63 protein-coding genes (1 of these 63 running past the window's edge) are annotated in these 57,671 nt (G+C 38.8%); 45 read left to right on the top strand and 18 right to left on the bottom strand.

From position 1 onward, the window contains the following. From nagA to ASU02_RS02245, 10 genes are all read left to right on the top strand, one after another. Positions 1-444, top strand: partial view of an N-acetylglucosamine-6-phosphate deacetylase gene (gene nagA, locus ASU02_RS02290; protein ID WP_057760565.1) — the 3' portion only. The gene continues 717 nt to the left of window position 1, outside the view; only the last 444 of its 1,161 coding nucleotides appear in the window; the start codon falls outside the window, past its left edge; its stop codon occupies positions 442-444. Between the two features lie 8 nt (positions 445-452). Continuing rightward, positions 453-1,193, top strand: a complete 741-nt coding sequence (locus tag ASU02_RS02285; protein WP_408607252.1) for a GntR family transcriptional regulator — start codon at positions 453-455, stop codon at positions 1,191-1,193. 5 nt (positions 1,194-1,198) lie between these two features. Then, positions 1,199-1,912 carry a sugar isomerase domain-containing protein gene (locus ASU02_RS02280; RefSeq protein ID WP_057760564.1) on the top strand — a complete coding sequence of 238 codons (714 nt, stop codon included), beginning with the start codon at positions 1,199-1,201 and terminating at the stop codon, positions 1,910-1,912. Between the two features lie 22 nt (positions 1,913-1,934). Continuing rightward, positions 1,935-2,204, top strand: coding sequence for an HPr family phosphocarrier protein (locus ASU02_RS02275; RefSeq protein WP_057760562.1), 270 nt, complete (start codon positions 1,935-1,937; stop codon positions 2,202-2,204). Continuing rightward, a complete protein-coding gene (locus ASU02_RS02270) occupies positions 2,198-3,421 on the top strand; it encodes a GNAT family N-acetyltransferase (protein WP_232426128.1) in 1,224 nt (407 codons plus the stop codon). Before ASU02_RS02275 ends, ASU02_RS02270 begins: the two co-directional genes overlap by 7 nt. A gap of 203 nt (positions 3,422-3,624) precedes the next feature. Then, positions 3,625-3,936: a PTS sugar transporter subunit IIB gene (locus tag ASU02_RS02265; RefSeq protein WP_057760559.1), complete on the top strand. Its 312-nt coding sequence runs from the start codon at positions 3,625-3,627 to the stop codon at positions 3,934-3,936. Between the two features lie 14 nt (positions 3,937-3,950). Further along, positions 3,951-4,271 carry a PTS lactose/cellobiose transporter subunit IIA gene (locus ASU02_RS02260; protein ID WP_053478918.1) on the top strand — a complete coding sequence of 107 codons (321 nt, stop codon included), beginning with the start codon at positions 3,951-3,953 and terminating at the stop codon, positions 4,269-4,271. Between the two features lie 38 nt (positions 4,272-4,309). Continuing rightward, entirely contained in the window at positions 4,310-5,617 is a 1,308-nt protein-coding gene (locus ASU02_RS02255) for a PTS sugar transporter subunit IIC (protein WP_408607251.1), read from the top strand. Position 5,618: 1 nt separating this feature from the next. After that, positions 5,619-6,710 carry a DUF871 domain-containing protein gene (locus tag ASU02_RS02250; protein WP_057760555.1) on the top strand — a complete coding sequence of 364 codons (1,092 nt, stop codon included), beginning with the start codon at positions 5,619-5,621 and terminating at the stop codon, positions 6,708-6,710. A gap of 110 nt (positions 6,711-6,820) precedes the next feature. Then, entirely contained in the window at positions 6,821-7,525 is a 705-nt protein-coding gene (locus tag ASU02_RS02245) for a glucosamine-6-phosphate deaminase (protein WP_232426126.1), read from the top strand. Positions 7,526-7,567: 42 nt separating this feature from the next. On the opposite strand, the gene ASU02_RS02240 is transcribed toward ASU02_RS02245, so the two are convergent. Next, positions 7,568-8,905 carry a uracil-xanthine permease family protein gene (locus ASU02_RS02240; RefSeq protein WP_057760553.1) on the bottom strand — a complete coding sequence of 446 codons (1,338 nt, stop codon included), beginning with the start codon at positions 8,903-8,905 and terminating at the stop codon, positions 7,568-7,570. 295 nt (positions 8,906-9,200) lie between these two features. Here ASU02_RS02240 and ASU02_RS02235 point away from each other — a divergent pair, with 295 nt between their 5' ends. The 3 genes from ASU02_RS02235 (at position 9,201) to cyoE (ending at position 11,876) form a co-directional block, all read left to right on the top strand. Next, positions 9,201-10,178, top strand: a complete 978-nt coding sequence (locus ASU02_RS02235) for an aromatic ring-hydroxylating dioxygenase subunit alpha (RefSeq protein ID WP_057760551.1) — start codon at positions 9,201-9,203, stop codon at positions 10,176-10,178. A 136-nt stretch (positions 10,179-10,314) separates the two neighbouring features. Continuing rightward, a complete protein-coding gene (locus tag ASU02_RS02230) occupies positions 10,315-10,677 on the top strand; it encodes a hypothetical protein (protein WP_057760549.1) in 363 nt (120 codons plus the stop codon). Between the two features lie 266 nt (positions 10,678-10,943). Then, complete coding sequence (gene cyoE, locus ASU02_RS02225; protein WP_057760547.1) at positions 10,944-11,876, top strand: heme o synthase; 933 nt, start codon at positions 10,944-10,946, stop codon at positions 11,874-11,876. A gap of 189 nt (positions 11,877-12,065) precedes the next feature. On the opposite strand, the gene ASU02_RS26810 is transcribed toward cyoE, so the two are convergent. Next, positions 12,066-12,398 carry a DoxX family protein gene (locus ASU02_RS26810; RefSeq protein WP_269745957.1) on the bottom strand — a complete coding sequence of 111 codons (333 nt, stop codon included), beginning with the start codon at positions 12,396-12,398 and terminating at the stop codon, positions 12,066-12,068. Positions 12,399-12,592: 194 nt separating this feature from the next. On the opposite strand from ASU02_RS26810, the gene ASU02_RS02215 reads away from it, so the two are divergent. Further along, complete coding sequence (locus ASU02_RS02215) at positions 12,593-13,978, top strand: protoporphyrinogen oxidase (protein WP_057760545.1); 1,386 nt, start codon at positions 12,593-12,595, stop codon at positions 13,976-13,978. A gap of 193 nt (positions 13,979-14,171) precedes the next feature. On the opposite strand, the gene ASU02_RS02210 is transcribed toward ASU02_RS02215, so the two are convergent. The 4 genes from ASU02_RS02210 to ASU02_RS02195 all read right to left on the bottom strand — a co-directional run bounded on the left by ASU02_RS02210 (position 14,172) and on the right by ASU02_RS02195 (position 16,868). After that, positions 14,172-15,404, bottom strand: coding sequence for a CynX/NimT family MFS transporter (locus ASU02_RS02210; protein ID WP_057760543.1), 1,233 nt, complete (start codon positions 15,402-15,404; stop codon positions 14,172-14,174). 140 nt (positions 15,405-15,544) lie between these two features. After that, the gene (locus ASU02_RS02205) at positions 15,545-15,898 is read right to left on the bottom strand and encodes a DUF1360 domain-containing protein (protein ID WP_057761090.1); all 354 of its coding nucleotides are present in this window, start codon (positions 15,896-15,898) and stop codon (positions 15,545-15,547) included. A 132-nt stretch (positions 15,899-16,030) separates the two neighbouring features. Next, a complete protein-coding gene (locus ASU02_RS02200; RefSeq protein ID WP_057760541.1) occupies positions 16,031-16,495 on the bottom strand; it encodes a hypothetical protein in 465 nt (154 codons plus the stop codon). Next, entirely contained in the window at positions 16,485-16,868 is a 384-nt protein-coding gene (locus ASU02_RS02195) for a hypothetical protein (RefSeq protein WP_057760539.1), read from the bottom strand. The genes ASU02_RS02200 and ASU02_RS02195 overlap by 11 nt, the downstream gene beginning before the upstream one ends. Positions 16,869-17,182: 314 nt before the next feature. Here ASU02_RS02195 and ASU02_RS02190 point away from each other — a divergent pair, with 314 nt between their 5' ends. From ASU02_RS02190 to ASU02_RS02135, 12 genes are all read left to right on the top strand, one after another. Further along, entirely contained in the window at positions 17,183-18,517 is a 1,335-nt protein-coding gene (locus ASU02_RS02190) for a YjiH family protein (RefSeq protein ID WP_057761088.1), read from the top strand. Positions 18,518-18,714: 197 nt separating this feature from the next. Continuing rightward, positions 18,715-19,701 carry a diaminopimelate dehydrogenase gene (locus tag ASU02_RS02185; RefSeq protein WP_057760537.1) on the top strand — a complete coding sequence of 329 codons (987 nt, stop codon included), beginning with the start codon at positions 18,715-18,717 and terminating at the stop codon, positions 19,699-19,701. Positions 19,702-19,839: 138 nt separating this feature from the next. Beyond that, positions 19,840-21,291 (top strand): PstS family phosphate ABC transporter substrate-binding protein, encoded by a 1,452-nt coding sequence (locus tag ASU02_RS02180; RefSeq protein ID WP_057760535.1) that lies wholly within the window; start codon positions 19,840-19,842, stop codon positions 21,289-21,291. 231 nt (positions 21,292-21,522) lie between these two features. Next, positions 21,523-22,680: an ABC transporter substrate-binding protein gene (locus ASU02_RS02175; protein WP_057760533.1), complete on the top strand. Its 1,158-nt coding sequence runs from the start codon at positions 21,523-21,525 to the stop codon at positions 22,678-22,680. A gap of 103 nt (positions 22,681-22,783) precedes the next feature. After that, a complete protein-coding gene (locus ASU02_RS02170; protein WP_057760531.1) occupies positions 22,784-23,659 on the top strand; it encodes a branched-chain amino acid ABC transporter permease in 876 nt (291 codons plus the stop codon). A gap of 12 nt (positions 23,660-23,671) precedes the next feature. Beyond that, positions 23,672-24,649 (top strand): branched-chain amino acid ABC transporter permease, encoded by a 978-nt coding sequence (locus tag ASU02_RS02165; protein WP_057760529.1) that lies wholly within the window; start codon positions 23,672-23,674, stop codon positions 24,647-24,649. Then, positions 24,621-25,394, top strand: coding sequence for an ABC transporter ATP-binding protein (locus tag ASU02_RS02160; protein WP_057760528.1), 774 nt, complete (start codon positions 24,621-24,623; stop codon positions 25,392-25,394). The genes ASU02_RS02165 and ASU02_RS02160 overlap by 29 nt, the downstream gene beginning before the upstream one ends. After that, complete coding sequence (locus tag ASU02_RS02155) at positions 25,387-26,097, top strand: ABC transporter ATP-binding protein (RefSeq protein ID WP_057760526.1); 711 nt, start codon at positions 25,387-25,389, stop codon at positions 26,095-26,097. Before ASU02_RS02160 ends, ASU02_RS02155 begins: the two co-directional genes overlap by 8 nt. A gap of 113 nt (positions 26,098-26,210) precedes the next feature. Beyond that, positions 26,211-26,417 (top strand): helix-turn-helix transcriptional regulator, encoded by a 207-nt coding sequence (locus tag ASU02_RS02150; RefSeq protein ID WP_057760523.1) that lies wholly within the window; start codon positions 26,211-26,213, stop codon positions 26,415-26,417. A gap of 1 nt (position 26,418) precedes the next feature. Then, the gene (locus ASU02_RS02145) at positions 26,419-26,811 is read left to right on the top strand and encodes a hypothetical protein (RefSeq protein WP_057760522.1); all 393 of its coding nucleotides are present in this window, start codon (positions 26,419-26,421) and stop codon (positions 26,809-26,811) included. Between the two features lie 201 nt (positions 26,812-27,012). After that, on the top strand, positions 27,013-28,743 hold the full coding sequence (locus ASU02_RS02140) for an ABC transporter ATP-binding protein (protein WP_057760519.1): 1,731 nt from the start codon (positions 27,013-27,015) through the stop codon (positions 28,741-28,743). Next, a complete protein-coding gene (locus ASU02_RS02135) occupies positions 28,736-30,562 on the top strand; it encodes an ABC transporter ATP-binding protein (RefSeq protein WP_057760517.1) in 1,827 nt (608 codons plus the stop codon). Before ASU02_RS02140 ends, ASU02_RS02135 begins: the two co-directional genes overlap by 8 nt. Positions 30,563-31,646: 1,084 nt before the next feature. Here ASU02_RS02135 and ASU02_RS02130 read toward each other — a convergent pair. Beyond that, positions 31,647-32,315 (bottom strand): vWA domain-containing protein, encoded by a 669-nt coding sequence (locus tag ASU02_RS02130; RefSeq protein ID WP_057760514.1) that lies wholly within the window; start codon positions 32,313-32,315, stop codon positions 31,647-31,649. 392 nt (positions 32,316-32,707) lie between these two features. Here ASU02_RS02130 and ASU02_RS02125 point away from each other — a divergent pair, with 392 nt between their 5' ends. Next, on the top strand, positions 32,708-33,211 hold the full coding sequence (locus tag ASU02_RS02125; RefSeq protein ID WP_057760512.1) for a DoxX family protein: 504 nt from the start codon (positions 32,708-32,710) through the stop codon (positions 33,209-33,211). A 55-nt stretch (positions 33,212-33,266) separates the two neighbouring features. Here ASU02_RS02125 and ASU02_RS02120 read toward each other — a convergent pair whose 3' ends face one another. The 3 genes from ASU02_RS02120 to ASU02_RS02115 all read right to left on the bottom strand — a co-directional run bounded on the left by ASU02_RS02120 (position 33,267) and on the right by ASU02_RS02115 (position 34,668). Further along, positions 33,267-33,458 carry a YfhD family protein gene (locus tag ASU02_RS02120; protein ID WP_057760510.1) on the bottom strand — a complete coding sequence of 64 codons (192 nt, stop codon included), beginning with the start codon at positions 33,456-33,458 and terminating at the stop codon, positions 33,267-33,269. 88 nt (positions 33,459-33,546) lie between these two features. Next, positions 33,547-33,672 carry a YfhE family protein gene (locus ASU02_RS25625; protein ID WP_407642019.1) on the bottom strand — a complete coding sequence of 42 codons (126 nt, stop codon included), beginning with the start codon at positions 33,670-33,672 and terminating at the stop codon, positions 33,547-33,549. A gap of 93 nt (positions 33,673-33,765) precedes the next feature. Further along, a complete protein-coding gene (locus ASU02_RS02115) occupies positions 33,766-34,668 on the bottom strand; it encodes a TIGR01777 family oxidoreductase (protein ID WP_057760507.1) in 903 nt (300 codons plus the stop codon). 103 nt (positions 34,669-34,771) lie between these two features. Between ASU02_RS02115 and recX the strand changes: the two genes are divergently transcribed. After that, positions 34,772-35,581 carry a recombination regulator RecX gene (gene recX / locus ASU02_RS02110; RefSeq protein ID WP_057760505.1) on the top strand — a complete coding sequence of 270 codons (810 nt, stop codon included), beginning with the start codon at positions 34,772-34,774 and terminating at the stop codon, positions 35,579-35,581. 174 nt (positions 35,582-35,755) lie between these two features. Here recX and ASU02_RS02105 read toward each other — a convergent pair whose 3' ends face one another. Continuing rightward, positions 35,756-36,430, bottom strand: coding sequence for an SDR family NAD(P)-dependent oxidoreductase (locus ASU02_RS02105; RefSeq protein ID WP_057760503.1), 675 nt, complete (start codon positions 36,428-36,430; stop codon positions 35,756-35,758). A 235-nt stretch (positions 36,431-36,665) separates the two neighbouring features. Here ASU02_RS02105 and ASU02_RS02100 point away from each other — a divergent pair, with 235 nt between their 5' ends. Continuing rightward, positions 36,666-36,980 carry a YfhH family protein gene (locus ASU02_RS02100; protein ID WP_057760501.1) on the top strand — a complete coding sequence of 105 codons (315 nt, stop codon included), beginning with the start codon at positions 36,666-36,668 and terminating at the stop codon, positions 36,978-36,980. 35 nt (positions 36,981-37,015) lie between these two features. Here the strand turns inward: ASU02_RS02100 and ASU02_RS25620 are convergent, their stop codons facing one another. After that, positions 37,016-37,159 carry a YpzG family protein gene (locus ASU02_RS25620; protein ID WP_082631667.1) on the bottom strand — a complete coding sequence of 48 codons (144 nt, stop codon included), beginning with the start codon at positions 37,157-37,159 and terminating at the stop codon, positions 37,016-37,018. A 37-nt stretch (positions 37,160-37,196) separates the two neighbouring features. Continuing rightward, positions 37,197-37,367, bottom strand: coding sequence for a small, acid-soluble spore protein K (locus tag ASU02_RS02095; protein ID WP_057760499.1), 171 nt, complete (start codon positions 37,365-37,367; stop codon positions 37,197-37,199). Between the two features lie 122 nt (positions 37,368-37,489). Here ASU02_RS02095 and ASU02_RS02090 point away from each other — a divergent pair, with 122 nt between their 5' ends. After that, positions 37,490-37,759, top strand: coding sequence for a YfhJ family protein (locus ASU02_RS02090; protein WP_053478888.1), 270 nt, complete (start codon positions 37,490-37,492; stop codon positions 37,757-37,759). 34 nt (positions 37,760-37,793) lie between these two features. Here the strand turns inward: ASU02_RS02090 and ASU02_RS02085 are convergent, their stop codons facing one another. Beyond that, on the bottom strand, positions 37,794-38,774 hold the full coding sequence (locus tag ASU02_RS02085; RefSeq protein ID WP_057760497.1) for a metal-dependent hydrolase: 981 nt from the start codon (positions 38,772-38,774) through the stop codon (positions 37,794-37,796). Positions 38,775-38,975: 201 nt separating this feature from the next. On the opposite strand from ASU02_RS02085, the gene mutY reads away from it, so the two are divergent. After that, positions 38,976-40,073 carry an A/G-specific adenine glycosylase gene (mutY, locus tag ASU02_RS02080; RefSeq protein WP_057760495.1) on the top strand — a complete coding sequence of 366 codons (1,098 nt, stop codon included), beginning with the start codon at positions 38,976-38,978 and terminating at the stop codon, positions 40,071-40,073. Positions 40,074-40,097: 24 nt separating this feature from the next. Here mutY and ASU02_RS02075 read toward each other — a convergent pair whose 3' ends face one another. Then, positions 40,098-40,292, bottom strand: a complete 195-nt coding sequence (locus tag ASU02_RS02075) for a hypothetical protein (RefSeq protein ID WP_057760494.1) — start codon at positions 40,290-40,292, stop codon at positions 40,098-40,100. 132 nt (positions 40,293-40,424) lie between these two features. On the opposite strand from ASU02_RS02075, the gene fabL reads away from it, so the two are divergent. From fabL to ASU02_RS02025, 10 genes are all read left to right on the top strand, one after another. Then, positions 40,425-41,174 (top strand): enoyl-[acyl-carrier-protein] reductase FabL, encoded by a 750-nt coding sequence (fabL, locus tag ASU02_RS02070; protein WP_057760492.1) that lies wholly within the window; start codon positions 40,425-40,427, stop codon positions 41,172-41,174. A 303-nt stretch (positions 41,175-41,477) separates the two neighbouring features. Continuing rightward, positions 41,478-41,681: a gamma-type small acid-soluble spore protein gene (locus tag ASU02_RS02065; protein ID WP_057760489.1), complete on the top strand. Its 204-nt coding sequence runs from the start codon at positions 41,478-41,480 to the stop codon at positions 41,679-41,681. Positions 41,682-41,883: 202 nt separating this feature from the next. Next, positions 41,884-42,135: a YgaB family protein gene (locus ASU02_RS02060; protein ID WP_057761085.1), complete on the top strand. Its 252-nt coding sequence runs from the start codon at positions 41,884-41,886 to the stop codon at positions 42,133-42,135. A gap of 412 nt (positions 42,136-42,547) precedes the next feature. Beyond that, a complete protein-coding gene (gene ntdP / locus ASU02_RS02055; RefSeq protein WP_057760487.1) occupies positions 42,548-43,078 on the top strand; it encodes a nucleoside tri-diphosphate phosphatase in 531 nt (176 codons plus the stop codon). A 137-nt stretch (positions 43,079-43,215) separates the two neighbouring features. Beyond that, positions 43,216-44,964, top strand: coding sequence for an ABC transporter ATP-binding protein (locus tag ASU02_RS02050; RefSeq protein ID WP_057760485.1), 1,749 nt, complete (start codon positions 43,216-43,218; stop codon positions 44,962-44,964). Between the two features lie 374 nt (positions 44,965-45,338). Then, positions 45,339-46,337, top strand: coding sequence for an ABC transporter ATP-binding protein (locus ASU02_RS02045; protein ID WP_057760483.1), 999 nt, complete (start codon positions 45,339-45,341; stop codon positions 46,335-46,337). Next, positions 46,330-47,304, top strand: coding sequence for an ABC transporter ATP-binding protein (locus tag ASU02_RS02040; protein WP_057760481.1), 975 nt, complete (start codon positions 46,330-46,332; stop codon positions 47,302-47,304). Before ASU02_RS02045 ends, ASU02_RS02040 begins: the two co-directional genes overlap by 8 nt. A gap of 86 nt (positions 47,305-47,390) precedes the next feature. Further along, complete coding sequence (locus tag ASU02_RS02035; RefSeq protein ID WP_057760479.1) at positions 47,391-49,016, top strand: ABC transporter substrate-binding protein; 1,626 nt, start codon at positions 47,391-47,393, stop codon at positions 49,014-49,016. Between the two features lie 270 nt (positions 49,017-49,286). Beyond that, positions 49,287-50,291, top strand: a complete 1,005-nt coding sequence (locus ASU02_RS02030) for an ABC transporter permease (protein WP_057760476.1) — start codon at positions 49,287-49,289, stop codon at positions 50,289-50,291. A gap of 12 nt (positions 50,292-50,303) precedes the next feature. After that, the gene (locus ASU02_RS02025; RefSeq protein ID WP_053478876.1) at positions 50,304-51,203 is read left to right on the top strand and encodes an ABC transporter permease; all 900 of its coding nucleotides are present in this window, start codon (positions 50,304-50,306) and stop codon (positions 51,201-51,203) included. 41 nt (positions 51,204-51,244) lie between these two features. Here ASU02_RS02025 and ASU02_RS02020 read toward each other — a convergent pair whose 3' ends face one another. Together ASU02_RS02020 and ASU02_RS02015 are read right to left on the bottom strand one after the other, a co-directional pair. Then, entirely contained in the window at positions 51,245-52,315 is a 1,071-nt protein-coding gene (locus tag ASU02_RS02020) for an FUSC family protein (RefSeq protein ID WP_057760474.1), read from the bottom strand. Positions 52,316-52,562: 247 nt separating this feature from the next. Continuing rightward, positions 52,563-53,861 carry a glutamate-1-semialdehyde 2,1-aminomutase gene (locus ASU02_RS02015; RefSeq protein WP_057760472.1) on the bottom strand — a complete coding sequence of 433 codons (1,299 nt, stop codon included), beginning with the start codon at positions 53,859-53,861 and terminating at the stop codon, positions 52,563-52,565. Positions 53,862-54,047: 186 nt separating this feature from the next. Between ASU02_RS02015 and ASU02_RS02010 the strand changes: the two genes are divergently transcribed. The 3 genes from ASU02_RS02010 to perR all read left to right on the top strand — a co-directional run bounded on the left by ASU02_RS02010 (position 54,048) and on the right by perR (position 55,952). Further along, entirely contained in the window at positions 54,048-54,455 is a 408-nt protein-coding gene (locus tag ASU02_RS02010; RefSeq protein WP_053478873.1) for a potassium channel family protein, read from the top strand. Between the two features lie 88 nt (positions 54,456-54,543). After that, positions 54,544-55,014, top strand: a complete 471-nt coding sequence (gene bcp / locus ASU02_RS02005; protein ID WP_057760470.1) for a thioredoxin-dependent thiol peroxidase — start codon at positions 54,544-54,546, stop codon at positions 55,012-55,014. 500 nt (positions 55,015-55,514) lie between these two features. Continuing rightward, positions 55,515-55,952, top strand: coding sequence for a peroxide-responsive transcriptional repressor PerR (gene perR / locus ASU02_RS02000; RefSeq protein ID WP_165571533.1), 438 nt, complete (start codon positions 55,515-55,517; stop codon positions 55,950-55,952). Between the two features lie 94 nt (positions 55,953-56,046). On the opposite strand, the gene ASU02_RS01995 is transcribed toward perR, so the two are convergent. Next, positions 56,047-56,400, bottom strand: a complete 354-nt coding sequence (locus ASU02_RS01995; RefSeq protein WP_057760468.1) for a YgzB family protein — start codon at positions 56,398-56,400, stop codon at positions 56,047-56,049. Positions 56,401-56,548: 148 nt separating this feature from the next. On the opposite strand from ASU02_RS01995, the gene ASU02_RS01990 reads away from it, so the two are divergent. Continuing rightward, a complete protein-coding gene (locus ASU02_RS01990) occupies positions 56,549-57,424 on the top strand; it encodes a nucleotidyltransferase-like protein (protein ID WP_057760466.1) in 876 nt (291 codons plus the stop codon). Positions 57,425-57,671 lie beyond the last annotated feature (247 nt).

Below are 57,671 nucleotides of genomic sequence, written 5' to 3'. Positions count from 1 at the left end.
CTGGAAGAACGTGTAAAGACGGAGGTGATTGCTGACTTTTTGCACAGTCATGCAGATGCCTTAAATCTCGCTTTTCGACTGAAAGGAGCTTCAGGCATCATCCTGATCACAGATGCTATGCGGGCAAAAGGACTCCCATATGGCGACTATGATTTGGGAGGACAAACGGTCTCTGTCACAGAAAATGGGGCGCATCTCTCAATCGGCGCGTTAGCAGGGAGCGTTCTCACGATGGATCAAGCAGTCCGCAACTTCAAAAAGACTACAAATTGTTCATTACAGGAACTTGTCTCTATGACATCTGCTAACGCTGCTAAACAGCTGCAGCTTCGAAACAAAGGCTATATTGCGGAAGGCTTTGATGCTGACATTGTTATCTTGGATCAGTCGTTACATGTACAAAAGACAATCTGCAGGGGCAGCATTGTTTTTGACAATGAATAGGAAGTGCAATGAAAGGAATGAAAGACTTGATAGATAAAGAATCTCGTGTGCCCATCTACCTCCAAATTGAGGAGTTGCTTAAGCAGCGCATTTATCTAGAAGAATTTAAGATTGGTGAAAATATCCCTTCTGAGCGAGAGTTATCTGAACAGTTAAATGTGAGCCGCATGACGGTAAGACAATCCATAACAAATCTTGTGAACAATGGACTTTTATATCGGGAAAAGGGAAGAGGCACTTATGTTGCCAATCCGAAGCTGGAGCAGCCTTTAAATGGGTTAACTAGTTTTACAGAGGATATGAGAGCAAGAGGAATGGAACCGAGCAGTAAATTAATCAATTTTGAGAAAATCATTCCTCCGTTTGATATAGGAAGAGAGCTGCAGCTAGAAGAGGATGAGTATGTTTTTCATGTTATTCGTATACGCAATGCGGATCTAAAGCCGATGGCTATTGAAAGGACATATATTCCAGTGAAAATTTTTCCTGAACTGGATGAAAAGAAAATAATGGGATCTCTCTATGCGTTAATTGAGGCAAGATCGCACCAAAAAATTGGCAATGCAATACAGCAAATGGAGGCAGCAATTGTTTCAAAGGAAGACAGCAAATATTTACAAATTAGTACTTCGCAAGCCGTGCTCATTATTAAAAGAACTAGTTTTCTAACGGATGGTGTTCCATTCGAATTGGTACGCAGTACGTATCGTGCTGATCGATATAAATTTATTAGTGAAATTAAGAGGTGAAGGGTATGAAGTCGTATTTCACAGAGATTCAGCGCCTCTTGAGTATAGTCAGCGAGCAGGAACAAAGACAAATTGAAAACGCTTCAAAAATAATTGCAGAGTGCTTTCAAAACGGGGGAATTCTCCAATTATTTGGATGCGGCCATTCCCATCTATTGGCTCAGGATACTTATTATCGAGCAGGCGGGCTAGTTCCTATACGTCCAATCACTATTGAACCATTAATGCTTCATTATGGTGCGTTAACATCTTCAAAAAATGAAAAGGATCCGGCTTTTATAAAAAATCATCTGGAGACCTTTGAATTTAAGAACAAGGATGTTCTTATTGTAATATCAACCTCAGGATGTAATCCTGTTCCAATCGATGTTGCCCTATTAGGGAAAGAAGCTGGGATTACAGTTATATCCCTTCAATCATTAGAATACATGGAGCAGCTAACACGACATGAAAGCGGATACCGTTTAGAAGAAGTCGTTGACCTCGTATTAAACACACATATTCCAGTTGGTGATGGAATACTAAGCCTTCAAGGTGTACAGTATGGGCCGGCATCTACTGTAATCGGGTCTGCTATCTTGCATGCATTATTTAGCCAAGTTATCGAGTCTCTTGATATGGATAGATTGCCAGTTTTTCAGAGTGCAAACCTATCAGCTAATCAATCGGCTAATCTTTCACTCATTGATCAGTACAAAGACCGCATTGATTTTGAATAATGATTAAAAAGGAGGTTTTTACATGGAAAAGAGATTTAAAATTACGACACAGGAAGGTCTTCATGCTAGACCCTGTACCTTGTTAGTGACGGCAGCCTCATCCTTTTTATCAGATGTCCAGCTCACTCATAATGAAACAACTGTAAACTTAAAATCAATCATGGGTGTGATGGCACAAGGAATTTCTCCAGGAGCGCTTGTCACAATATCTGCTAAAGGGGAAGATGAGGGGGCAGCTATAAACAGGGTGACAGAAGTTATAACCACAGAAGGAATTGGTGAGGAATGCTAGAGTTTCCAGCTTCGAAAGGGGCAAATGGGTTGAATAGTGAAATAGAAATTAAGCTTGTATCACAAGAAGATGAAGAACAGGCACATCAATTAAGAGATTATTGCTTCCCTACTAAATATAAGGGGGCACGCCGTGATGATTTTCAATATTGGGTTCGGCATAGTACGGTTCTAGGTGCATATGATAAGGAGAATTTGATAGGAAAGCTCCTAATATTGCCATTAAATATCACGGTGCATGGAGTCAATTTTAAAATGGGCGGGATGGGATTCGTAGCAACCTATCCAGAATATAGGAATGAAGGGATAATGAAGAAGTTAATTGTCAGATCGTTAGCTGAAATGCGGAAAAATAATCAAGCTATATCTGTCTTAGCCCCCTTTTCTGTCTCGTTTTACCGTCATTTTGGCTGGGAGCTATTTTTTGATAAACTGCATTATACGATACCGAAAGAATCCTTCCCGCAATTTCCTATTCAGTCAGATAGGATGAAACGGTTTAGCTTTGAATGGATGGATGAAGAAGGCTATAGTAAGATCCAGCAATTTCATAATGAACATGCCTTGAAGACGAATGGAGGAATGCAGAGAGATGCTGCATGGTGGCAGAGACTTGCTAGAAGAGAGCCAGATAGCCATTTTGCTTATTATACGAAAGGAGATTCTATAGCTGGTTATATTCGCTATGAAATAAAGGATTTAACATTTTTTATTAGGGACTTTGTTACGGATGGAATTCAGGCTGAGCAGTCCCTTTGGAATTTTATATCATCCCATCAGGCAAGTGTGCATGCCATTAAAGGGGCAACTTCTGCTGCGAGTCATTTTGGCTTTCAATTTGTCCAGCCGCAATTTAAAAAAGAAATTACGCAGGATGTAATGATTAGGATTGTTGATGTATATGCTTTTCTTAAGAAGTATGCATGGGAGCATTATGAGCATTCATTATATTTGAGGGTTCAAGATCCTTTTGCCCCCTGGAATGAATGTTTATTTCACATCTCGAAAGATAGGGAGATAGAAATTGTTAAAGATAGATTGATTGAAAGGCGGCGTGTTCTATCCTTGCCAATTACTGTATTATCCGCAATGATGACAGGATATTTATCGGTAAGTGAGGCATTACATTATACGAACCATCCGGTAAGAAAAGAAGATGAGGAAAACTGGAAGTCGGCCCTTCCAACCAGCCCTCCTGTCTTTAATGAATATTTTTAGAATCACAAAAAAAATTTATCTTTTTTTGTGGACTATACCAGTTCACATTATGATAAGGATTTACAGCCATTTACCAGCTAGTCCAATTTTTTCATAGAAGAATAATAGAATGAATATACTGAAAAATAGATTGTGGTATATACCAATAGATGATATTCTCAATCTAAGAAAGCGATTACAACAAACAAGGGAGGCGTTTTAATATGAAATGTATTATGTTAGTTTGCGCAGCTGGAATGAGCACAAGCTTACTCGTAACAAAAATGCAAAAAGCAGCTGAGGAGCAAAATATAGAAGCTGATATTTTTGCGATCTCAGAAAGTGAGGTTGATAAAAACCTAGGAAGTAAAGATGTAGATGTGCTCTTACTTGGGCCGCAAGTACGCTATTTAAAGAGTTCTTTTGAAACAAAATATAAAGATAAGCATTTTCCAATAGATGTTATTAATATGGCAGACTATGGAATGATGAATGGGGCTAATGTCTTGAAGCATGCCCTCGGGTTAATTGGATAAGGAGTGGATACAAGATGGAAGAGTCAGAGTTAATGCAAGCAATTATGGGACTGATCCTGCATAGCGGAAACACAAAGAGCGATTGTATGGAAGCCATACAGCTTGCAAAAAAAGGAGAAATTGCCGCAGCTAAAGAAAAAATAGAGCTGGCTAATCAGTCACTTGTAGAAGCACATCATTCCCAAACAGCATTGCTGACACAAGAAGCTCGAGGAGAAAAAGTAGAAGTGTCGATGATGTTAATTCATGCACAGGATCATTTGATGAATTCAATTACTTTTCGTGATTTAGCAAAAGAAATAATTGAATTATATGAAAGATTGGAAAAGGAATAACATCTAATTAGATGTTAGCCATATAAAATTTAAAAGGAGTGTTGGGAATGTTCGGTTTTTTAGAAAGAAGGTTTGTACCTGTTGCAGCACGAATAGGCAATCAGCGTCATTTAGTGGCTATTCGTGATGGCTTTATTGCAATCATGCCACTGACAATTGTTGGTTCCTTTGCAGTATTAATAAATAGCCTGCCCATTAAAGCGTATCAGAACCTCCTTGATTCCATTTGGGATCATGCAACATGGACACAGTGGGGAGGGAATATGTGGGGAGCGACATTCGGGATTATTTCCCTTTTGCTATCCTTCACGATTGCTTATAACTTAGCTAAAAGCTATGACAAGGACGGCCTTTCGGCAGGTGTAATTGGTTTTGCAAGTTATATGACATTTGGAACATTTGGAGAAGGTGGTCTATCAGGGCTGACAACAGGAACCGGTGGTATATTTGTTGCAATTATCATTGCTTTGCTTTCTTCAGAGCTATTTTCTCGATTATCAGGCAATCGCCGCTTATTGATTAAGATGCCTGACAGTGTACCTCCAGCTGTTTCGAAGTCATTCGCTGCTTTGCTGCCAGCAATGATCACGATTGCTGCATTTGCATTAGTTCGTACGATCATTTCAGCAGGCTTCAATATTCCAGATATTATAGGTTCATTCTATACAGCGGTTCAAGAACCATTTATGGGGTTAACGAATACATGGCTTGCCGCATTGATTCTTGCATTCATCCCTGCATTCCTTTGGACTTTTGGTGTTCACGGGGCTAACATCATTGATCCATTTATGCAAACAATTAATCTTCCAGCAATTGATGCGAACGTTGCCGCACTTTCTGCAGGAGAAGTAGCTCCGTATATTATTAATAAACCATTTTTTGATGCCTTTGTTAATATGGGTGGATCAGGCACAACTATCTCATTAATTATCGCAATGTTCATAATAGCGAGAAGAAATAAACATTATCTCACGGTTGGAAATTTATCCGCTGGACCAGGTCTTTTTAATATTAATGAGCCTTTACTTTTTGGGCTTCCAATCGTATTGAATCCAGTATTATTTATCCCGTTTATTTTGACGCCAATGGTTAATGTCTCTATTGCTTATTTTGCAACAAAAGTGGGGCTGGTACCAGCGGCAACCATTGCTGCACCTTGGACAACGCCGCCAGTCATTAATGGTTTCCTAGTTACCCAATCCTGGCAGGGAGCAGTATTAAGTGTTGTTCTAATTGTAGTTGCGGTCTGCATTTATCTGCCGTTTGTTGCCATGGCAAACAAAGCTGCGAAGACAGGAAAATCAAAAGACAATCATATCGAATCGTCTAGTAACCTGAGGGTATAAGATGAAGAGATTAGGAATTTCTATTTATTCTCAGCATGGTACGTTAAATGACATAAAGGAATATATGGAGCTGGCATATGCGAACGGTTTTGATCGAATATTTACCTGCTTAATGTCTTTAAAAAATGATGAACAGAGAGAAAAGCTTCAGCAGCTTAATCAATTCGCGCATACACTTGGATTTGAAATTTTTGCAGATGTTGCTCCGGCAGTCTTGGAGGAAATTGGATTAACCTTCCGGGAAATTTCGCAGCTTAAGAAATCCTATTATTTAGATGGTTTACGATTAGATATGGGATTTTCAGGCCAGGAGGAAGCTTTCATGTCACTGGATGCTTCGAATATGAAAATAGAGTTAAATTGCAGCAATGGGACAAAGTACGTGGAAAATGTCTTGTCTTATAAGCCGAATCTCGAGAATATTGTTGGCTGTCATAACTTTTATCCAAGGAAGTATACTGGGCTTTCACGCAGTCATTTTATCAAAAGTTCTATGCTTTTTAAGAAGAATCATATTCGGACAGCAGCGATGATTTCTTCAAAGGATGCGAAATTTGGTCCTTGGGAAGAGACGCCGTATGGCTTGCCGACATTAGAGGAACATCGTCACCTGCCAATTGTTGTTCAAGCGAAGGATCTATGGCACACGGGTTTGATCGATGATTTAATCATTGGAAATATGTATGCTTCGAGGGAAGAAATTGAGGCGTTGGGGCGTTTGAATCGCAATAAGCTTGAGATAAGAGTTGAAACATTCCCTCTGACAAGTTCATTAGAGAACAAAGTGATATTCGATGAACCACATTTTAATCGAGGCGATGTATCTGAATATGTCATTCGAAGTACACAGCCGCGAGTAAAATATAAAAATGGTTCCTTTCCACCTCATGATACTCGGAATATAGAGAGAGGGGATATCACAATAGATAATGATTTAGACATCCGCTATAAAGGGGAGCTGCAAATCGCCTTAAAAGCTATGTCAAATGCAGGCTGTACAAATGTTGTAGCGAAAGTAGTTCCCGATGAACGCTATTTACTCGATCAAATCGAGCCATGGGAATCATTCAGTTTTGAAAAAATAGATGATTAAGAGGCTAATAGGGGATTGAGCACATGTTTGATTGCTCAATCCTTTTTAATGTATTATGGAATACATATGTAGCACTATTATGAATTAATTCAAGATATTGGAAGGAGAGGGTGGCTATAAAATTAGAAATCATCCAAAATCAAGAACAATTGTACAAAAGGGCAGTTGACATTATTTCAAATCATTTAAAGAACGGTGCAGAGACGTTCGGCTTAGCAACTGGAGGGACAATGCTTCCGCTTTACGAGAATCTAAGAAACAGCACATTAGATTTTTCTCATTGTCAAAGCGTAAATTTAGATGAATATGTAGGTATTCCGAGGGATCATCCCGAAAGCTATCATTCGTATATGAAAAGGCAGCTTTTTGATGCGAAGCCATTTAAAGCGGCTAATATACCTAATGGAGAAGCGAAAGATATTCAAAAAGAAGCAAATGCTTATGAAGAATTATTAAAGTCGTTAACGGTTGACCTTCAAATTGTAGGGGTTGGTGAAAATGGCCATATCGGTTTTAATGAACCAGGAACACCGTTTGGCAGTGAATCCCATGTTGTTGAACTTGCTGAATCAACAAGGGAAGCGAATGCACGGTTTTTTAATTCAATTGAAGAGGTGCCTAAAAAGGCTATTACGATGGGAATCTCTACTATTCTCCGAGCAAAAAGTATTCTGCTAATAGCTATAGGTGAGAAAAAAAGATTTGCATTGGAAGCACTATTAAATGGGGAAATAACGGAGGAAATACCAGTAACAAGTCTTTTGCAGCATCAGAATGTTATTGTATTAACTGATTTGAATATAGATGATAGATGAATGGAAAAGACAAGCTCTTAGAAGCTTGTCTTTTCTGTATGTTTATTGAACCTCACCTGCGGCAACCGCTTTTTCTCGTTCTTTTGGAATGATCAAATTAAGAATGACCGTAGCGATGGCTCCAACTGCTGTTCCAGAAGATAAAATATAATTGGCAAAGTCAGGCACGCTATATAAAAGTTCCTTTGGTAGAACAATTGTGCCGATTGTTAATAAGATTGGCACACCAATTACCATCATGTTGCGGTCGTCGATCACTACATTTTGAATGACCTTTAGTCCGTTCATGACAATTGCAACACAAACGACACCGAAAATTCCGTTGATGACTGGTTCCGGAACACATGTGATGACAGCGGATAATTTTGGAATTAAGCCTAATGCGACGAGTATGATCCCCGCACTAATGATGGCCATTCTGCTGGCTACACCTGTAATAGCGATAATTCCAGCATTGGAGGAATATCCAGTCATTGGTGTTCCCCCGAAAAGAGAGCCAACGAAACAGCCAATTCCTTCTCCGAAAGATGCACGATTTAATCTTTTCTCATTCAGTTCACTGCCTGTTACCGTAGAAACAACAAACCATGTTCCAGTTGTTTCTATTAAAATGACTAAATAGATAAATACCATTGTTAGAATAGCTTGTAAATCAAATACAGGTTTCCCGAATGGGAAAAAGCTAGGAAGAGAAAACCAAGCTGCCTGTTTAACAGAAGAGAAATCAACTGTACCAAAAAAGGAAGCAGTTATTGTTCCAGCTATAATGGCTAGGATAACTGAAACTAGGCGGAAGAAGGTACCATATCCTTTTTTCTTTCGGCCAAGAAGAATACAGATGATTAAAACGGCTGCAGAAACAAATGCAATTAACACGTTGTGCCCAATATTTCCTGGTGCACTATATATACTATTGAAAGCACTCGGCATTAATGAAATTCCGACAATCACTATAACTGTTCCTCCAACAAGCGGCGGAATAATCTTTTGAACAGCTTTTGCGAACCACTTAAGCGGGTAGCCGAGGATGGCGATGATTAATGCTCCTGGAAGCAGGCTTCCAAATACCGCACCAAGTCCAAGTTTGCCGCCAATTGCTGCTAGTGCCCCAATCGGTACATAGGATGGACCCTGAACGACAGGCAAGCGCAGGCCGCCGATTGTTTGGATGAGTGTTGCAAGACCTGCCGCGAGAAAACACATTTGAATGAAAAAGGTTGTATTCATTGAATCTAATGCGAGTAAGCCAGCAATAATAATGGGAGCAATATATAAATCCATTGCCAGTACATGCTGCATACCAAGTAAAAAAGCCTTGCCCCAACTAATCTTTTCATCTACTCCAATTATATTGTTCGTGTTTTGCTTGTTTTGTTCCACTGAATAAATCTCCTCCATTACTAGTTTTAGTTAATTTATGAAAAGAATAAAGAATAACAAAATACAGTAAAGTTGTGGAATCTCTTGAAATGAAATAGTTTATCTCAGTTTCAGGAAAGTAAACACTGTTCGTGTGTTAAAAACTATAATTGAATTATAAATAAGGAAGTTGTAAAAGTAAATATAAATTACGTACATTTTTTAAAAATAATAATTTAATGTTCGTGTTTTTGTTGACTTTAGAAGATGCCCTTCATACAATAGAGATAAATTAGCTGTGAAGGGGAATGTAAAAATGATTGTCGAAGATAATGTTTTACGTAGTGATTGGATGGTTGCATGTAAATCAGAAGATATAAAAGAAGAGCCGGTTCAGGTCGTATTAATGGGAGAAAGAATCGTACTCTTCCGAAATGAAGAAGGAATCCATGTTTTCAAAGATTTATGTATTCATAGAGGAGCTGCACTTTCATTAGGCTGTGTGAAAGATGGGAATCTAGTTTGTCCCTATCATGGGTGGGAATACAATTCAGAGGGGACGTGCACTAAGATCCCGCAGCTCCCAGAAGGAAGATCGATCCCATTAAAAGCGAAAGCGATAAAATACTCATGCAAGGAAGCTTATGGCTTTGTTTGGGTGAATTTTAATAACAACAATCCGAAATTTTTTTCATATCCGGAATTTGCGGATGATAACTACCGCAATGTATTGTGGGGGCCACAGGAGGTCAATGCCAATCCTCCAAGAATTGTTGAAAACTTTCTTGATGTTGGCCATTTATCTTTTATTCATGAAGGATTTCTTGGCGTACAAGAGCACCCGGTTATTGGAGATTACAATGTGAATATAGAGGAAGATCGGATATTCTCCGATGAAATTGCCGTATTCCAGCCTGATCCAGATGGTACAGGGCAATCAAAGGATGTGTACTACACATATGAAATTGTCCGTCCTTTAACAGTTAGATTCACAAAAAGGGATCCGGATACGAACCATAAGATGACGATTTTACTTACCATTCTTCCGGTTGCAGAAGGAAAGTCAATCGCCTATGGAATCATGTCATTTAACTATAAAACGGGTACAACTGACCAGGAAATTATTGATTTTCAGGATATGATTTTTGCTCAGGATAAGCCAATCGTCGAAAATCAGAAACCGGAGGATTTACCGCTTGATTTGCAGGTGGAACTTTCATTAAAATGTGACCGAATGAGTATTGCCTATCGGCAGTATCTAAAAAAACTTGGAGTATCACTCGGGACTGAATAACTATTTACTTTAGGCTCGTCATATGGATGACGGGTCTTTATTGTTAAGAAATTTAGGGGAATTTGTCGAAACTTGCAATTTTATGTATAATAATATTAAATATTTCAGATTAGGCGTAATTTTTGGAGGAAAAGTCTTGGGTAAATTGTACGATATTACATTACAGGATGAGAAAGATACAGTGTATGTAAAAGTGAGTGGCTTCTTTAAAGAAGAGGATGCTAAAGTATACTTGAGCGAGTTTCAAACAATGGTAAATACGATTAATCCCTCGAGTTATAAATTGATCGTGGATGCTCGTGAACAGGAACCGGTTGAAAAGAATGTAATGGGAGATATTATTGCTGTCTTAAAAATTTATTTAAGAGCAAAGTTTAAAAAGCTAGTAATTGTAAATCCAAATTCTGAGATTTTTAAAAAACAAGTTGAAAAATGTGTGAAAGAAGTGAACTTCAAAGGTACATTTGTTGGTTCTTTGGAAGAAGCATACAACTTGTAATAATGAAAAAAGCGGGCTATAATCACCTGCTTTTTTTTGTTGTGGATATTTTTCTGGGTTTCGGGTTTTCATTTTTAGAATAGCGATCTGCAAGCATAAACTATTAATGTATCAATATTATTTAGAGATTATATCGTCCATTAAAAATTGGAATTAAAAAATATATAGAAATAACATCTTTTTAGTCGAATAAAAATGACTTTTTATTGAAAATGAAGTAACATTGTATATGAATTTTTAAAACAAGTTCTTTGGGGAGGATATAGATGAATAAAGAAATAGCGCCATCTCCACAGAAGGCTGCTCTATCAAATAATCAAAATACTTCATCGTTGCTTACTGATCTTAGAGCACTTTTTAAAGCGCCAGTGTTAATTGCTAATGTTCTGCCGGTTTTTAGCGGATTTTGGCTAGCTCTTTATTTTACTGGTGCTTCTTTTATTGATCATTGGCCATTATTTTTGTTAACGATGATTGGAAGTACACTGGTTATGGCTGGTGCACTCATTATAAATAATTGGTATGATGTGGATATTGACACGATTATGGACAGAACAAAACACCGTCCAACCGTGACAGGGAATATCTCTTTAAAAGTAGTTTTGGCATTGGGGATTTCTTTATCCATCATCGGTTTTATCTTTTTGCTTTTTACAACTTTTGAAGCGGTCATCTATGCGTTTATTGGCTGGTTCGTCTATGTTGTGTTATATACAATGTGGTCAAAAAGAAAATACACATTAAATACGGTGATCGGCAGTGTTTCAGGAGCAGTTACGCCCCTGATCGGATGGACTGCTATTGAATCTGGTTTTCATTTAGTTCCAATTGTATTATTCCTTATCCTCTTTATTTTTCAAATGCCGCATACGTTTGCTATTGCTATGAAGAAGCATAAAGAATATGAGGCTGCAAAGGTTGCAATGCTTCCAGTTGTATATGGATTTGAAATGACAAAACGGCAAATGGTCATTTATATCGCTTGTTTGCTCCCATTGCCATTCTTCCTAGCTTCTCTCGGAACTGTATTCATGGTGATTGCCACATTAATTAATCTTGGCTGGCTTGCTGTGAGTATAAGCGGGTTTTTCACTAAAGATGACATGAAGTGGGCACATGTGAATTTCCTTTACTCGGTTAATTATATAACGATCTTATTTGTGATGATGGTGATTGTTACGCTGCCTATATTTAATTAAAATATATTTGAAAAAGGCTCAGTTATAGAACTGAGCCTTTTTTTGTTGTTATGTATGCAGTAATCATATATTGTTTCCATGCGATAGTAAAAGAGGCCAACGTGTGCATACACTAAAAAATGTAAACACTTACAGACAAACGGGTAGAAAATGTCCACGGCTAGTGACTCACACCGCTCGTGGACACGTTTATGGACGTTTATAAAGAATGAATAGTAAGACGAGCATGATGAGATCTAGCCTGGCATTAAAAGCAAATGGCATGAATCCGGTGTGAAGAAGTGGAATTTTAGTCAGCAGCAGTGCTGCAGCCATAATGGTGATAAGAGGGATTGTCGCATTTTTAACCTGTTTATTAGCCAAGATAAGAATGCCGCAGACAATCTCTATGAGTGAAACAGCATACAATAGATAGAGGGGAAAAGGCAGGCCTAAACTGATAAAATAACTGCCTAGCTCATCACTTACTAATTTCATAACTCCAGAGGTTATAAAAACATAGGCAATTGAATATCGAATCAAATGAATCGTTGATAATGTGCAGTATTCATGTACTCCCTCCTTTTTACAACTGTATGCATGAAGCTGGACAAACAATACAGCTTTTCGAGAGGTATATAGAAGGAAAAACGTCAAAAAATGTCCACGAGGTGCATCCAATATCTTATGGTATAATGAAGCCGTTGAACTCAGTATATAAATAGAGGTGTGCATAAATGAAAACAGTCTTAGTCATTGGCGGAGGTGTAACTGGTTTATCCGCGATATATGAGTTACATAAGTGGAAGAAAGCAAACCAATCAGATGTAAGACTGATTCTTACAGAAGCCTCAAGTGACCTTGGCGGAAAAATACGTACAGTTAAGGAACACGGTTTTCTTATGGAAGCGGGAGCAGACTCGATTGTAACCCGCAAAGCGAATATGATGTCATTCATCGAAGAACTTGGATTGGAAAGTGAAATTGTCTATAATGCTTCCGGCCGTTCGTTCATCTACACGGATGGGGAAATAAAGCCTATTCCAGCGGATGCTGTTTTTGGGATTCCTGCCAGCGTTGAATCCTTAGCCAAAAGCACGCTTATTTCTGCAGAAGGAAAAGTGGAAGCCTTAAAGGATTTTTATACAAAGAATGAAACATTCACGAAGAATGACTCCATAGGTGAATTTCTCGAGTTTTTCCTTGGAAAGGAAATTGTTCAAAAACAGATTGCTCCAGTGCTTTCCGGCGTTTATTCCGGGAAACTCAGCGATTTAACGATTGCTTCTACCCTCCCGTATGTGTTTGATTATAAGGAAGAATACGGAAGTATTATTAAAGGCTTTGAAGCAAATAAAAAGAAATTCCAAAGCGGGGGAGGACAAAAGTTTATTTCGTTCAGAAATGGATTAGGTGCTCTCATTGATGCTTTTGAAGAAAAACTTGAACAGGCTGAAATTTTCAAGGGTATGGAAGCGCGTAAAATTGAAAAGGTCAACAATTGTTATCAAGTAACCTTTACGAATCAAGAGATCATTGAAGCTGACCAGATTGTACTGGCAATTCCGCATTCAGCTGCTGAAAGCTTAATGGATGACCTAGATATTAAAAATGAATTTGCTGCTTTAGAGAATAGCTCGCTTATAAGTGTGTACGTTGGCTTTGATGTGCCTGATGAGGTTCTTCCAGAGGACGGAACGGGATTTATCGCAGCAGACGATAATGATCTCAAGTGCAATGCGTGTACTTGGACAAGCAGGAAGTGGGGGCATACTTCAGAAAATGGTCATTTATTAGTAAGACTATTTTATAAAAGTGTTCACCCTGCCTTTGATTCATTAAAGGACCTGAATGAAGAGGAACTGCTGCAAGTTGCACTATCGGATATTAGAAAGAGCCTAGGGATTAATGCTAAGCCTGTTTCTAGTCAAGTAACGAATTGGTCTGAGCAAATGCCTAACTATTTGATAACCCATCGTCAATGTGTTGAAAATCTGGAGCAGAAATTGGAAAGTTCTTATCCGGGAATCATCCTTGCAGGCTGTTCATATTATGGAGTGGGCATTCCTGACTGTATTGAAAATGGAGAAAAGACGGCAAAAACAATTATAGAATTTCTATAAGAAAAGCGAAAGCGCCTAGATCATTGCTATATAAATACAGAAGGGCTCATCCTTTTGATAAAGGAAACAAAGTGATCGCGAGCAAACCAATGCTGACGTATTGCAGGGATGGGGCTTGAAGTTTGATAGGCGCTCGGACGCTTGTGCTCGCCAATTGTCTAACTACATCGATTCTATAAAAAAGAAGCCTCGACTAAGCAATTGTTGTTGTTGAGGTTTCTTTTCTATTTTGCTGAAGAACGTATTGATTTCGACCGGCGCCAAAACCGGCAATGGTCATTAATAAGGATACTGCCCCTAATAAGATTAAAGGAATGGTCCATGAATGAAATAAGTCGAATAGATAGCCGATGATAAATGGACCAAGGGCAGCAAACAAATACCCAATGCTTTGGGCCATGCCGGATAGGTCAGCAGCTTGTTTGGCATTTGCTGCACGAAGACCAATAAGGGTTAAGGAATGGCTAATGGCGGCGCCTAGGGCAATCCCAATAAAAATGATGCTAGTGATCGAAATGATCGTATTCCCGCTTGAAAGAAGACCTGCAAGGCCAATGAAACAAAAGGCGCCAATTCCAAGAGCAATGCTTTTTTGATTCGGAAGACGGTCTGCAAGAACCGGAATAATAAAGTTTGCAGGTAAACCAGAGAATTGTAGAAGTGTGACCATCCAGCCGGATGCAGAGATGCTCATGCCTTCACTATGAAGGATTTCCGGCAGCCAAGCTGTGAAGCTGAAATAAATCATTGATTGAAAACCCATGAAAAAGGTGACCTGCCAGGCGATAGGTGAGAGCCAAATGGATGTGTTTGTTGATTCTAAAGGGGGGAGAGTTGCTGAAAACCTTTTCCTCTTTAATTGTGGAAGCCAAATTATAACAGCAATGAACACGAGAATGCTCCAAACCCCCAGAGATACTTGCCAGCCTAAATGCATGCCTTCAGCAAGCGGTGTACTGAGCCCTGGAGCCATTCCTGCCCATAATCCCATTGCGAGTGTATAGATTCCTGTTAATAATCCCACCTTTTGAGGAAAGCTTCGTTTAACAATACCTGGTAAAAGCACATTGCATATAGCAATGCCTAGACCGATTAATACAGTTCCGGTAAATAAAAAAATGAGCATGTCGATGGAGCGCATGACAATGCCGGTACCTAAAGTAACTAAGCCAATTAGCACACACCATTCGCTGCCAATTCTCTCGGCAAACTTAGGGGTAAAAGGTGACATGATAGCAAAGGCAAGCAGCGGGAGAGTGGTAAGTAAACCAGCTAACCCGTTTGATATGCCAGTATCGGCACGAATAGAGCCTACTAAAGGACCAACAGCAGTTATTGCGGGTCTTAAGGTGAAAGCGATGAAAATGATCCCAGCCATTAGCCATGTATTCCCGTTTTTTGTCCAATGAATATTTCCTTTCAGCATGTTTTCGTCTAGTCACCAGCCCTTCTTTCCTTCATCATTTTATGTAGCTATACTTTTTTCTTTCCTAATTTCCAGCATTTGAATAATTATAATGAATATTCTGTCATTTGTATAGGTTAAAATGGAAATAGATGTCATTCCTATTTCTTGCTCTGTTTCACTTTTTCATTATACATTTCAGTTTTCTTTATATTCACACCAACAAATGTCTCTAAGATGGCTTGGCCCCCAGCAATGGAAAGAATAAAAATAAAGTATTTAGCAATGGAAGGGAACAAGATGTACATCAGGCCGAGAAGAATGGCAGACCAAACTCCCGTACACCAGTAACAAGTTAACAAGTATCCAATCATTGATTTAGGTACCTTTTTAATTTCGTGTGATTCCGTTTCTATTTTCTTTAAAAAACGATTTCTCAAAGGCTCAGCAATCTTATCAAAAACAATTAAATGTGTTAATCGATAACTGGCTAAGACAATCATTACAAAAGCCATCCAAGATAATTCCACTAAGGAACCTCCTTTTCAAGTGCAGTATATGTATTAATTTTTCCCAATCGCTTAATTCTAGCCAAGTAATAGGATGCAGATTCATAAAAAAAATGCAGCTGAATTTCAGCTGCATTTTTATTTGAATATCGTTTTTATGATTTGATCTTCCGTCATTCCACTTTCTAGGTCATAGGAACCAGGACGTAACTTGGTTGATACCCCACGCTTCTCAACTTCATTAAAAAACTCCTTAGCGCTTTTAATGATATGAGCTTTTTCAAGCGCCTTGCCAACATCGATACTTGTCATACCTAAAGTCACTGTCAGCACTGTCCGGTAAACGACCTTTTCTTCATTTGGTTTCTTTTCGCCTTCTTTAGCGGCAGCAAGCTGCTTGTTCCATTCTTCTTCAGTGTGAACGACAAAGCCTTTTGATGCTAAAGAACTTTTCATTTCATCTTCTGACATTTTTGCAGTAACGGTCTTATTTGTTGTTGCTGTTGTTGCTGTTTCATCTGAGCCTAAGTAATAGACAGCCCCACACAAACCTGCTGCGATCATTAAACCTGCTGCAAAGCTGCGCATTTTCTCAGCCTTCATTTATATCAGTACTCCTTTCGTCCTTTGTTTTTATATAAGGAGAAAGGAAGTTCTCTACCTCTTCTTTCGCTAGCTGTTTCTCTGTTGCAATGCTTTCAAATGAATAACCGCGTTTGTGCAGATCAAGCATTTCTTTCAATAAAGTCCGATGCTCCGGTGAATCTGCGAAAATCTTTGTTTCATGCACGATAATTTCCGTATCGAACTCAACATTGCGAATTTGCTGCTGCAGCTGATTTACTTCATCCATTAAGGAAAACGAAACCTGATCTATATGCTGCTCTATTTTCGCAGCAGACTGCTTTGTTTGTACAAACGATAATATAAGCAGAACAATAGCTGCTCCAAATAAAATACCTAACATCCAACCCATTCGTTTATGACACTTCCTTACTTGAATCTATTATCTTGCAGTTACCTATTATACATGGTTTTGATCAGGAATTCGATTTAAAAGATTAAAATAAAGCGATAGTCTTATGTTTATGTCAGAATTAGGTGAAGGAGGTATATTTTTAAGTGCTTTTTGCTGAAACCATTTATAATTTTTCATGATGAAAGAAAATTATATGATTGATAATTATAAGAATATCAATATTATATAATTTAAATTCTGAATTTTTTATATAAAATGAAAATAAAGATAATATTCACGTTAAGAAAAAGGGGAGGAAAAATGAAATGGGAATGGCAAATAAGTCTGGGATTCAGTCAGAAGCAAAGGTTAGTACCCAGCATTCTAAGGGAATGTGGAAATTTTTTGTATACAGTTTTATCGGTGCATTTATGTTTTTTGTACCTGTTACAATTAGCGGGAAAAATTCTATTTTGCTAGATCATATCGTCTCCTATATTCAGGCAAATGCTTCGTCAGCTATGCCATATTATGCATTGCTTGTAATAGCAGCAGGAGCTGTTTACCCATTTTTATCGGGAAAATGGAAAAATTCATCTGTCGATGTTGTTTTTTCAATATTTAAAGCAATTGGGCTGATTGTTGGGATTATGTTAGTGTTTAATATCGGGCCAGCATGGCTGTTTGACCCAGATATGGGGCCGTTTTTATTTAATAAGCTAGTCATTCCTGTGGGCTTACTCGTTCCAATCGGTGCTATTTTTCTCGCATTGCTAGTCGGATATGGATTGCTTGAATATATTGGGATATTAATGAGACCGATTATGAGACCTGTATGGAAAACTCCAGGGCGTTCAGCTATTGACGCAGTTGCTTCGTTTGTAGGCAGCTATTCCTTGGGGTTGCTTATTACAAATCGCATTTATAAAGAAGGAAAATACACTGCGAAAGAAGCGGCTATTATAGCCACTGGCTTTTCTACCGTTTCAGCTACATTTATGGTTGTCGTAGCGAAAACCCTCGGATTAATGGACATTTGGAATACTTATTTTTGGATTACACTCATTGTGACTTTTCTTGTTACTGCTGTAACCGTTAGAATCTGGCCCTTGTCCAAAATAAAAGATGAATACTACGAAGGTTCAAACCCACAGCCGGAAGTGAAGGTGAAAGGAAATTTATTTGCTGCTGCATGGAAAGAAGCGAAAGAGACGGTTGCTGATGCTCCAAAATTAACAGATAATATCTGGCTTAATATTAAAGATGGTCTGCTGATGGCTATGGCTATTCTTCCATCTATTCTATCGATTGGACTATTAGGGCTGGTGCTTGCAGAGTTTACCCCGATCTTTGATTGGATTGGCTATATCTTCTATCCATTTACATGGGCACTTCAGCTGCCAGATCCGATGCTTGTTGCGAAGGCAAGTTCCCTTGGAATAGCAGAAATGTTCCTGCCTGCTATGCTTGTAACAGAATCCGCATTAGTAGTAAAGTTCGTTATCGCAGTTGTTTCTGTTTCTAGTATTATTTTCTTTTCTGCCGTTGTCCCATGCATCGTGTCGACAGAAATACCGCTTACAATTCCACAGCTCGTTGTCATTTGGGTTCAGCGTGTCATCCTTACACTTATAATCGTTACACCAATTGCTTTCTTGATGCTGTAATTTAAAGTGTCTGCCTTGGCTATACAAAAATGTATGGGCATTAGGCGGGCACTTTATTTGTAATTAAATGATTGTAATATAGTAAAATTTTGCTGATAATTTTGAATTTCTTTTATTGAGTAACGTGTTAAAAAAGGGTAACATAGAAAAATAGGAAACTAGTATCCTAGAATGAATCGAGATACGGGGGGAAAACGATGAACAAACAAATAAAAATAGGAATCGTTGGCTACGGAAACCTTGGAAGAGGCGTGGTCTCGGCAATTGAACAAAGCAGCGACATGGTAGTAGAGGGGATATTTACTAGAAGAGCACCAGAAAGTATCTCTGTTAATAATCCTAATTTGAAAGTGTTGCCTATTTCCCATGCAGAAGCGTATAAGGACGAAATCGATGTAATGATTTTATGCGGAGGTTCAGCCACAGATCTGCCAGAGCAGGGACCTCAATTTGCACAAATGTTCAATACTGTTGATAGTTTTGATACGCATGCGAAAATTCCTGAATATTTCGATTCAGTTAATAAAACAGCGAAGGATAACGGCAAGACAAGTATTATTTCTGTCGGCTGGGACCCAGGTCTATTCTCGATTAATCGTTTAATGGCTGAAGCCATTCTGCCAGTTGGCGAAACATATACTTTTTGGGGAGATGGAGTGAGCCAAGGTCACTCGGATGCCATTCGCAGAATCGAAGGCGTAAAAGGAGCAGTGCAATATACGGTTCCAATTAAAGAAGCGGTTGAAAAGGTAAGAAGCGGAATGAATCCTGAGTTATCCACAGCTGAAAAGCATCTTCGTGTTTGCTATGTAGTGACAAAAGAAGGATATGATCAAGCAGATATTGAAAAAAAGATTAAAACAATGCCAAACTACTTTGCAGACTATGAGACAGAAGTGAATTTTATTTCTGAAGAGGAACTAAAAGAAAAGCATTCTGCGCTTCCGCATGGCGGATTTGTTATTCGCGGAGGGCAATCAGGAGATAGAAATAAGCAAATAATCGAGTTCTCATTAAACCTTGACAGCAATCCTGAGTTTACATCAAGTGTGCTCGTTGCTTATGCCCGTGCGGCCTATCGTTTAAATCAAGAAGGTCAGGCTGGAGCAAAATCTGTGTTTGAAGTGCCTCCTGTTTATCTATCGCCAAAATCAGCAGAGGAATTAAGAAAACACTTACTATAAATTAAGAAAATGCCACAGATCATCTGTGGCATTTTTTTTTGCCTTGGCACCCCCGTTGTTTCTTATTCGAGTTGTAATTAGTTTTCTTTTGGTGTAAAATTACACTAAATTATTTTCAGTGGAGGAAGTGCTTGTTTCATGAAAAATGCTTGGAGTTTGCTTATTTATTTTGGTTTCATTCCTTTTGGATTATCGTTTTTGACCTTTATTTTAATGAGTGCAGGCTTGGATGAGGTGATGCTTGCCTCCATGTTACCGCTTATTATTGGGGGGAGTGTAATTGGTTATATTGCAGTAAGTAAGCAGAAATTTAGGAATCAGCTGGGAACTAGGATCTCTTTATTTTTTATCCCAGCTGCTTATACGGCTCTTTTATGGGCGATCTTTATGTTGATCAGCAGTGGGTTTTATGGTGCAGATGCATGGTTTATTTTTGCGGTCTCCCATATTGCCTTTGCACCAATCTATCTAATGGCCTCATTAATGGGGGTAGGGAGTTTATTTATATGGGCACCCGTAGCATACGAACTGTCATTTTTATTGGGAGCCCTTTTGGCTATTGGTTTAAGGAGAGAACGTCCAGTGTTCAGGGGGAAGCAATTGCTCGTAATTGCAGCCGTCTTATTCATAGGTTTTGGAACGGGTGCAGTCATTCAATGGCAGCGGAGTCAAACGGTATTGCCATCATATGGCTTTGACTATGGTGGGGGATATTCAAGTACAGATTTAACACCTTATGAAGTAACAAACCCAGATAATAAACTGCCTAAACTTGATTCACCTTCTTCATTTACGATAAAGATTCAAAAGGATATGCCCGTTTTAGATGGTGCAGAAGCTGCGTTTCCAGTTTATTCCGCATTTGCAAATGCAACCTATGAAAATATCAGCAAAAGTAATGTAAGCGGTGAAAAAGTCACCTTTACAAATACGATCTATGCATACGAACGCCTGCTTTCAAAAGATGTAGATATATACTTTGGCGCGGAACCATCTGAGGAGCAGCTGAAAATGGCGGAAAGGGCAGGAAAAGAACTTGTGATGACACCGATTGGAAAAGAAGCGTTTGTGTTCTTTGTAAACCCTGATAATAAAATAGATAATGTAAGTGTTACTGAGATTCAAGGGATTTATTCTGGGAAGATTAAGAATTGGTCGGAACTTAAAGGGAAAAATGAAAGAATAATCGCTTTTCAGCGCCCTAAAAATTCTGGGAGCCAAACGCTCTTGGAAAAAATTATGGGGGATACAGCTATAATGAACCCGTTAAAAGAAGAAGTTCCGGCAGGTATGGGTGGAATAATGGAAGAGGTAGCCGATTATCGTAATTATAATAATGCCATTGGATTTTCCTTTCGCTTCTTTGCAACTGGAATGAATCCCAATCCTGATATTAAACTGCTAGCCATCGATGGCATAGAGCCTAGTCCTGAAAATATATCAAGTGGAAAATATCCGTTCACTGCTTCCTTGTATGCTATTACCTTGAAGGATAATCCAAATCCAGTGATCACTCCCTTTCTTGAGTGGATGACAGGTCCTGAAGGACAGCAAATCGTTGAAGAAATTGGATATATTAAACAACAATAGTTACATCTATCGTTCCAGTCAGGATACTAGAACCTAAATTGTCGCTTGCGAGACACCAATCGCAGACAGTTTAGGTTTTTTTATTTTTCCAGGATGGAGAAGAGTTAATATTATTGGGAAATAGCATTAGGAAAATAATAGAAGAATAGGTTTACTTTTTAATAGTTTTGTACTTTAATAGTTATATGATTTTGAAAATTTATACTATTTGTGAAACTAGGGGGTTTGACAATGAAAATGAAGAAATTGTTTCAGTTCTCGGTATTGTCCAGCATGCTCATTTTGTCAGCATGCAGCGGCGGCGGAGAACAGGCAGCTGGGGAGAAAGAGGGAAAGGGCGGAAGCGGCGGAGCAGTAAAAGTCGATATCGGCGTCGTTTCTTATATCAGCGGCCCTGGTGCAGCATATGGGGAAGCAATAACTGGCGGGCTTAAACTAGCACAGAAAGAGATTAATGCAAAGGGAGAAGTGGATATCAATCTAGTGATTGAGGACTCTGCTGGTAAGCAGGACCAAGCATTAACAGCAGCACAAAAGCTAATAAACTCTGAAAATGTAACAGCGATTATTGGACCAACCCTTAGCACGGAAATGAATGTGGTTGGACCTGAAGCTGATTTAAGCGGCGTGCCAATTATGGGTACGTCAACGACAGCAGATGGAATTCCCCAAATTGGTGATTATGTTTTCCGGAACTCCATTCCAGAAGCATTGGCTATTCCTGCATCAATGAAAAAAGCTGTTGAGAAATATGATGCGAAAAAGGTAGCTATTCTATATGGAAATGATGATGTATTTACAAAATCAGGCTTTGATACGATGAAGAAAGCTGCAGAAGATATGGGGCTTGAGGTTTTGACGATTGAAACGTTCCAAAAAGGACAATCAGACTATAATGCACAGCTGACGAAAATTAAAGGCTTAAACCCTGATATGATTCTTTGTTCGGCTCTTTATAATGAAGGGGCTGTTATTATGGATCAAGCCCGTAAGATGGGCATTGATGTACCGTTTGTAGGCGGAAATGGCTTCAACTCTCCAGAAGTAATCAAAATTGCTGGAGATGCGGCTGATGGATTAATCGTTGCTACACCTTGGTATGGGGAAAAAGATGATCCGAAAGTAAAAGAATTTGTTAGCAATTTTGAAAAAGAATATGGCAAAAAGCCTGACCAGTTTGCTGCACAAGCCTATGATGCACTATATATTATGGCTGAGGCGCTGAAAAATGCTGGTGAAGCAGATCGGGACGCACTTCGTGATGCATTAGCAGAAGTCAAAGACTTTAATGGAATCTTAGGGAATTTCTCCTTTGATGAAGAGGGGGATGTTGTGATGGATCCTACAGTATTAGTCATTGAAGATGGTGCATTTAAAATCTTCGAGTAGCAATGTCCAAGAACCATCAGCGGGACGAAATAAAGTCTTCGCTGATGGTCATTTTTCCATATTCGAGCAATTGATTAAAAAATGTGTAAGAAGGTGAGACAGCATGCTAATTGAACAATTAATCAATGGAATAACCCTTGGCAGTATTTATGCGATCGTTGCCTTAGGCTTTACCCTTGTTTTTGGAGTACTTGGCATTATTAATATGGCACATGGCGAAATCTTTATGTTTGGTGCGTTTATCGGTGTCCTTGTTACAACCTCTCTGCAATTGCCGCTTTGGCTGGGATTTTTAGCTGCAATTCTGATCACAGCTGTCATGGGCTATATGCTGGAGCGCTTTGCTTTAAGACCGCTTCGACACAAGCAAGGGGTTTCGCATCTGGCACCTTTGATAAGTACAATCGGGGTCTCTATTTTACTGGAAAATCTCTCCCACCATCTGTTTGGTGCAGGAAATCATCCTTTTCGTGCGTCATTCGCTGAAATCAATTTTCAAATTGGGTCCATTACGATCTACTTAGTTCAAATTGTTATTTTTGTCATTTCAGTCATTTTGATGATGGCTCTTTCTTTTTGGCTAGGAAAAACGAAAGCAGGCAAAGCTTTGCGAGCGACAGCAGAAAACCTTGAAACAGCAAGCCTTCTTGGGGTAGATACGAAAAGAATTATTACAATGACCGTCATCATTGCATCAGCAATGGGGGGAATTGCCGGCATACTTGTAGGGATGGCCTTTAACTCTGTCACTCCGCAAATGGGATTATCAATGGGATTAAAGGGACTTGCGATCATCATTTTGGGCGGCATGGGCAATGTGAAAGGAGCAATGGCAGGAGGACTGATCCTTGGCTTGGCAGAAACCTTCATTGTTGTTTACGGAGATTCGGGCTATCGAGATGCAATTGCCTTCTTGGCTATTATCGTCATACTCCTGATTCGGCCACAAGGATTATTTGGCCAAAAAATTTCAACGTAAGAAGGTGAGCCAATGCTGGCAGAACTAATTAATCCATATCATTTTCAAGTTGCTTCCTTTATTCTGATCAATATCATTCTAGGTATCAGTGTATATATCACTTTGTCAACCGGGCAGCTATCACTTGCAAATGCAGGGTTTATGGGAATAGGAGCGTACACATCGGCTCTTTTGACCATACATTTTGATTTGCCCATTGTATTAGGAATTATTGCTGGGGCATTGGTAGCGGCATTATTAGGGATATTAATCGGAATCCCAACGCTAAGACTGCAAGGTGTTTACTTGGCAATTGTGACCCTTGGATTTGGAGAGGTGATCCGGGTTGTTTTTATCAACTGGGAATCATTAACAAAGGGTTCAGTGGGAATCTCAGGAATTCCACATATTGGTCGGGAAATATTAAGTACGTTAAAAGGCTTTGGATTTGATCCAAAGGTTCTTGGTTTGCAAAATAACCAATTTATTTTCCTATCGATTTTTCTACTATTATTTATCATAACAATTGGTGTCATTTGGTTCTTTAGGAGACAGCATCGGTCACGGGTGGGACGTGCCTTTGCGGCAATTAAGCTGGACGAAAAAGCGGCAGAATCGATGGGAATTAATATTACGTACTATAAGGTTCTTGCTTTTGCACAAGGAGCATTGCTTTCAGGGTTTGCTGGTGCACTCTATGCACATGTGCTTGCTTACATAAGTCCTGCTGATTTTGCCTATCACAGGGCTGTAGAAATTCTAATCTTCGTTGTTTTTGGGGGCAGTGAAGTTATTTGGGGACCAATATTTGGTGCATTCTTTTTAACTTTAATGCCTGAGGTTTTGCGATTTATTAGTGAATATCGCTATATGATTTATGGTCTAATTATTATTATTCTGATGGCAGTTCGTCCTCAAGGCTTGATTGATGTAAATCTTCTAAATTGGGTTAAGACAAAAGGGAAGAAAAGGGGGCAAAAGCATGGTACTGGAAATACAAAAAGTATGTAAAAACTTCGGCGGTCTTAGTGCAGTGTCTGATGTCTCTTTTTCAATCAATAAAGGAGAAATCTTTGGGCTTATTGGTCCGAACGGCGCGGGAAAAACGACGATGTTTAACTTAATTACATCCATGTTTCCATTAACTTCAGGCGATATTATCTTTTCAGGTCAAACGATTAATGGACTCAAATCTCATCAAATCACGAAAAAGGGAATTTGCCGGACATTTCAAAATATCAGGCTGTTCCCGCAAATGACAGCACAAGAAAATGTCATGGTGGGGGAGCATTGCCGGACGAAATCCGGTGTGTTCAGAAGTGTGTTTGGGACGAAATTTCAGCGGAAGGAAGAAGCAAATATCCGAACGAAAGCAAATGAACTGCTCGAATTTGTAGGTCTGCTTGAATATGGGGATGTTGCCGCTGAAAACCTTGCTTACGGGCAGCAAAGAAGATTGGAAATTGCTAGAGCGATGGCAAGCGATCCGCAGCTGCTTCTGCTGGATGAGCCTGCAGCGGGGATGAATGAAACGGAAACAAGTGATTTATTCCAGCTCATCAAAAAAATTCAATCCAAGGGAATCACCGTGCTGCTTATTGAACATGACATGCCGCTAGTGATGAAACTATGTGACAGGATAGCCGTTCTTAATTTTGGAAAGAAAATTGCAGAAGGAACACCTGCTGAAATACAGAATAATCCTGCTGTAATTGAAGCATACCTCGGCAGTGAGGAGGATGAGCTATATGCTTAAGGTAAGCTGCATTCATGCGTTTTACGGAAATATACAGGTATTAAAAAATATTGATCTGCAAGTGGAAGAGGGAAGTATAGTAACCATTCTTGGAGCGAATGGCGCAGGGAAAACAACGACAATGAAGACCGTTGCTGGACTATTAAAACCACAGCAAGGAAAGATTGAATTTCTTGGGGAGGATGTAACTGGATTAAGACCGGATCAGCTTCTACGAAAAGGCATTGCCCTTGTGCCAGAAGGCAGGCAAATATTAGCTGGCATGACTGTTATGGAAAATCTTGAAATGGGTGCTTACCACCGGAAGGATAATGAAATTGGACAGGATCTAGAAAAAGTCCTTGAGAGATTCCCCATTTTAAAAGAAAGAGAAAAACAGCTTGGGGGAACATTGTCAGGGGGGCAGCAGCAGATGCTTGCGATTGCGAGAGCCATCCTAAGCAGGCCGAAACTATTGCTGCTTGATGAACCGTCGATGGGACTTGCACCGCTCATTGTCGCAGATATTTTTAAAATTATCAAAGAAATCAATGAAACAGGAACAACCGTCCTGCTTGTTGAACAAAATGCCAGGCAAGCGTTAAAAATATCAGACTACGGGTATGTGTTGGAGATCGGGAAAATTGTTGCAGATGGAAAGGCGCAGGATTTGCTGAATGATCCACGGATTATGGAAGCATACCTTGGGCGGAAGTCTAGTTAGGAATAGGTATAAAAGCTAAGGTGGGTGTCAAATTTGTTTGACATCTACTTTGGCTTTTTTTATCATATAGATGTAAAAGGTTTTTTACACCTTGCAAATGTGGAGGCAAATGAATGGAGAATAAAATTAAAGAGTACAGAGAAAAAAACAATCTTTCACAAGGGAAATTAGCCGAATTATGTAATGTAAGCAGGCAAACTATTAATGCGATCGAGAACAACAAGTATGACCCCAGTTTACAGTTAGCATTTGAACTGGCAAGGAATTTACAAGTAACGATGGAAGATTTATTTATGTACTCAGAGAATGGAGGAAAATAGAATGGATAAGTCAAGAAAAATTATTGCAGTTTTAGCTTTTGTAGTTTTTTGTACATTTACAGGCTTCACGCTATACAAATGGATGCGATTTGGAACGATAGATGGAGGTTCCATATTTTTCAGCTTTCTTGCATTATCATATTTTTTTAATTGGCTTAATTGGGGCAGCCATGATGGTCGCGGAGAGAAAGATGAATTAGACAGGCATATTGAAACACAAAGTGCAAAGATAGGGTATTTTGTATTAATGATTTTGGCTGGTATCATCCTGTTTATTTCAGAAGGTGTATCTAATTTAAATGATATTAAGAATTATCCTTTGCTTATTGTAGTGGGTCTTACATTTGTAACACTTCCGGTTACAGAGTTTATTTATTCAAGGAAGTTTAAATAATATGAATAAAATAGTCTAGTAGGTTATGGAAATAATAGCTGCCGAAAAGAGATCCCATTAAATAAGCTATTCATCTTATTTCATCTGTTTTTTTAAATAAATTATTTAAAAATTCCGTAAAAAGAGATATGATTATTCTAAACATTATTTAGGGCTCCGAAGGAATTATTTACATTGGAAAAACAGCTTGGGGGATAGCAAATGTTAAAGGTCATTACCTATTTAAAGCCATACCGGATTGCAGTCGTCATTGCACTTATATTAATGCTGACAGAGCTTGGAGTAGAGCTTGTTCAGCCGTTTTTCATGGCAAAGATTATTGATGAGGGCATCCTAGTGAACAATTTGTCCGCGGTAATGAAATGGGGCGGCATCATGGTTGTGTTTTCAATTATCTCTTTTGCAGCAGGGGTGATTAACTCCTTTTATGCAGCCCATGTAAGTCAGAACTTTGGTTTCGATGTTAGGAAGGCTATATTTGAGAAGGTTCAATCCTTTTCATTTGCGAATTTCAATCAATTCCCTGCATCATCTTTAATTACAAGGATGACGAATGATATTACGCAAATTCAAAATACTGTTTTTATGAGCTTGCGGATCATGCTTCGCGCACCGCTGCTGATTATTGGCGGATTATTGATGGCGTTCGTTGTTAATGTAAAGCTCGCCTTGATATTATCTGCGGTGATTCCCTTTTTATTTATTTTTCTTATTTGGGTGATGAATAAAGGGAGAGTATTATTTAAGAATGTACAGGAAAGATTAGACTCAGTGAATGGTGTTATGAGGGAAACGCTGACAGGCATACGTCTCATAAAGGCTTTTATTAGACGAAAATATGAGGTTAGCCGTTTTGCAGAGGCAAACAATGAATTAAAGGATCGAACGGTAACGGCATTACGGGTCATGGAAGTAGCGATGCCAGTATTGTTATTTATTATGAATGTAAGTATTATTGGCGTTCTTTGGTTTGGGAATATGCAGCTGAATACAGGCGAAGTAAAGGTAGGGGAAGTAGTAGCGATTGTTAATTATGCTACTCGGATTACAGCAGCATTTTCTATCTTTTCTTTTATCATTATGGCCTTTTCACGTGCTAGGGCTTCTTCCGCCCGTATTGTGGAGGTAATGGAAACACCAATTGATCTTCTTGATCGAAAAGACGCAGATTCTGTATTCGCTGTGAAAGAAGGGAAGATTGAGTTTAAGAATGTCATGTTTCAATACCCTGGAACCGAAACGTCAGCAATTGATGATATTAGCTTTACCGTTCAGCCAGGAAAAACGGTCGCTATTCTTGGTGCGACAGGGTCAGGGAAAACGTCGCTATTTCAACTGATCCCACGGCTATATGATGTGAATAGCGGGCAAGTATTAATAGATGGCATGGATGTTCGCGAGATGAAGATGGAGAGTTTGCGAAAGCAAATTGGATTTGTCCCGCAGGAAGCTTTGTTATTTTCCGGGAGTGTAAAAGAAAACATCGGGTGGGGAAAAGAAGCTGCTTCAATGGAAGATATTATCGAGGCGGCAAAAGATGCGCAAATATATGACACAATTAAGAAATTGCCAAATCAATTTGAAACAAAGCTAGGACAAAAAGGGGTAAATCTTTCCGGAGGGCAGAAACAGCGGCTCTCAATTGCGAGAGCATTGGTAAGACAACCGAAAATACTTCTGCTGGACGATAGCACAAGTGCATTAGATCGAAGAACAGAGGCGAAATTGCTTGATGCGTTAAAAGCCTATCCATGCACAACCTTAATCATCACACAGAAAATTAGTACGGCAATGGAAGCGGACCAGATTCTTCTCCTAGAGGATGGGGGATTATTAGCAAAAGGGACACATGACTCTTTGCTAGATACCTCGAAGCTTTATAATGAAATTTTCAGCTCCCAATCGAGAGAGGAGAGCAGAAATTATGCTTAAAGAGATAATCAGACCTTTTCAATATAAGAAAATGAAGCATTTGAATATAGAAGACACGAAAAGCAAGAATAAACAAAAATCAAGGATTTATTTTTCTACTTTAAAAAGAATCTGGTATTTTCTTTCTTCGAATAAAGGGCTCTTATTTCTTGTCTTATTCATGGTATTCCTTAGCTCTGCCCTCGGATTGCTTGGTCCGTATTTAGTAGGGATGGCGATAGACGATTATATTGTTACTAGAAAAATGGATGGGTTCGTAACTCTCTTAGTGAGTCTTGGAGTAATTTATGTTTTCTACTCCCTTTCGATCTGGTTTCAAAATTACTGGATGATTGGGATTGCACAGGATACTGTCTATACAATGAGAATGAGGCTGTTTCAGCATTTGCATAAACTGCCGATTCCCTTTTTTGATAAACGCCAGCATGGAGAATTAATGAGCAGAATCACAAATGATATTGAAAATGTCAGCTCCACACTGAATAGCTCTGTCATCCAAATTTTTTCGAGCTTACTTACCCTTATTGGGACAGTGGCTGTAATGCTTTGGCTTAGCCCGCTGCTGACCTTATTAACCTTGATTATCGTTCCTCTCATGTTTTTCGGCATGAAGTGGATCACGAAAAGGACGGGGCCATTATTTAAAGAGCAGCAGCGAAATCTTGGTGAATTAAATGGATTTATTGAAGAAACGATTTCTGGCCAGCGAATTATTAAGACGTTTTCACAAGAGAAGAAGGTCACGGCAGAATTTTTGGAGAAGAGTGAACGGTTAAAAGCGGCAGGCTTTTGGGCACAGACCTATTCTGGCTTTATTCCGAAGCTAATGAATGTCTTGAACAATCTAAGCTTTGCAATTATTGCTGGGATTGGAGGCATTCTCGCTTTAAATGGGATGATTTCAATCGGTGTGATCGTAATCTTTGTAGAATATTCCCGTCAATTTACACGTCCATTAAATGACCTTGCCAATCAATTTAATACCCTTTTATCTGCCATTGCAGGTGCAGAAAGAGTATTCGAGATCTTAGATGAAGAGGAAGAATTTAAAAATGAACGTTTGCTTCATGAACTGCCGCAGGTTAAGGGAGAAGTAGAATTTAAAAACGTAACCTTTTCCTATGAGGAGGAAAGCAAAACAGTTAAGAATATTGATCTCCATGTGTATCCAGGGGAAACCGCCGCATTTGTCGGACCTACCGGAGCAGGAAAAACTACAATGATCAACCTGCTTTCACGTTTCTATGATGTAGATAGCGGAAGTATATATATTGATGGGCATGATCTAGCAAAGGTGAAAAAGGAAAGCTTGCGTAAGTATATGGGCTTCGTATTGCAGGATTCATTCATGTTTCAGGGGACGGTTCGTGAGAATATTCGTTATGGAAGACTGGATGCAAGTGATGCTGAAGTAGTCGAAGCAGCAAAGCTGGCCAATGCCCATTCCTTTATTGTAAGGCTTCCAGAAGGATACGACACCGTTTTGAGTCAAGAAGGAAGCGGCATCAGCCAAGGCCAAAAGCAGCTGTTATCCATAGCAAGGGCCTTTCTCGCCAATCCTTCTATCTTAATTTTAGATGAAGCAACAAGCAGTATTGACACAGTCACAGAATTGAAGATACAAGCAGCATTGCAGAAATTAATGAAGGGAAGAACAAGCTTTGTCATTGCCCATCGTTTAAACACAATCCAAAATGCAGACCGGATATTTGTCCTTGATGAAGGAAGAATTATTGAAGAAGGCAATCATGATAGCTTGCTAAAGAAAAAAGGATTTTACTATCAATTGCATGGGCAGGCAGCTTCTTCAGAGGCATAATTGATTTTGGAATGCTAGGTAAATTGGTGCAAATGCTAGATAAACTGAACGAACTGCGAGATAAAAAAGTTCGATTGCTAGATAAACTAAACGAATTGCAAGATTAAAAAGTTTAATTGCTAGATAAATCGAAGCAAATGCTAGATAAACTGGATGAACTGCAAGATAAAAGTTGGAATGCTAGATAAATCGGTGCAACTGCTAGATAAACTGAACGAACTGCAAGATAAAAATAGGAATACTAGATAAATGGGTGCAAATGCTAGATAAACTGAACGAACTGCGAGATAAAAGTTGGAATGCAAGATAACTTGGTGCAAATGTTAGATAAACTGAACGAATTGCGAGATAAAAAATTTCGATTGCTAGATAAATCGATGCAATTGCTAGATAAACTGAATGAACTGCAAGATAAAAGTTGGACTGCCAGATAAATCGGTGCAACTGCTAGATAAACTGAACGAACTGCAAGATAAAAAAGTTAGATTGCCAGATAAATCGAAGCAATTGCTAGATAACCTGAACGAACTGTAAGATAAAAGTTGGAATGCTAGATAAATCGGTGCAAATGCTAGATAAATTGAACAAACTGCAAGATAAAAAAGTTAGATTGCTAGATAATCTGATTGAACTGCAAGATAAAAATTGGAATGCTAGATAAACTAATCGAATTGCAAGATAAAAAAGTTAGATTGTTAGATAAATCGAGTCAATTGCTAGATAACCTGAACGAACTGCAAGATAAAAAAGTTAGATTGCTAGATAAATCGAAGCAATTGCTAGATAACCTGAACGAACTGTAAGATAAAAGTTGGAATGCAAGATAAATCGGTGCAAATGCTAGATAAATTGAATAAACTGCAAGATAAAAAAGTTAGATTGCTAGATAAATCGATGGAATTGCTAGATAAACTGGTCGAACTGCAGGATAAAAGTTGGAATGCTAGATAAACCGATAAAAATCCTAGATAAATTGGTCAAAATGCAAGATAAATTACCAAAACTGCTAAAAAAATAAAAGTACACCCCATATAAAAGATAAAAAAACCTGTGAAATTACTCATTTTCACAGGTTTTTCTATTTCTACTGAATTATTCTTTTAGCTTTTGCTTCTTTAAGCCATTCTGGAAACTCATTCAAAAGCAGATTGTATAATTCTTCATCAGAAACGGTTTCAACATCTTGTATATGGAAGAAGTTTGCATTATCGATGAAGCGGCCATCCATTTCATCTAGTTTTTTTAGAACATCGAAATTTGAATCTCCAATGCCTACAAACTGCCAGAAGAGTGGCTTATCAGAAGATGAAACGACTGGCCTTTTGATGGTGCTTTTACATCCTCCATCATTAATAAATACGATAAATGCTGGATCTGAGCTTGGGTCCTCCACCGTATATTTATGAATAACATCCTCCATAACCGGCGGCTCATCATTTTTGCCAAATTTATGTAATAAAGAGTTGTTTAAAATATACTGGTCTACATATCCTTCAAAGTCCACTTCAGTAACAGGCTTCAATCTAGAAAACTCATTATCATATACCCATACATCCAGTGATCCGTCATCATCAAACTGGCTGGCGACAGCAAGAATCCGCTCGACTACCTTCTGAACGGTTCCGTTTTTATATAGGCGCCGCATGGATCCGGAAATATCTAATACGAGTGCTACTCTTGCTGTTACATTTGTTAAATTCCTTTTTTCAAGAACGATGCGTGCCGACTTTTTTAATAGGCTGATTGTGCTCATAAGCTTCCTCCTTATTTGTCTTGGACATGTACTGGTTTAAATGTACCACAAAGCCGGTAATAAGTATTTTGAAAATTCCAGAGGAGTATTAGAAGTTTATTTAGGAACTATAACGAGAGGAACACGAAAAACTAGTTGGTTTACCGCTGTTCACAGGTTATACAAATTCTCATGAAGTTTTGTGAAAAATTGGTGAAGTAGATTGTCAATCGAGTAAGAATAGCGTATATTAAAAGTGTAGAAAGAAAGTGAAAAACTTCACAAAGAAGCAAACCTATCTAGAAACTTTCTACAATAGAAGCTGGCCGGCTTAAACCCTTGGTAGGGTAAAAAATTTTAAATTATAATGTGAATCACTTCACAAAAGAATAAACTTATTGGAGATGATTACTATGAAATGGTGGAAAACTCCTCAAGTAGCTGTAGCTTGGACAATATTACGAATATGGTTAGGATTACAATGGATTCAAGGCGGATGGCATAAGGTCGTTGATGGTTTTGATGCCAGTGGATTTATGCAAGGTGCGATTGCAAAAGCAGCTGGTGAAAATCCCGCAGTGCAAGGATGGTATGCAGGATTTCTAGAAAACTTCGCATTGCCGAATGCTGATCTGTTTAGCACACTAGTTGCATATGGTGAAGTTCTTGTAGGACTTGGTTTAATTCTTGGAGCAGCAACGATCCCAGCATTAATTGCAGGTGCATTTATGAACTTTAACTTCTTAATGGCAGGAACTGTAAGCACTAATCCAATCCTTTTTACAGCAGCAATTATCTTACTCTTTACTGGCAGCGGAGCATACTTCTGGGGTGTTGACCGCTTTGCAATCCCATATGTGAAAAACCTTATTGGAAAACGCGGAAAAGAAGAAAACAATACAGCACATACTCACTAATATATAGGAAGCAAGCTCCTGACATGGAAGCTTGCTTCTTTTTTTATTCATATATTTAACTCTTTCTTTGCTTTCCTTTAGCTCTTTGATTGGCAGCATTTGCACGAGCTTGTGCTTCTAGATCGGCTTGATCAGCTAGCTCGGCTGAATACTCTTCATCAATTCCGTCAGATTTCATATTTTGTGGAACTTGAGGAAGTGATGCTTTGTTTTTATCCCGAGATCTTTGTCCGCGTGAACGACCCATAATAAAAACTCCTTTCAAAAATAAAAGTACGGAATGCTCGATTCCGTACTTTTATTTTTTCCGTAAAAAAGGACTCTATGATTGGAAATTAATGTTTTGTATTTCTATCAACATACCCGCCTGCACGATCAGCCCGCTGAAATTCACGTGCGTAATTAACCTCTTGCATGCTTGATAGCGTTCGTTTCTTTTTATCCTTCGTTTTTTTATCCACTGCGATCATCCTTTCTAAATAAGGTCATTTTCACATCTTCCTTATTTTTCCCTTTTCAAGAAGGATTGATACAGTCAATTGAAACTTTTCGAATTAATATATATCCTCTAGGGCGTTTTTTAAGTCTTTATACAGAAAAGAATATCCATGTGCTAACAGCTTTTGAGGAAGCACTTTTTGTCCTTCAAGTACAAGAATACTCATTTCCCCTAGTGCAATCTTCAAAGCAATCCGAGGTGCTGGAATCCAATGAGGGCGGTGCAATACCTTTCCGAGTGTCTGTCCAAATTCTTTCATCTTCACTGGGTTCGGGGCAGTGAAGTTAACTGGCCCTTTTACATGTTGATTGGCAATAACAAACAGAATGCCACCTATGACGTCCTTGAGATGAATCCATGAAACCCATTGATGACCAGATCCAACTGTGCCGCCAGCAAAAGCTTTATATGGCAGGGTAATTCGCGGCAAGGCACCATCAATGTTATCGAGAATGATGCCAAATCGGCAATAAACGGTCCGGATGCCTAAATCTTTAACTTTCCATGCAGTTGCTTCCCATTGCTGAACCGTTCTTGCAAGAAAATCATCACCTGCAAGATTTGATTCTTCTGTGAAGGCTTCCGAATCTGATATGCCGTAATATCCGACAGCACTTGCCTGTATGAGTACTTCAGGCTTTTTTTTGAGCCTGCTAAGTATTTTTTCAACTTCATTTGTTGCTGAAATCCTGCTTTCCAAAATACTTTTCTTTCGTTTTACCGACCATCTGCCGCTATTAATTGATTCGCCTGCAAGATTAATGAATACATCCACATCTTCTAAGATTTCCCATGGCCGGTCACCTTCATTTAGCCATTGAACATAAGTTATCGATTTTTTATTCTCCTTTCCATCGATGTTTCTCGTTAAAATAAATACCTCATGTCCATTTTGAATAAGTTCCTTTGTCAGTGCATGGCCGACAAAACCGGTACCACCGGTCACTGCTATTTTCATTTCTATTCCCCCCAGCAGCTTGTGACTAATTTGTTTATATATTTTCGCTAGATTAGTCAGAAACCCTTTTTAAATGTGATACATTAAAAGGGAGGTGAAAAACATGCCTATAATAACAAAAATTACAGTACAGCAAAAAAAGACGGACCGATACAATATCTTTTTAGATGAAAAATATGCATTTAGTGTGGAAGAGGATGTGCTGATTAAGCACCAGCTAAAAAAAGGGCTAGAGCTGGATGAGTTTTCGCTTTCGGAAATCGCCTATCAAGATGATATTAGAAAATCATACAACTTAGCAATTCAGTATTTGGCAAGAAGAATGCGGTCTGAAGCAGAGGTTAGAAAAGCACTAAAAGATAAAGAAGTAGATGAAAGCATCATCCAAGAGGTGATACATAGGTTATATGAGTACAGCTTTTTAAATGATGAAGAATTTGCGATTGCCTATGTACGTACAGCGATGAATACGACTGATAAAGGGACAGATTTGATTCGCAGGGAATTAAAGGAAAAAGGGATTTCAGAAAATATAGCAGAACGAGCTCTGAAGGAATATCCATTCGAACAAGAGTTAGAGACAGCGATAAAGCTTTGTGAGAAGTTTGTCCAAAAAAACACACGAGATTCCTCAAGAATAATGAAACAAAAGCTTGAACAATTGCTTTTCCGAAAAGGTTTTCCATTAAGCACCATTCAGACTGCCCTATCTGAAATGGAAACGGAAAAGGCTGAGGATGAGGAAATGAATGCTCTACGAATACACGCGGAAAAAGCGCACCGTAAATATGCAAAGCTTGAAGGGTTTGAGTATGAGCAGAAGATGAAACAAACCCTTTTCCGAAAAGGGTTTGCCTTTGAATTGATTGAACAGGTTTTATCGCAGATTAACGAGCAGGAAGACCCTAATTAAAAGAGGTCGGGGAAACGAAAAATTGTAGGTGGGATGCACTGCCCGTAAATACTCGATTGGTTTAACTAGCCGACATAGAACACCACGTCCTATGGTAGAAATCCCCCACTGATTGAAGTTTCACTTAAATAAAGAAACATAAAAATCACATGGTCAGCATGTGATTTTTATATTTCACTTTTGCGATTCAATAATAATTGCATCTTTATCCATATTCGCCAAAATCTTATCTGCAATTTCAGCAGGGGCACGAAGTCTGGATCTGTCTTTTATAAAATTGTTATGATCCCAAAATGGAGTGTCCATTCCGCCCATGTAAATTGCTTTTATTTTGATACCTGTATGCGCATATTCGATCTGTAAGCTTTCTGTGAATCCCCGGACAGCAAATTTGCTGGCAGCATAAGCGGATTCATTGATCTTTCCTCTTAGACCAGCCGTTGAAATAATATTCATGATTAATCCTTCATTTTTTTCAGCAAGATATGGCAGGATGGCTTGTGACATGTACATTGTTCCAAGTACATTAATTCGAAGCATTTCTTCTATTTCAGAATGGGGCATTTGTTCAAAGGAGCCAAAATGACCGATTCCAGCATTGTTGATTAAGCCGTAGAGGGTATATTGCTTTCCAGCATGGCTTATGAAAGCCTGAATTTCTGAAGGTCTGCTAATATCTACAGCAAAGGAATCGGCATGTCCATTTTCTGCAAGAATTTGTTCTTCAACATCCTTCAATTTTTCCAATGTTCTCCCGATCAAAAGAAGATGGTATCCTAATCTTCCATAGCGTAGTGCAAGCTCTTTTCCTAAACCAGATCCTGCACCTGTGATGATAATTGATTTCATTTGGCTTCTCCTTATTGCAGATTAACTTGCTATAAACCCCATTTCAAAAGGGGGAAGGAATAAAAAATTCTATCAGCCCGTAAAAGTCTGATTGTTAGTTGAACTTTATGTAAAATCTTTAGGCTTTTCTAAGTGCTCACAATTCAATATACTTAATATGTCCATTAAAAGTCTATAGTGTAATATTACTTCTACTGTTTCACCAAGAGTAAAAGATAGGAAGGTGTGAAGGATCATGCCAGAAAAAAGATATAGTGAAATGTCAAAATATGAGCTGCAGCAGGAAATTTCCCGTTTAAATGAAAAAGCAAGAAAAGCAGAACAAATGGGGATGGTTAATGAGTTTGCGGTTATGGAAAGAAAAGTCGTAATGGCGAAATCCTATTTATTAGATCCAGCTGATTATAAACCAGGAGAGCTTTATGAAATTGAAGGCGATCCAGGCTCATACTTTAAAATTGATTATATGAATGGAGTATTTGCGTGGGGATTCCGTTTAAACGGAGATAAAGCGGAAGAGGCGATCCCGATTTCTATGTTAAAAAAATAGAAAGAGGAAGAATTTCCTCTTTCTTACTTTTGTGATTATGAGCGTTTTCTTGTTTCTGCTTCTAATATCACAAGGTTTTGGGATTGCTGAGTTTCTCCATTTATTTGCGAGTGTGCATGCTTTGGCCTAAAGTTTGGTGCATTAAATTTTGTATGGAAGAAGTTTTTGGGTTTACCCATTTTCAAGCCCTCCTCATTTTAATGCTAAAATTATGGATTAAAAATCAGGTGTATCACTGTCGCGGTTGTTTGAAGCCCGCATTCTTTCCTGTGGCTGGGTATTAATTGTCCCATTTGCCCGGAGGGAGTTGTATTCAGCCTTAGCACGGGGCTCGCCCTCAAACTTATTATTGTTTTGGTTTGGGAAGTTCTTTGCTTTGTTTCGCATAAACGCACCTCCTGGACCTTCGTTATAAGTTCGTGAAAAGCACAAATGCGTCTCACGTAATTATAGTATTTGCCGTTCTTATAAAGGTATGATGGATAGTTATTGGAAATGAGGTGAAAGAAATGAATGATAATCAGAAGAGATTATTTGAACGATTGCTTGAATTAAATGATCAGCTTTCAGCGAACCAAGCTCAAACATGGGTGGAGCTTTTATGGGAGGATTTTGAGGCGACGTATGCAAAAGCGGGCAGAGAGTATAAAGGCAGCGAGATGACCGAAAAGGTTGTTAGCCAATGGATTGAGTATTATGGAGACAAGCTCCATGAATTTGTGGCCCATAATCCGAAGTATAAGCATTTGCTTACTGAGGATCAAAGCAAGCTGCATTAAAACAGGCTGTCTCATACGAGACGGCCTGCTCAATTTAACCCGGAATGATTTCAAGTTTTTTCCGCAGCTTTTCTTCACTAAAAATCCACCCAGTATACGATGTTAATATGTCTAATTGATGATTCAATTGGACGACCGCAACAAATGGGTAATAATCATTGCTTCGATAGCGAAGATCAATGAATCGAACTTCGTAATAGTCATCATATTCGTCAATTTCCCAGCGATAGACTGGTGAAAATGATAAAAAGGCAGATAAGTTTTTATCTTTTTTGGCGGCCTCTAATACGGGTGTTTCCGGTACCGGCACACGATTAAACTGATCTAAGATACAGACCTTGCTATCGATCGCACGTCCGACAAAGAATTGATGCTTATTCATCACTGCAATACGCCATTGCTTAAATTTCATCGTCGGAGCAATAATGATTTCAGTTGCATCAGGAATCATTTGTTTGACTTCCTTCATTACTCTGCGCTGTGCGATAAAACGCAGGATATAATAGATAAATAAAATGGCGTAAATCGAAATAAATGTATATCCTGGATTTGCGCCAAGTGCCCAAATAAGCAGGCCAATGACATGAATCCCGAAAATATATGGGTCAAATGTATTTATGACACCTAGTGCGACCCATTTGGAAGAAAAAGGCCGTAACGCTTGTGTGCCATAAGCATTAAAGATATCAACAAATACATGAAGAAAAACAGCGATAAAGGTCCATAACCATAGATGGAGTACATTTGTCTCAGGAAAAAACGGATATATGATCGCTGTTAAGGCAATTGGCCAAAGTAAAACAGCGGGTATAGAATGGGTAATCCCACGATGATTTCGAATGTAAACCGCATTATTCTTTAGTTTTAAAACCGTATCAATATCGGGTATTTGTGAACCGATAATGGTTCCTATCATGACGCTAGTTGTTGCAGCAGTACTTTCAGCAACAACCGGATCTAATGTCGCAATCCCAGCAAGTGCAAGTCCCATAACTATGTGTGTACCTGTGTCCAAGGGGAATGACCTCCTTCATTTAGAGGGTGTACGAAAAGGGACCAAAAAATTATTTGAATCTGCAAAGCCCTCATTTATAATTTTAGTCTTATTACTCTTGAAACACTAGTGAAGAAAAGAGTAATTTTTTAAGAAAAGGAACTGTAGTTATTTTCCCAAAAAACCATTTTGATATCCAAAGTGTGATGGAGGAGCTAAATTTTGATAAAAAACGAAATAAGCCAGTTGAACAAGATAGATATAGCAGGATTTCAGCAAGACTTAATCGGCTGGTTTGAAGCTGAACAAAGGGATCTCCCATGGAGAAAGGATCAGGATCCCTATAAAGTATGGGTATCTGAAATCATGCTGCAGCAAACACGTGTTGATACTGTTATACCCTATTTTCTCAATTTTATTGAACAATTTCCAACGATTGAAGCCCTTTCGAATGCTGACGAAGAGAAAGTATTAAAGGCTTGGGAAGGACTTGGCTATTATTCAAGAGCTCGAAATCTTCAATCAGCCGTAAAAGAAGTTCATGAGAAATATGATGGAAAAGTGCCGAATGATCCGAAGGAAATTTCAACTTTAAAAGGCGTAGGTCCTTATACTGCAGGGGCAATTTTAAGTATTGCATACGGCATTCCCGAACCAGCTGTTGATGGAAATGTGATGCGAGTACTCTCAAGAATCCTATCCATTTGGGAGGATATCGCTAAAGCGTCCTCAAGAAAAGTTTTTGAAGCAGCAGTAAGAAAGCTAATTTCTCATAGCAATCCATCCTTTTTTAATCAGGCATTAATGGAGCTGGGGGCCTTAATTTGTACACCTACATCACCTAGCTGTTTATTATGTCCGGTTAGAGAACATTGTCATGCTTTTCATGAAGGAACAGAAAAAGAATTGCCTGTTAAGACAAAAACGAAAAAGCATCGGCATGTTCAAATTGCAGCTGCGGTGCTGACAAATAGCGAAGGGAAGTTTCTAATTCATAAACGGCCAAGTGAAGGACTGCTAGCCAACCTTTGGGAATTTCCTAATATAGAGGTACTGCTCCCTCACATAAATGAAAAAGATCAATTAAAGGATGCAGTAAAGGAATTATACAAAACGGACATACAAATTAGTGAAATGATTGGCCAAATTGAGCATGTGTTCTCACATTTGACATGGAATATAAATGCATATAAAGGACAAGTTCACTTTATGGAAACGGAAGCTGTGGACTTAAGATTAGTAACTGCGGAGGAAATGAAGGAATTTTCTTTTTCGGTATCCCATCAAAAAATCTTTCAGCAGTTTATTGAAAGTGAATGAGAATGAAAAGGGAGCTGACCCTTTTCATTCGGTTTTAAGATTTTTTAAACCTCCCCGATTTTGGATCTCTTCAACGATTTCTTTCTGAATCACTTGACCTTCTGTATTCAAATAGGGGACAATTTGCTGGAAAGAGTGATGAAAGAAAGCAAGCTCATCATTTTTCCAATCTGTTTTTGCCATCATTGATAATTCAGTCATATCTCGCCCGTTATACATTGGCAACTTCCTTTCATGATTATATTATCCTTATTGTTATGAACTGGATTGCTTGATATACATGAAAAAGTTAAAATGGGCACAAGAAAGAGTTTAAATAATGAGATCGCTATAAAAGAAAGGATTTTTCGAATGACACAAAAAGTAGCATTAGTAACAGGCAGCAGCAGAGGTATTGGAAAGGCAACGGCATTAAGGCTGGCAAAAGAAGGCTATGACATCGTTATTAATTATGCGAGAAGCAAAACAGCAGCGTTAGAAACAGCTGCTGAAATTGAAGCACTCGGCAGAAAAGCTTTACCAGTAAAAGCGAATGTTGGCGATGTGGAAAAAATTAAATACTTATTCGAGGAAATTGAACATGAGTTCGGCAGACTTGATGTATTTGTAAATAACGCAGCATCAGGAGTCCAAAGACCTGTGATGGAGCTTGAAGAATCTCATTGGAACTGGACAATGAATATTAACAGCAAAGCACTATTATTTTGTGCGCAGGAAGCTGCCAAGCTGATGGAAAAAAATAATGGCGGAAAAATTGTCAGCATCAGCTCTTTAGGCTCGATTAGATATTTAGAAAATTACACAGTTGTTGGGGTTTCAAAAGCAGCATTAGAAGCATTAACAAGATATTTGGCTGTGGAATTAGCTCCTAAAAACATAATAGTTAATGCAGTTTCAGGGGGAGCGGTAGATACAGAAGCCTTAAAGCATTTCCCTAACCGTGAAGAATTGCTGGCTGAAGCAAGAGAGAAAACGCCAGCAGGAAGAATGGTCGAAATTGATGATATGGTCAATGCCGTAATGTTCCTTTTAGCAGATGAGTCAAGCATGATTCGCGGTCAGACAATTATCGTTGATGGGGGAATATCATTGCTAGTTTAACCTGTGTTCTTGTGTGGAGTGGAATCAGACAAGAAAGGCAGCTTTGATAGCAATCAATTTAGACAGAGGGTGTCAAGAGGAATCGGGTTCAAACGAGGACTGCTTTAGATAAGCAAATCCATTCCAAGATCAGCCGAGTCCATACTCTTAGACCAGCTTCAGAGTAAATTTTTTTGGATAGCATAGTACTAGAAGAACCAATCCCTTGCTAGAATTTGCACGGACAGCTCGAAATTATTTTTAAAAAATAAGTGGATATTTCCTCTGCGCTTGGACAAATTAATAGGCGTGGAGGTGATAACAATGGCAAAACAACCTAACCAAACTCAAACGGGTACTAACATTCAAGAAGTAAGACAGCAAAATTCTCAATCAGCTGGTGCAGGAGCTGGTGCTGGTCAATTCGGAACTGAATTTGCTAGCGAAACAAATGCACAAGAGGTAAGACAACAAAACCAACAAGCAGAAGCACGTAAAGCGAAAAACTCAGGCCCTCAAGGTCAGTAATATCAAAGAAAGGCGCTCTTCATTCGGAAGGGTGCCTTTTTTTTGTTTAATTAATGGAAACAAGAGCAATAATGTGTAGGGAAAGAGTCTTTGTTCCTTTCGACAAAACTTCCCTTGGCTCAACAGAAGTAGTCAAAGGAATCGTGAAGGAATGAGAGAATACATAATACAGAAAAACAAACAGGACGGTGATACTCGAATGATGAAAAGCTTTGACCTATTAGTCACAGAACAAATGCAAACAATGGAAAAACTATTATATCTGCAAAGTGAGCTTGAGCGTTGTGAAGAAATAGAGGAAGAGCTAATATCACTTCAGCAGGAGAATGAGCTGGAAAGTCTCCAAACTGAAATTGCTGCAATGAAAAAGGAGCTAAGAGAAATTCATCGTGTATTTGAAAGCCAAACGGAGGAAGTCATCCGTTCTTATCAAGAGGTGAAAGTTTCAGTATAAAAGTTCGATTTTGAAACTATTTTATATTTTTTCTATTAGCCATTGAGGATTTTCAATGGCTCTTTGTTTTAAATTTCTACTGAAACCGTTATAATAAATAGAAAAAGGATTCGTACTTTGTTGCCTTTAATTGATTTTGGAGATATTTAGAAAGTTGAAATTCGTATAGCAACTGGATGAATTAGGCCGTGTCTAGCTTCACCGCCTAGGAGCTCTTTGTGCTAAGCCAATCTGACAAAAGGTTAAATACTAACTTTACTGCAGGGGTGTCTTAGGATCGAAAGCCCCTGAGTACTAAGGGAAGCTGCTTAGAGGGCAAAATTCGCAGACACAAGCTTATTACTTGTTCAAATGCGCTTACGCATTTCAGTTAGGTTTCAAAGCCCGGGTATATGAAAGTAGGGGAGAAAGAATGGCCGTACCCATAGAAGGAGAACCGATACAAATTCATAGTTATAAACATAATGGGCACATCCATCGCGTCTGGGATGAAACAACCATATTAAAAGGAACGCAAAATCTAGTAATTGGCGGAAATGATCGGACGATTGTTACGGAATCAGATGGCAGAACATGGGTTACAAGGGAGCCAGCTATTTGTTATTTTCATTCGCAATATTGGTTTAATGTAATTGGCATGATTCGTGAAGATGGCATTTATTATTATTGCAATCTCAGCTCTCCATTTATCTTTGACGGAGAGGCCGTAAAGTATATTGATTATGATCTTGATATTAAGGTGTTTCCAGACATGACGTTCAATCTGCTAGATGAAGATGAATACGAGCGTCATCGCCAAGAAATGAATTATCCAGAGCCAATTGACCGGATTCTGAAGTATAATGTTGATCAGCTCATTCATTGGATTAGACAGAGAAAAGGTCCATTTGCTCCAGATTTTATTGATATGTGGTATGAAAGATATTTAACATACAGACGCTAATGACATTGGATGAATGTGCGAAAACGTAACGCCTGTTGAGCTAAGATCAACAGGTTTTTATGTGGAAAAATAATGTTAAATTATTATCTATTAACAATTATTCCATAAGGCCAGTTACGGATAAGAGGGGGAAAAAGTTGGATAGCATCAAGCGTTACATGCAGTTTGTGAAACCATATCGACTTCAAATTATTGTAACAATCATCATTGGGATTATTAAGTTTGCCATCCCGCTTATGATTCCGCTTTTAATTAAGTATGTAATTGATGATATTGCAGGCAATACTGCTTTAAGCAGCGGAGAGCAAACGAGCAAGCTGTTTATGATTATGGGCATTATGATTATTATATTTGTTGTCGTTCGGCCGCCTATTGAATATTACCGTCAATATTATGCCCAATGGGTCGCAAGCAAAATTTTATACGATATTAGAGATAAGCTGTTTACACATATTCAAAAGCTGAGCTTTAAATATTACGCAAATACAAGAGCAGGGGAAGTTATTTCAAGAGTCATCAATGATGTTGAGCAAACAAAAACATTTGTTATTACAGGATTAATGAACCTGTGGCTGGATATTGCAACAATTATAATCGCAGTGGTTATTATGATGCAAATGGATGTTACATTAACAATTGTTTCATTAATTTTATTCCCTTTCTACGGATTTTCCGTGAAATACTTCTTTGGCAATTTAAGAAAGCTGACAAGAAGAAGGTCGCAGGCACTTGCTGAGGTACAGGGCTATCTCCATGAACGTGTACAAGGGATGGCTGTGATTAAAAGCTTTGCGATCGAGGATTATGAACAAACACAATTTGATAAGCAGAACAGTAACTTTTTAACAAAAGCAATTGACCATACGAAATGGAATGCGAAAGCATTTGCTGTTGTGAATACCATTACAGATATCGCGCCATTAATTGTCATTGGTTATTCTGGTTATCAAGTGATACAAGGAGATCTGTCAATTGGGACGATGATGGCATTTATTGCCTATATTGACCGATTATACAATCCGCTTAGAAGGCTTGTGAATTCTTCAACAACGATGACACAGGCAATTGCATCCATGGATAGAGTTTTCGATTTAATCGATGAGAAATATGATATCGATGATTCGCCAGATGCGATTGAATGTAAACATGTAAAGGGAGATATCGATTTTGAAAAGGTAAGCTTTTCCTACAACGAAAAGGAAGAGCCTGTCTTAAAAAATATTTCTCTCCATGTGCAAAAGGGAGAGACGATTGCCCTTGTTGGCATGAGTGGAGGAGGAAAATCCTCCTTAGTCGGACTGATTCCCCGATTTTATGATGTTACAGATGGAAAGATTCTGCTAGATGGGGAAGATATCCGTTCGTTTAAGGTTCGTTCATTAAGAGATAAAATTGGAATGGTACTCCAGGATAATATTTTATTTAGTGAATCGGTGAAAACGAATATTTTATTAGGAAAACCTGAAGCAACAGATGAGGAGGTCATTGAAGCGGCAAAGGCTGCGAATGCCCATGAGTTTATTATGAATTTGCCAGAAGGATATGAGACAAAAGTAGGAGAACGCGGTGTGAAGCTATCAGGGGGCCAAAAGCAGCGGGTAGCGATCGCCAGGATCTTTTTAAAGAATCCGCCTATCCTGGTTTTGGATGAAGCGACATCTGCACTGGATTTAGAAAGTGAGCATTTGATTCAGGAGGCACTCGAGCAATTGGCTAAAGATCGGACAACCTTTATTGTTGCTCACCGCTTATCGACCATCACACATGCGGATCGCATTATCCTTATAGAGCATGGGGAAATTGTAGAAATCGGCAGCCATGATGAATTAATGAAAAAGCAAGGAAATTATTATAAACTCTTCCAAGTACAGCAATTAGAGCATTAACTTTGAACTGACCCTAAGGATGGGGTCAGTTTTTTATTTGGTAAAGAAAATATATGAGATGATGCTTTGTGACGACTGGTCTGCTTCTCTTGAGGTTACAAGCCAATTCTTTCGAACAAGTAAAGGCCCTCTTTTTAGCAAGTCGAATAGTCATTATTGCCTAACTCCAACATAAGATAGTAGAGATGACTGAAGCAGCATGTCTAAATTTATGTGTATTTGTCGAAAAATATAAAATTATTGATATATTCATATAATTTAAATAAATCAGTAGACTTGAAGAAACTTTTTTAATAGAATAAAAAGCAAGCGATAGATAATTCCGATTTTTCGGAAATTAATCAATGGGTGGACACCTAGAAAGGAGTATCACTGTGACACAAGCTCCAGTATTAGATGTAAAGCAGTTGAAGACATCATTTTTTTCAGCGGATGGAGAAATACCTGCAGTTGATGAAGTAAGTTTTTCGGTAAATAAAGGAGAAATTCTAGGGATTGTAGGGGAGTCTGGCTGTGGAAAAAGTGTCACTTCATTATCAATCATGAAGCTGATCCCTCAGCCGCCAGGGAAAATTGTTGGTGGTGAAATCTTGCTTAATGGCGAGGATATTGTCCATTCCTCTGAGAAAAGAATGAGGGAAATTAGGGGTAATGAAGTAGCTATGATTTTTCAGGAGCCAATGACTTCATTAAACCCGCTGTTTACAATCGGCAATCAGCTGATTGAAGGCATCAAAATACATACAAAGGCTGGGAAGAAAGAGGCCTTTCAGCGAGCAGTTGAAATGCTGAAGCTAGTCGGGCTGCCGCGTGCCGAACAAATTATGCATGAATATCCTCATCAGCTTTCTGGAGGAATGAGGCAAAGGGTCATGATTGCCATGGCGCTTTCCTGCCACCCGAAGCTGCTTATTGCGGATGAGCCTACCACTGCATTAGATGTAACTATTCAAGCTCAAATACTAGCCTTAATGAAAGATCTGAATGAAAAGCTTGATACAGCCATTGTGTTAATTACCCACGATTTAGGTGTAGTAGCCGAAGTTTGTGAACGTGTGATAGTTATGTATGCAGGGAAGGTCGTGGAAGAGGCACCAGTAATAGAGATTTTTAAAAACCCGAAACACCCATATACACATGGATTGCTGGAATCAGTGCCAGATGTTCGTGAGAAGAAAGAACGTCTCTATTCTATTCCTGGAAATGTTCCAAAACCAGGATCGATAAGGAAGGGCTGCCGTTTTGCAGCCAGATGTGAATTCGTACATGAACGCTGTCTTTCAGACACCCCTCCATTATACAAGGTAGAAGGTGCTGATCAGCATACAGTAAGATGTTTCCTGCACGAATCAGGGGGTGCGGCTAGTGGCTGAGGTCTTGTTAGAAGTCAATCAATTAAAGAAGTACTTTCCGATAAATGGGGGAGTTTTCGGCAAAAGGGTTGGAGAAGTAAAGGCGGTAGATGACATTAGCTTCTTTGTTAACAAAGGGGAAACGCTCGGTCTAGTTGGTGAGTCGGGCTGCGGGAAATCAACAACAGGCCGAATGCTAATGCGCTTAATCGAACCAACGGATGGGAAGGTGCTCTTTGAAGGAAAAGAGTTAACGAACCTATCGGATGGGGATATGAGAAAAATGCGCAAGGAAATGCAAATGGTTTTCCAAGACCCCTTTGCATCCTTAAATCCCCGTCATACAGTGGAAAAGATTTTGGAAGAACCGCTCATCGTTCATGGAATAGGTGATAAAGAGGAGCGGAAAAAAAGAGTAAAAGAAATGCTTGAGGTTGTTGGCCTAAGCAGCTATCATGCAAAACGCTATCCGCATCAATTCAGCGGCGGACAAAGACAGCGGATTGGTATAGCGCGAGCCTTAATGACAAAGCCAAAGCTCATTATTGCCGATGAGCCTGTATCTGCATTGGATGTTTCGATTCAGTCGCAAGTGCTGAATCTGCTTGAAGATCTGCAGGAGGAATTCCAGCTCACTTATATATTTATTGCCCATGATTTAGGGGTTGTTAAACATATTAGTGATCGAGTCGGTGTCATGTATCTTGGAAGATTAGTAGAAATTACTACAGCTGAGAAATTATATGAAAAGCCGCTCCATCCATATACAAATGCATTATTAGGTGCTGTTCCTGTTCCTGATCCTACATTGAAAAAGGAGAGGGAGCTTTTAACAGGTGATATTCCAAGTCCTTCAAATCCGCCATCTGGCTGTGCATTTCATACGAGATGCAGAGAATGTATGGACATTTGTAAAACGGAAAGGCCTCAATTAGAGGAAATTGAACCGGGTCATTTTGCGGCATGCCATTTGTATAAGAAGAATTAAACGATTCTTTTGGTAATGCTGCATGAATGATAGATAGCAAGTAAGAAATGTATTATGCCTTTGGCAAAAGAAAAAGGGGGAAAACAATGAATAAGCGCAAAGGGATTTTATTTCTAGTTTTTGCTTTGCTTCTATCTCTCGCATTGGTTGGCTGCAGCGGTAACAGCTCAACTGGGGGTACGAAGGAAGAGGGAGAAAAAGATACAGGGACAGAAGGAACAAAAGACACAGAAGAAGGAGCAGGTGGAGGTACATTAGTATTTGGCCGCGGCGGAGATTCCACATCTCTTGATCCAGCTGTTACAACTGAAGGAGAAGCATTCAAGGTTACTGACAATTTATTTGAAACATTAATTAACTTTGGGGAGCAGGATACTGAAATTGAACCAGGACTTGCGACTGAATGGGAAACAAGTGAAGATGGGTTAAAGCATACATTAAAGCTTCGTGAAGGCGTTAAATTCCATGATGGAACAGACTTTAATGCTGAGGCTGTAGTTTTTAACTTAGAGCGTTGGAAAGCTGGAAATGCAGAGCAATTCTATTATTATAACTCTCAATTTGGCGACAAAATTGATAGTGTCGTAGCGGTTGATGAGTACACGGTTGAATTTAATTTAAATAAACCAATTGCACCATTCTATAAAAACCTAGCAATGTCGCCGTTTGGCATTGCAAGCCCTGCAGCAATTGAAAAGCATGGGGAAAAGTTTATCGAAAATCCAGTTGGAACAGGTCCATTCGTATTTAAAGAGTGGAAGCGTAATGACCGGATTACGATTGAAAAGTTTGCTGATTATTGGCAAGAGGGTCTTCCAAAGTTAGATCAAGTTATTTTCCGTTCGATTCCGGAAAACTCCGCTCGTCTAAATGCGTTAGCATCAGGTGAGGTCGATTTAATCGATGGAGTGAACTTTAGTGATGTACCAACAATTGAAGGAAATCCAGATTTACAAGTTTTCGAGCGTCCGACATTGAACGTGGCTTACCTTGGGTTAACAAATACACGCGGACCGCTTAAGGATAAGCTTGTCCGTCAAGCACTTAATCATGCAGTTGATAAAAAAGCGTTAATCGAAGCGTTCTATGCTGGAGCAGCTGATCCGGCAATTAACCCAATGCCTCCAGTTGTAGCTGGCTATAATGATGCAGTTGAAGACTATCCGTATGATCCTGAAAAAGCGAAGGAATTATTAAAAGAAGCAGGATATGAGAATGGCTTTGAAATGGAACTATGGGCAATGCCTGTTGCCCGTCCATATATGCCTGATGGCCAGAAGGTTGCTGAAGCATTACAGGCAAACTTTGAAGCAATTGGTGTGAAAGCAAAAATCGTTTCATATGAGTGGGGTACGTACTTAGAAAAGGCAAATAAAGGGGAAGCTGATTCGTTCTTACTTGGTTGGACAGGTGATAACGGGGATGCAGACAACTTCCTTTATGTTCTTCTAGATGAAGATGCAATTGGCTCAAATAACTATACGTACTACAAGAACTCTGAGCTTCATGAAATATTATTAAAAGCTCAAGCAAGCTCTGATCAAGCAGAACGTGAAGAACTTTATAAGCAGGCTCAAGTCATTATTAAAGACGATGCCCCATGGATTCCGCTTGTTCACTCAAGACCAATCCTAGCGGGTAAAGCTGGTATTTCTAACTTTAAGCCGCATCCAACAGGCTCTGACTTACTTTCTCATGTTGAATTAAAATAAGACTTATGAAAAGGGAGTTCAGCAGTGACTCCCTTTTCTTACTCTAGGAAATTATAAAATTGAATGTTGTGGATAACTTTGTGACAGGTTGTCTGCGTCTAGCTCCAGCACCTACCCCCTCGAGGTCACAAGCCAATCCTCCCTAAAAAGGTAAAGGACACCTTTTTTGAGAGGCTCGTCTTGTGCTTGTCGGGGGTGAGCAAGGCGCTTGCGCATTTGTTCATTCCAACTCCATTGACTTTTGGACAACCTTCCAGTGAGGTGAAAAAGATGTTTTCCTATACGATAAAACGAGTATTGTCCTTAGTGCCAGTTTTGTTAGGTCTATCCTTGATTGTCTTTTTTATGATTCGGGCTATTCCTGGAGATCCAGCACAGATTATCCTTGGACAATTAGCGACAAAAGAGGCTGTTGAAGAATTAACAAAGCAGCTGGGTTTAGACCAGCCTTGGTATATTCAGTACTTTACATATCTCGGCGGATTATTAACCGGGGATTTAGGTGAATCGATAAAGACAAAAACGGCAATCAGCCAGGAAATCTGGCCATATTTAGCAGCAACCATTGAATTATCCTTTTGTGCAATTGTGATTGCGATTGTCATTGGTGTAAACGCTGGCATCATCAGTGCCTGGTACCAAAATTCATGGTTTGACTATATTGCGATGGTTCTTGCACTTATTGGGGTATCAATGCCAATCTTCTGGCTTGGATTGATGGAACAATGGGTGTTTGCGATTAATCTTGACTGGCTTCCCACATCGGGAAGAGAGGAAGTTAGAAATCCTGTCACATCCATCACCAATATCTATATGATTGATACATTGCTGCAAGGGAGAATGGATCAATTTTGGGACGTTGTGAAACATTTGATTCTCCCTGCATTTGCATTAGCGACCATTCCAATGGCGATTATTGCAAGGATTACACGATCGTCCATGCTTGAAGTGATGAGATCAGATTTCATTCGTACAGCAAGAGCGAAGGGATTACGGATGTTCTGGGTCGTTTATAAGCATTCTTTAAAAAATGCGATTATTCCAGTTCTTACGATTATCGGTCTTCAAACCGGTCTTTTGCTGGGAGGAGCAATCCTGACAGAAACGATCTTTAGCTGGCCGGGAATGGGACGCTATATTTATGATGCGATTAATGCCCGTGACTATCCTGTTATTCAATCTGGGATATTAATCATTGCCTTTATTTTCGTCATGATTAACTTAGTTGTGGACTTGCTCTATGCAGTAATTGATCCACGAATTAAATATAATTAGGGGGGAACACACTTGGAACTTTCAACTCAAAAAGATTTACAGCCACAGCTTGTGCCTGAAGAAGACAAGGTCGTTTCCCCTTGGCTTGAAGCATGGAGAAGCTTTCGAAAGAATAAATTAGCCCTGATTGGCACATTAATTGTTCTATTCTTTATCGTCATTGCGGTATTTGCACCGGTGATTGCTCCCCAAGGAATTAATGAGCAAATGCTTTCAAAACGATTGCAGGCTCCATCAGGTGAGCATTGGTTTGGTACGGATGACTTTGGAAGAGATATTTTTTCGAGGGTTATTTATGGGACAAGAATCTCATTATGGGTAGGCTTTCTTGCTGTAATGGGGTCTATTATTGTTGGCTGTTTTCTAGGAATCGTGGCCGGTTATTATGGTAAATGGGTAGATACTATTATTTCGCGTCTATTTGATATTATGCTTGCTTTTCCGAGTATTCTATTAGCAATAGCGATTGTTGCTGTATTAGGCCCATCTTTGAAAAATGCTCTAATAGCGATTGCGATTATAAATATTCCAAACTTTGGAAGGTTAATTCGATCCCGTGTGCTTAGTGTAAAGCAGGAAGAGTATATCATGGCTGCTAAAGCTGTCGGAATGAAGGATAGCCGGATATTATTCAGACATGTGCTTCCAAATAGCATGGCTCCGATTATCGTACAAGGGACATTGGCTATTGCAACAGCGATTATTGAAGCGGCTGCACTAGGATTTCTTGGATTAGGAGCGACTGCACCTAATCCAGAGTGGGGGAAAATGCTTTCAGATGCGCGACCGCTATTAATGCAAGCGCCATGGACGATGTTCTTTCCTGGGATTGCGATTATGCTGACCGTATTAGGCTTTAACTTAATGGGGGATGGCCTAAGAGATGCCCTTGATCCTCGAATGAAAAATTAATAGCAAAGCAATAAGAAAAAGCAGCTGAAAATCAGCTGCTTTTACTCTTCTATCATAATTTCACTCGTCTTCTTATGATAGGTTTGGAAACTCGTGATCAGCTTATCGAGGTGGACGACTTGTTCATCATAGTTAATAATGGCTGAAAGGATTTGCACTGTATGTGAAAGCGTCGCTTCCTCCTCAATTTTTGCTTCCTTTTGATTGGCAAAAAAGAGATTGAGCAGTTCCTTGCTGTTTAGGATGATGTCTCCCTCTTCAAAGGTCACGTTAGGCTTAACTTTTCCTATGAATTTAAGCATAACATGTTCATGGTAATGGATAAGACAATCTAATTGCTGCTGAACCGCATGCTGGAATTCTGCGGGCATTTCTTGAAGATCATTTTCAAATCGATGCAATCTCCTCAGCATTTCAAGCGATCTTTTTACAGTAGAAATCATCTGCCTGTATATGACAAGCTTTCGGGATTTCACTAATGTATTTTTTTTGAAGTAGTTGCGTTCCTCTTTATACATCACATATAAATGATCGAGGCTACGAACGGCTTCCTTCATTTTCCCAATATCATTCTTAAGGAGACGATGCTCTGATGCATGCCTAATCGTGAGGCGAATCCATTTGGTCGTTTCTTCTGTTACATCAGAAATCTTATAGTATAGCTTCTTTTCATACTTTGGAGGCAAGAAAACTAAATTTACAATAAAAGCAGATAATACCCCAAGCATGATGGTAGAAAAGCGAATAAGTGCAAACTGGATAAACTCATCACCTGGTGTTTCCATAATAACAATCATGGTAACGAGAGAGAGTGAGATTGTATTTTCGATTTTCAGCTTCAGGTTAATCGTAATCACAATAATCGCCGCAAGCCCAATGATGACGATATGATTTCCTAGTAATAAAACGAAAATTACAGCAATGATTGCTCCAATGAAATTCCCTTGGATTTGCTCAATTATGGATAAAAATGACCGGTAAATGGTCGGCTGTACAGCGAAAATCGCTGCAATTGCTGCAAAGACAGGGGAAGGGAGCTGAAATAATTCCGATAATAATAATGATAAAATGATTGCGATTCCCGTTTTTAATATGCGGGCGCCAAGCTTCATACGTACATATTTCCTTTCTTTTTAAATAATACTACCCTATCCGACAGAATCGAATAAAGTTTTTTGATTGTGCCTCTAGCTTTTGTTAAGTCTATGACATTAATGTACTATACATGGATATCCGAAGAAGCACAATGGGCATTTTTTTGAACTTTACACTGAAGATGGATTTTAAGTTTAAAGACATAGGAAAAAGGAGCGATATATCGCTCCTTTGCTGACTGCTATTTCTAAAATAGGATTACATTTATCTTTCGTTTTGCAATGCTTCAAATGCTTGATTGACTGCATGAAGGGTTGCTTGGATATCTTCTTCTGTATGAGCGATTGTTACAAACCAGGCTTCATATTTGGAAGGGGCAAGGTTGATGCCTTGCTTCAGCATGAGTTTAAAGAACTTAGCGAACATTTCGCCATCCGTATCTTCAGCCTGCTCATAATTAACAACTTTTTCATTTGTGAAATAAACGGTTAATGCACCCTTTAAGCGGTTAATGGTTATTGGAATATTGAATTCCTTCGCTGCCGCTGTAATTCCTTCCTCTAACATCGCACCTAATTGATCAAGGTATTCATACACGCCTTTTTGTTTTAATACTTCAAGACAAGCAATTCCTGATAGAATGGATGCTGGGTTCCCTGCCATTGTTCCTGCCTGGTATGCTGGTCCTAATGGGGCAACAGTCTCCATAATTTCCTTTTTGCCGCCATAAGCACCAATTGGCAGGCCTCCGCCTATAATTTTTCCCATTGCTGTTAAATCGGGAGTCACTCCAAGCAAATCCTGGGCTCCTCCATACATGAATCGGAAAGCGGTAATTACTTCATCATAAATAACAAGTGCACCGGCTTTATGTGTTAACTCATTCACTTGCTCCAAAAAGCCTGGCTTTGGTTCAACAATCCCGAAGTTTCCAACAATCGGCTCAACTAGAACGGCAGCAATTTGGTCACCCCATTTTTCTAATGCTTCTTTATATGGTTCGATGTCATTGAATGGAACGGTGATGACTTCTTGAGCAATGCTTTTTGGAACGCCTGCTGAATCAGGTGTGCCAAGTGTAGATGGGCCTGACCCCGCTGCAACAAGCACAAGATCAGAGTGACCATGGTAACAGCCGGCAAACTTAATAATTTTATCTCTGCCTGTGTAAGCCCGTGCGACACGGATGGTTGTCATTACTGCCTCCGTTCCTGAATTTACGAATCGGACCTTTTCAAGATTCGGCATGGCTTCCTTTAACATTTCAGCAAATCTTACTTCATGTGGGGTTGGTGTTCCGTAAAGGACACCTGTTTCTGCCGCTTTTTTGATGGCTTCTGTAATATGCGGATGAGCATGTCCGGTTATGATTGGTCCATAAGCAGCTAAATAATCGATATATTGATTGCCGTCCACATCCCAGAAATAAGCACCTTTTGCTCTCTCCATTACAACTGGTGCGCCTCCGCCAACCGCTTTATAAGAGCGGGAAGGACTGTTTACTCCTCCTACGATATGTTCAAGTGCTTTTTTATGTATGCGTTCTGAATTCGTGAATTGCATATAAATCCTCCTTACAAAATGAAAAATCACAATAAGTCTTTCGCTTATATTATCTTACCATTTTTCAAGTTAAGAATGCTGTAACTTATAATTGCGACAATTTTTTTGTCCTTCCATCTAGCTTGTCATACAAAATAATCAATGCGCGTATAAATAGATAGAACATAAGGGAAAAGAGGGAGCCATATGGTGTTTTATTTGTCCCTGGTATTAATTGTATTTTGCATGGTTATGAGTTTGCGCACTTTATTCTTGCCGCATAAAATTAAAGGGAAGAAAGTTTCCTTTGAAAACTTTTTGTATTTGGCTTGTATTTATATAACTGTGATGCTCGGGTTCGGTCTCATATATATTCTTCTGGAATTGAATGGATTTAATGTATTTTTAGAAGAGACGGATGCGTGGTATGAAAATTTTTTTAATCGTCTAGAAACAGGCTTTTACTTTAGTGCTGTCACATTGTTTTCGGTTGGGTATGGGGATATTTCTCCCGTTGGAATTGGGAGGATGATCGCTGTTCTTGAAGCATTAATCGGCTATACAATCCCAGCCGCTTTTGTTTTTAAAGCCGTATTTGATTTGGAGACGAAGTAGATTAGTTGTTTTTATTATAGAAATTAGCTAGGCTTATAAAAAAAGCAATAGCATGTTAAGCTGCTATTACATTAGGAGTGAATAAAGCATGACAGCTGTAGTAGGAGAACTTGCTCCAGATTTTTCATTAGCAGGCAGCAATGGAGAAATCGTTAAATTATCTAATTATCGCGGCAAAAATGTGGTCCTTTATTTCTACCCTAAGGATATGACACCGGGATGTACTACTGAGGCTTGTGATTTCAGAGATCAATATGAAAGCTTTTCTGGTCTAGATGCTGTTATTTTAGGTGTAAGTCCGGATCCTCTCAACCGCCATGAGAAATTTATTGAGAAATATGCTCTGCCGTTTGTTTTGCTGGCAGATGAAGATCATCAGGTAGCCGAGGCTTATGATGTTTGGAAATTGAAGAAAAACTTTGGAAAAGAATATATGGGAATTGAACGTGCGACTTTTATTATTGATAAAGAAGGCAGACTAGTAAAGGAATGGAGAAAAGTAAAGGTGAAAGGGCATGTGGAGGAAGCCCTTCAATTTATTGAGGACAGCCTTTCTTAAATAAGAAGGAGTCTTCAATTCTAGCCTATTTTTTAGTTTCAAGGCGTATGTCCATTCATTTAAGTGGTTTTTGAATATCATTTTATTAGGGCATACCTCCTCAGATACTTTTAAAGCGAATCTTTAGAGATTCGCTTTTTTTTTTGCTGAAAACTCATTTAATAAAAGCTGTTTTGTACAAGATTCCAGCGGGAGAAGTGGACAGTTAAAGACCCAACAGGCATTTTTAAGAGGGAGCTCAGCGTTCACAGTGAGAAGAAGTCAAAATATTTAAAGACAATCTTGTTTCAAAAAGAAAGTGGTTTTTAATTATTACCCACATACATATATTAATAAGAAGAATGATTAGGTAAAGGGGATGGAGTGCAGGCGAAATAGCTGGTATTGGAATAAACTTGCTGTTTGAGGGTTTGTAATGTTGACAAAAGTAATAATAAATTAGTACACTATTTATAAAGATTATAAAATAAGAATTCTTTTTAGAAAAGAGGTGCATGGCGGTGGCACATATTGAATTAAAGGAAGCATTAGATACCTTAAAGGATACTGGAGTGCGCATAACACCACAGCGTCATGCGATACTTGAGTATTTAATTAACTCAATGTCACACCCAACTGCCGACGATATTTATAAAGCTCTTGAAGGAAAATTCCCAAATATGAGTGTTGCGACTGTATACAATAATTTGAGAGTATTTCGTGAGGTTGGACTTGTAAAGGAGTTAACCTATGGGGATGCATCAAGCCGTTTTGATTTTGTCACAACCCATCACTATCATGTGATCTGTGAACAGTGTGGGAAAATTGTTGATTTCCATTATCCAGGACTTGATGAAGTAGAGCATTTAGCATCACATGTGACTGGATTTAAAATTAGCCATCATCGGATGGAGATATATGGTACTTGTCCGGATTGTGCTAGTAAAGAAGCCCATTAATAAATATTGCCGCAATGAAGCTGCTAGCCGAAAAGGGCTGTCAGCTTTTCTATTTGCTTTAAAAAAGATAAAAGCTTGGCATGGGGCCAAGCTTTTATCTTTTCTTGTTATATTTTTCGTCGAACTCTTTGCCCTCAAGATTTGGATCAAGTGTTAATGGTTCATTGCAATACATACACATGTCTACTCGTCCAAGTATTTTGGTGTGTTTTCCGCAATTCGGGCAAACTACCTGGACGGTTTTGGTTGAGAGCATCCCAATCCAAAAATACACGACGACACTTGCAATCATGAATATGAAACCCAAAAACATAAAGATTGTCATGAGCAGAGGGGAATTTTTAAAGAAAATGCCTATGTACATGACGATAAATCCAACAAATATCAATGCCAGGGCAAATGTACGGATCTTATTAATTTTACTTGAATACATTGTATACTTAGCCATCCATGTCCCTCCCTAAAGAATAACTATATCATATTGCTTAATAGAAGATAAATAAAAAGAAAGCAGGAGATTTTAAGTTATTAAAGGGAGGAATATGATAAAAAATTGTCGAAGATATATTCTTATCAATAAATTTGGAGGAATGATGATGGAAGACATTCTCCGTCCTATTTATCAAGAACGTGCAAGTCAGGCGAATACGCTTGGTGTACTAATGATAAAGAAACGACAAAAGGATATTCCAGTTACAGACACATTTGATGCGGTTTTGCTTGTTCTGGTAACTGAAGCAGATTCATCCGTATCGATTAAGCATTATACGTACCATGATAAAAAAGCAGCCTTGTATATTGTGACTGAACAGCAGCTGAATGAATGGATTTTGCATGGCTCGAATAAGAAAATATTTGATTGGCTATACGATGGAAAGATCCTATTCGACCGCAATGAATATATCCAAAACATTAAAACTGAATTATTGGAGTTCCCATTCTATGGGAGAAAGTTGAAGATGGGTCTGGAATTTGCCAAGCTTATTCGCCGTTATATGAATGGGAAAGCTTTTTTTGAAAATGACCAATATCTAGATGCATACAATCATATTGTCCATTCACTTCATCACCTGGCAAGATTAGCAGTGATTGAGCAGGGATTTCATCCGGAAGTGACAGTGTGGCAGCAGGTAAAGCAAATGGATCCAGAAATCACCAAATTGTATGAAGAGCTTGTTACGAGCCATGAGCCACTGGATAAAAGGCTAGAGCTGCTATTTCTAGCCAGTGAGTTTTTGATCCATTCAAAAATGAAAAGCGGGATACAGCATTTAGTTGATGTGCTTGCTGAAAAAGATTCTTGGACTATTAATGAAATGATTAGTCATAAGGAAGTCCAACTATATAGTGTTGATCTTACTATGCTTCTTGAGTATTTAATTGATAAAGGCATCATTGAAGTAGTTATGAAAGAGACAAAAGGGCAAGGGGTCTTTCATCGGTACTATAAGCTCGGGAAAAAATTATCTTAAAAAAACAATAAAAGCTATTGACCTTTGTTGATATACTTGATATATTAATATCCGTCGCTGCGATTTGTGAGAAAAACATTTTTACAGCTGACGGATTATTTTTAAAAAAGTGTTGACGAAAAAGTTAACACATGTTATATTAAGAAAGTCGCCTCTGAGCGATATCATCGAATTGCTCTTTGAAAACTGAACGAACAAAAAACGTCAACGTTTAAAACAAGTTTTAAAACTTAAGAGCTAATCTTAC

It is taken from the genome of Cytobacillus praedii (genome assembly GCF_001439605.1).
GTDB lineage: Bacteria > Bacillota > Bacilli > Bacillales > Cytobacillaceae > Cytobacillus > Cytobacillus praedii.
Note: the sequence above shows the minus strand (reverse complement) of the source record. Positions and strands in the feature narration are given on the sequence as shown.

Bases quoted from the DNA above. Each gene is read 5' to 3' on its own strand.
- ASU02_RS02285 (WP_408607252.1), top strand. From the start codon at position 453: ATGAAAGGAATGAAAGACTTGATAGATAAAGAATCTCGTGTGCCCATC.
- ASU02_RS02280 (WP_057760564.1), top strand. From the start codon at position 1,199: ATGAAGTCGTATTTCACAGAGATTCAGCGCCTCTTGAGTATAGTCAGC.
- ASU02_RS02275 (WP_057760562.1), top strand. From the start codon at position 1,935: ATGGAAAAGAGATTTAAAATTACGACACAGGAAGGTCTTCATGCTAGA.
- ASU02_RS02270 (WP_232426128.1), top strand. From the start codon at position 2,198: ATGCTAGAGTTTCCAGCTTCGAAAGGGGCAAATGGGTTGAATAGTGAA.
- ASU02_RS02265 (WP_057760559.1), top strand. From the start codon at position 3,625: ATGAAATGTATTATGTTAGTTTGCGCAGCTGGAATGAGCACAAGCTTA.
- ASU02_RS02260 (WP_053478918.1), top strand. From the start codon at position 3,951: ATGGAAGAGTCAGAGTTAATGCAAGCAATTATGGGACTGATCCTGCAT.
- ASU02_RS02250 (WP_057760555.1), top strand. From the start codon at position 5,619: ATGAAGAGATTAGGAATTTCTATTTATTCTCAGCATGGTACGTTAAAT.
- ASU02_RS02235 (WP_057760551.1), top strand. From the start codon at position 9,201: ATGATTGTCGAAGATAATGTTTTACGTAGTGATTGGATGGTTGCATGT.
- cyoE (WP_057760547.1), top strand. From the start codon at position 10,944: ATGAATAAAGAAATAGCGCCATCTCCACAGAAGGCTGCTCTATCAAAT.
- ASU02_RS02215 (WP_057760545.1), top strand. From the start codon at position 12,593: ATGAAAACAGTCTTAGTCATTGGCGGAGGTGTAACTGGTTTATCCGCG.
- ASU02_RS02210 (WP_057760543.1), bottom strand. From the start codon at position 15,404: ATGCTGAAAGGAAATATTCATTGGACAAAAAACGGGAATACATGGCTA.
- ASU02_RS02205 (WP_057761090.1), bottom strand. From the start codon at position 15,898: ATGGCTTTTGTAATGATTGTCTTAGCCAGTTATCGATTAACACATTTA.
- ASU02_RS02200 (WP_057760541.1), bottom strand. From the start codon at position 16,495: ATGAAGGCTGAGAAAATGCGCAGCTTTGCAGCAGGTTTAATGATCGCA.
- ASU02_RS02195 (WP_057760539.1), bottom strand. From the start codon at position 16,868: ATGGGTTGGATGTTAGGTATTTTATTTGGAGCAGCTATTGTTCTGCTT.
- ASU02_RS02190 (WP_057761088.1), top strand. From the start codon at position 17,183: ATGGCAAATAAGTCTGGGATTCAGTCAGAAGCAAAGGTTAGTACCCAG.
- ASU02_RS02185 (WP_057760537.1), top strand. From the start codon at position 18,715: ATGAACAAACAAATAAAAATAGGAATCGTTGGCTACGGAAACCTTGGA.
- ASU02_RS02180 (WP_057760535.1), top strand. From the start codon at position 19,840: ATGAAAAATGCTTGGAGTTTGCTTATTTATTTTGGTTTCATTCCTTTT.
- ASU02_RS02175 (WP_057760533.1), top strand. From the start codon at position 21,523: ATGAAAATGAAGAAATTGTTTCAGTTCTCGGTATTGTCCAGCATGCTC.
- ASU02_RS02170 (WP_057760531.1), top strand. From the start codon at position 22,784: ATGCTAATTGAACAATTAATCAATGGAATAACCCTTGGCAGTATTTAT.
- ASU02_RS02165 (WP_057760529.1), top strand. From the start codon at position 23,672: ATGCTGGCAGAACTAATTAATCCATATCATTTTCAAGTTGCTTCCTTT.
- ASU02_RS02160 (WP_057760528.1), top strand. From the start codon at position 24,621: ATGGTACTGGAAATACAAAAAGTATGTAAAAACTTCGGCGGTCTTAGT.
- ASU02_RS02155 (WP_057760526.1), top strand. From the start codon at position 25,387: ATGCTTAAGGTAAGCTGCATTCATGCGTTTTACGGAAATATACAGGTA.
- ASU02_RS02150 (WP_057760523.1), top strand. From the start codon at position 26,211: ATGGAGAATAAAATTAAAGAGTACAGAGAAAAAAACAATCTTTCACAA.
- ASU02_RS02145 (WP_057760522.1), top strand. From the start codon at position 26,419: ATGGATAAGTCAAGAAAAATTATTGCAGTTTTAGCTTTTGTAGTTTTT.
- ASU02_RS02140 (WP_057760519.1), top strand. From the start codon at position 27,013: ATGTTAAAGGTCATTACCTATTTAAAGCCATACCGGATTGCAGTCGTC.
- ASU02_RS02135 (WP_057760517.1), top strand. From the start codon at position 28,736: ATGCTTAAAGAGATAATCAGACCTTTTCAATATAAGAAAATGAAGCAT.
- ASU02_RS02130 (WP_057760514.1), bottom strand. From the start codon at position 32,315: ATGAGCACAATCAGCCTATTAAAAAAGTCGGCACGCATCGTTCTTGAA.
- ASU02_RS02125 (WP_057760512.1), top strand. From the start codon at position 32,708: ATGAAATGGTGGAAAACTCCTCAAGTAGCTGTAGCTTGGACAATATTA.
- ASU02_RS02120 (WP_057760510.1), bottom strand. From the start codon at position 33,458: ATGGGTCGTTCACGCGGACAAAGATCTCGGGATAAAAACAAAGCATCA.
- ASU02_RS02115 (WP_057760507.1), bottom strand. From the start codon at position 34,668: ATGAAAATAGCAGTGACCGGTGGTACCGGTTTTGTCGGCCATGCACTG.
- recX (WP_057760505.1), top strand. From the start codon at position 34,772: ATGCCTATAATAACAAAAATTACAGTACAGCAAAAAAAGACGGACCGA.
- ASU02_RS02105 (WP_057760503.1), bottom strand. From the start codon at position 36,430: ATGAAATCAATTATCATCACAGGTGCAGGATCTGGTTTAGGAAAAGAG.
- ASU02_RS02100 (WP_057760501.1), top strand. From the start codon at position 36,666: ATGCCAGAAAAAAGATATAGTGAAATGTCAAAATATGAGCTGCAGCAG.
- ASU02_RS25620 (WP_082631667.1), bottom strand. From the start codon at position 37,159: ATGGGTAAACCCAAAAACTTCTTCCATACAAAATTTAATGCACCAAAC.
- ASU02_RS02095 (WP_057760499.1), bottom strand. From the start codon at position 37,367: ATGCGAAACAAAGCAAAGAACTTCCCAAACCAAAACAATAATAAGTTT.
- ASU02_RS02090 (WP_053478888.1), top strand. From the start codon at position 37,490: ATGAATGATAATCAGAAGAGATTATTTGAACGATTGCTTGAATTAAAT.
- ASU02_RS02075 (WP_057760494.1), bottom strand. From the start codon at position 40,292: ATGTATAACGGGCGAGATATGACTGAATTATCAATGATGGCAAAAACA.
- fabL (WP_057760492.1), top strand. From the start codon at position 40,425: ATGACACAAAAAGTAGCATTAGTAACAGGCAGCAGCAGAGGTATTGGA.
- ASU02_RS02065 (WP_057760489.1), top strand. From the start codon at position 41,478: ATGGCAAAACAACCTAACCAAACTCAAACGGGTACTAACATTCAAGAA.
- ASU02_RS02060 (WP_057761085.1), top strand. From the start codon at position 41,884: ATGAAAAGCTTTGACCTATTAGTCACAGAACAAATGCAAACAATGGAA.
- ntdP (WP_057760487.1), top strand. From the start codon at position 42,548: ATGGCCGTACCCATAGAAGGAGAACCGATACAAATTCATAGTTATAAA.
- ASU02_RS02035 (WP_057760479.1), top strand. From the start codon at position 47,391: ATGAATAAGCGCAAAGGGATTTTATTTCTAGTTTTTGCTTTGCTTCTA.
- ASU02_RS02030 (WP_057760476.1), top strand. From the start codon at position 49,287: ATGTTTTCCTATACGATAAAACGAGTATTGTCCTTAGTGCCAGTTTTG.
- ASU02_RS02020 (WP_057760474.1), bottom strand. From the start codon at position 52,315: ATGAAGCTTGGCGCCCGCATATTAAAAACGGGAATCGCAATCATTTTA.
- ASU02_RS02015 (WP_057760472.1), bottom strand. From the start codon at position 53,861: ATGCAATTCACGAATTCAGAACGCATACATAAAAAAGCACTTGAACAT.
- ASU02_RS02010 (WP_053478873.1), top strand. From the start codon at position 54,048: ATGGTGTTTTATTTGTCCCTGGTATTAATTGTATTTTGCATGGTTATG.
- bcp (WP_057760470.1), top strand. From the start codon at position 54,544: ATGACAGCTGTAGTAGGAGAACTTGCTCCAGATTTTTCATTAGCAGGC.
- ASU02_RS01995 (WP_057760468.1), bottom strand. From the start codon at position 56,400: ATGGCTAAGTATACAATGTATTCAAGTAAAATTAATAAGATCCGTACA.
- ASU02_RS01990 (WP_057760466.1), top strand. From the start codon at position 56,549: ATGGAAGACATTCTCCGTCCTATTTATCAAGAACGTGCAAGTCAGGCG.